Source organism: Paracoccus gahaiensis (genome assembly GCF_005048225.1).
Taxonomy (GTDB): domain Bacteria; phylum Pseudomonadota; class Alphaproteobacteria; order Rhodobacterales; family Rhodobacteraceae; genus Paracoccus; species Paracoccus gahaiensis.
On record NZ_SUNI01000016.1, the window covers coordinates 56,197 to 110,139 of the forward strand.

The 53,943-nt window shown below is 70.3% G+C and carries 56 protein-coding genes and 1 tRNA gene (2 of these 57 cut by a window edge); 19 read left to right on the plus strand and 38 right to left on the minus strand.

Annotation, left to right across the window (positions count from 1 at the left end; genetic code table 11):
* Both FA743_RS15065 and FA743_RS15070 read left to right on the plus strand, forming a co-directional pair.
* Nucleotides 1–379, plus strand: partial view of an ABC transporter permease gene (locus FA743_RS15065; RefSeq protein ID WP_136886924.1) — the end only. 650 nt of this gene lie to the left of the window's left edge; 379 of the gene's 1,029 nt are visible here — the last part of the coding sequence; its start codon lies off the left edge, out of view; it ends in the stop codon at nt 377–379.
* Nucleotides 363–1,166, plus strand: coding sequence for a purine-nucleoside phosphorylase (locus FA743_RS15070; RefSeq protein ID WP_136886925.1), 804 nt, complete (start codon nt 363–365; stop codon nt 1,164–1,166). The genes FA743_RS15065 and FA743_RS15070 overlap by 17 nt, the downstream gene beginning before the upstream one ends.
* A 70-nt stretch (nt 1,167–1,236) precedes the next feature.
* On the opposite strand, the gene mnmH is transcribed toward FA743_RS15070, so the two are convergent.
* The gene (gene mnmH, locus FA743_RS15075) at nt 1,237–2,289 is read right to left on the minus strand and encodes a tRNA 2-selenouridine(34) synthase MnmH (protein ID WP_136886926.1); all 1,053 of its coding nucleotides are present in this window, start codon (nt 2,287–2,289) and stop codon (nt 1,237–1,239) included.
* 2 nt (nt 2,290–2,291) lie between these two features.
* On the minus strand, nt 2,292–2,870 hold the full coding sequence (locus tag FA743_RS15080; RefSeq protein WP_136886927.1) for a L,D-transpeptidase: 579 nt from the start codon (nt 2,868–2,870) through the stop codon (nt 2,292–2,294).
* A gap of 138 nt (nt 2,871–3,008) precedes the next feature.
* Here FA743_RS15080 and FA743_RS15085 point away from each other — a divergent pair, with 138 nt between their 5' ends.
* Genes FA743_RS15085 through FA743_RS15095 form a run of 3 tightly spaced genes read left to right on the plus strand, consistent with a single transcriptional unit; the run spans nt 3,009 to nt 6,352 of the window.
* Entirely contained in the window at nt 3,009–3,257 is a 249-nt protein-coding gene (locus FA743_RS15085) for a hypothetical protein (protein ID WP_136886928.1), read from the plus strand.
* A gap of 42 nt (nt 3,258–3,299) precedes the next feature.
* A complete protein-coding gene (locus tag FA743_RS15090) occupies nt 3,300–5,705 on the plus strand; it encodes a heavy metal translocating P-type ATPase (protein WP_136886929.1) in 2,406 nt (801 codons plus the stop codon).
* On the plus strand, nt 5,702–6,352 hold the full coding sequence (locus FA743_RS15095; RefSeq protein ID WP_136886930.1) for an arylesterase: 651 nt from the start codon (nt 5,702–5,704) through the stop codon (nt 6,350–6,352). The genes FA743_RS15090 and FA743_RS15095 overlap by 4 nt, the downstream gene beginning before the upstream one ends.
* A gap of 40 nt (nt 6,353–6,392) precedes the next feature.
* Here the strand turns inward: FA743_RS15095 and FA743_RS15100 are convergent, their stop codons facing one another.
* The 5 genes from FA743_RS15100 to meaB all read right to left on the minus strand — a co-directional run bounded on the left by FA743_RS15100 (nt 6,393) and on the right by meaB (nt 9,902).
* Complete coding sequence (locus FA743_RS15100; protein ID WP_136886931.1) at nt 6,393–6,866, minus strand: copper chaperone PCu(A)C; 474 nt, start codon at nt 6,864–6,866, stop codon at nt 6,393–6,395.
* A gap of 32 nt (nt 6,867–6,898) precedes the next feature.
* The gene (locus FA743_RS15105) at nt 6,899–7,237 is read right to left on the minus strand and encodes a hypothetical protein (protein WP_136886932.1); all 339 of its coding nucleotides are present in this window, start codon (nt 7,235–7,237) and stop codon (nt 6,899–6,901) included.
* A 132-nt stretch (nt 7,238–7,369) separates the two neighbouring features.
* The gene (gene rpmB / locus FA743_RS15110) at nt 7,370–7,666 is read right to left on the minus strand and encodes a 50S ribosomal protein L28 (RefSeq protein ID WP_135312019.1); all 297 of its coding nucleotides are present in this window, start codon (nt 7,664–7,666) and stop codon (nt 7,370–7,372) included.
* Nucleotides 7,667–7,789: 123 nt separating this feature from the next.
* Complete coding sequence (locus FA743_RS15115) at nt 7,790–8,854, minus strand: bifunctional transcriptional activator/DNA repair enzyme AdaA (protein WP_136886933.1); 1,065 nt, start codon at nt 8,852–8,854, stop codon at nt 7,790–7,792.
* The gene (gene meaB / locus FA743_RS15120; RefSeq protein WP_136886934.1) at nt 8,847–9,902 is read right to left on the minus strand and encodes a methylmalonyl Co-A mutase-associated GTPase MeaB; all 1,056 of its coding nucleotides are present in this window, start codon (nt 9,900–9,902) and stop codon (nt 8,847–8,849) included. The genes FA743_RS15115 and meaB overlap by 8 nt, the downstream gene beginning before the upstream one ends.
* A gap of 175 nt (nt 9,903–10,077) precedes the next feature.
* On the opposite strand from meaB, the gene FA743_RS15125 reads away from it, so the two are divergent.
* The 3 genes from FA743_RS15125 (at nt 10,078) to FA743_RS15135 (ending at nt 12,649) form a co-directional block, all read left to right on the plus strand.
* Nucleotides 10,078–10,485 (plus strand): thioredoxin family protein, encoded by a 408-nt coding sequence (locus FA743_RS15125; protein WP_246054982.1) that lies wholly within the window; start codon nt 10,078–10,080, stop codon nt 10,483–10,485.
* A gap of 36 nt (nt 10,486–10,521) precedes the next feature.
* Entirely contained in the window at nt 10,522–11,814 is a 1,293-nt protein-coding gene (serS, locus tag FA743_RS15130; protein WP_136886935.1) for a serine--tRNA ligase, read from the plus strand.
* Nucleotides 11,815–11,902: 88 nt separating this feature from the next.
* Nucleotides 11,903–12,649 carry a hypothetical protein gene (locus FA743_RS15135; protein ID WP_136886936.1) on the plus strand — a complete coding sequence of 249 codons (747 nt, stop codon included), beginning with the start codon at nt 11,903–11,905 and terminating at the stop codon, nt 12,647–12,649.
* A gap of 85 nt (nt 12,650–12,734) precedes the next feature.
* Here FA743_RS15135 and der read toward each other — a convergent pair whose 3' ends face one another.
* The 9 genes from der to FA743_RS15180 all read right to left on the minus strand — a co-directional run bounded on the left by der (nt 12,735) and on the right by FA743_RS15180 (nt 22,885).
* Nucleotides 12,735–14,219 (minus strand): ribosome biogenesis GTPase Der, encoded by a 1,485-nt coding sequence (der, locus tag FA743_RS15140; protein ID WP_136886937.1) that lies wholly within the window; start codon nt 14,217–14,219, stop codon nt 12,735–12,737.
* Complete coding sequence (locus FA743_RS15145; protein ID WP_425467193.1) at nt 14,216–15,541, minus strand: outer membrane protein assembly factor BamB family protein; 1,326 nt, start codon at nt 15,539–15,541, stop codon at nt 14,216–14,218. Before FA743_RS15145 ends, der begins: the two co-directional genes overlap by 4 nt.
* 39 nt (nt 15,542–15,580) lie before the next feature.
* Nucleotides 15,581–16,288, minus strand: coding sequence for a tetratricopeptide repeat protein (locus FA743_RS15150; RefSeq protein ID WP_136886938.1), 708 nt, complete (start codon nt 16,286–16,288; stop codon nt 15,581–15,583).
* Between the two features lie 140 nt (nt 16,289–16,428).
* Complete coding sequence (locus FA743_RS15155; protein WP_135312012.1) at nt 16,429–17,028, minus strand: superoxide dismutase; 600 nt, start codon at nt 17,026–17,028, stop codon at nt 16,429–16,431.
* 203 nt (nt 17,029–17,231) lie between these two features.
* Nucleotides 17,232–17,765 (minus strand): sarcosine oxidase subunit gamma, encoded by a 534-nt coding sequence (locus tag FA743_RS15160; RefSeq protein ID WP_136886939.1) that lies wholly within the window; start codon nt 17,763–17,765, stop codon nt 17,232–17,234.
* Nucleotides 17,758–20,688 carry a sarcosine oxidase subunit alpha family protein gene (locus FA743_RS15165; protein WP_136886940.1) on the minus strand — a complete coding sequence of 977 codons (2,931 nt, stop codon included), beginning with the start codon at nt 20,686–20,688 and terminating at the stop codon, nt 17,758–17,760. The genes FA743_RS15160 and FA743_RS15165 overlap by 8 nt, the downstream gene beginning before the upstream one ends.
* On the minus strand, nt 20,689–21,033 hold the full coding sequence (locus FA743_RS15170; protein ID WP_136886941.1) for a sarcosine oxidase subunit delta: 345 nt from the start codon (nt 21,031–21,033) through the stop codon (nt 20,689–20,691).
* 228 nt (nt 21,034–21,261) lie between these two features.
* Nucleotides 21,262–21,528: a flagellar basal body-associated FliL family protein gene (locus FA743_RS15175; RefSeq protein WP_136886942.1), complete on the minus strand. Its 267-nt coding sequence runs from the start codon at nt 21,526–21,528 to the stop codon at nt 21,262–21,264.
* A 91-nt stretch (nt 21,529–21,619) separates the two neighbouring features.
* Nucleotides 21,620–22,885 (minus strand): sarcosine oxidase subunit beta family protein, encoded by a 1,266-nt coding sequence (locus FA743_RS15180; RefSeq protein WP_136886943.1) that lies wholly within the window; start codon nt 22,883–22,885, stop codon nt 21,620–21,622.
* Between the two features lie 183 nt (nt 22,886–23,068).
* On the opposite strand from FA743_RS15180, the gene ccmI reads away from it, so the two are divergent.
* The 3 genes from ccmI (at nt 23,069) to FA743_RS15195 (ending at nt 25,126) form a co-directional block, all read left to right on the plus strand.
* Complete coding sequence (gene ccmI / locus FA743_RS15185; protein ID WP_136886944.1) at nt 23,069–24,349, plus strand: c-type cytochrome biogenesis protein CcmI; 1,281 nt, start codon at nt 23,069–23,071, stop codon at nt 24,347–24,349.
* Nucleotides 24,350–24,360: 11 nt separating this feature from the next.
* A complete protein-coding gene (ruvX, locus tag FA743_RS15190) occupies nt 24,361–24,822 on the plus strand; it encodes a Holliday junction resolvase RuvX (protein ID WP_425467196.1) in 462 nt (153 codons plus the stop codon).
* 115 nt (nt 24,823–24,937) lie between these two features.
* Nucleotides 24,938–25,126 (plus strand): DUF1289 domain-containing protein, encoded by a 189-nt coding sequence (locus tag FA743_RS15195; protein WP_136886946.1) that lies wholly within the window; start codon nt 24,938–24,940, stop codon nt 25,124–25,126.
* Here FA743_RS15195 and FA743_RS15200 read toward each other — a convergent pair.
* Entirely contained in the window at nt 25,090–26,037 is a 948-nt protein-coding gene (locus FA743_RS15200; RefSeq protein ID WP_136886947.1) for a DnaJ C-terminal domain-containing protein, read from the minus strand. The genes FA743_RS15195 and FA743_RS15200 overlap by 37 nt on opposite strands.
* A gap of 98 nt (nt 26,038–26,135) precedes the next feature.
* The gene (locus FA743_RS15205) at nt 26,136–27,194 is read right to left on the minus strand and encodes an aldo/keto reductase (protein ID WP_136886948.1); all 1,059 of its coding nucleotides are present in this window, start codon (nt 27,192–27,194) and stop codon (nt 26,136–26,138) included.
* A 336-nt stretch (nt 27,195–27,530) separates the two neighbouring features.
* On the opposite strand from FA743_RS15205, the gene FA743_RS15210 reads away from it, so the two are divergent.
* Nucleotides 27,531–28,232, plus strand: coding sequence for a helix-turn-helix transcriptional regulator (locus FA743_RS15210; RefSeq protein WP_169308907.1), 702 nt, complete (start codon nt 27,531–27,533; stop codon nt 28,230–28,232).
* A gap of 28 nt (nt 28,233–28,260) precedes the next feature.
* Here the strand turns inward: FA743_RS15210 and FA743_RS15215 are convergent, their stop codons facing one another.
* The 8 genes from FA743_RS15215 to ltnD all read right to left on the minus strand — a co-directional run bounded on the left by FA743_RS15215 (nt 28,261) and on the right by ltnD (nt 36,714).
* Nucleotides 28,261–29,763 (minus strand): phospholipase D-like domain-containing protein, encoded by a 1,503-nt coding sequence (locus tag FA743_RS15215; protein WP_136886950.1) that lies wholly within the window; start codon nt 29,761–29,763, stop codon nt 28,261–28,263.
* Between the two features lie 152 nt (nt 29,764–29,915).
* Complete coding sequence (locus tag FA743_RS15220) at nt 29,916–31,313, minus strand: GntP family permease (RefSeq protein WP_211242290.1); 1,398 nt, start codon at nt 31,311–31,313, stop codon at nt 29,916–29,918.
* A 94-nt stretch (nt 31,314–31,407) separates the two neighbouring features.
* Nucleotides 31,408–32,346: a D-erythronate dehydrogenase gene (gene denD, locus FA743_RS15225; protein ID WP_136886951.1), complete on the minus strand. Its 939-nt coding sequence runs from the start codon at nt 32,344–32,346 to the stop codon at nt 31,408–31,410.
* 2 nt (nt 32,347–32,348) lie between these two features.
* On the minus strand, nt 32,349–33,140 hold the full coding sequence (locus FA743_RS15230) for a DeoR/GlpR family DNA-binding transcription regulator (RefSeq protein WP_136886952.1): 792 nt from the start codon (nt 33,138–33,140) through the stop codon (nt 32,349–32,351).
* A complete protein-coding gene (otnI, locus tag FA743_RS15235) occupies nt 33,137–33,925 on the minus strand; it encodes a 2-oxo-tetronate isomerase (protein ID WP_136886953.1) in 789 nt (262 codons plus the stop codon). Before otnI ends, FA743_RS15230 begins: the two co-directional genes overlap by 4 nt.
* Nucleotide 33,926: 1 nt before the next feature.
* Nucleotides 33,927–34,553 carry a 3-oxo-tetronate 4-phosphate decarboxylase gene (otnC, locus tag FA743_RS15240; protein ID WP_136886954.1) on the minus strand — a complete coding sequence of 209 codons (627 nt, stop codon included), beginning with the start codon at nt 34,551–34,553 and terminating at the stop codon, nt 33,927–33,929.
* Nucleotides 34,550–35,806, minus strand: a complete 1,257-nt coding sequence (gene otnK, locus FA743_RS15245) for a 3-oxo-tetronate kinase (RefSeq protein ID WP_136886955.1) — start codon at nt 35,804–35,806, stop codon at nt 34,550–34,552. Before otnK ends, otnC begins: the two co-directional genes overlap by 4 nt.
* On the minus strand, nt 35,803–36,714 hold the full coding sequence (gene ltnD / locus FA743_RS15250; protein ID WP_136886956.1) for an L-threonate dehydrogenase: 912 nt from the start codon (nt 36,712–36,714) through the stop codon (nt 35,803–35,805). Before ltnD ends, otnK begins: the two co-directional genes overlap by 4 nt.
* Before the next feature lie 295 nt (nt 36,715–37,009).
* Between ltnD and FA743_RS15255 the strand changes: the two genes are divergently transcribed.
* Nucleotides 37,010–37,993: a cytochrome-c peroxidase gene (locus FA743_RS15255; protein ID WP_136886957.1), complete on the plus strand. Its 984-nt coding sequence runs from the start codon at nt 37,010–37,012 to the stop codon at nt 37,991–37,993.
* Nucleotides 37,994–38,237: 244 nt separating this feature from the next.
* Here FA743_RS15255 and FA743_RS15260 read toward each other — a convergent pair.
* A tRNA-Met gene (locus FA743_RS15260) sits at nt 38,238–38,314 on the minus strand.
* A 181-nt stretch (nt 38,315–38,495) separates the two neighbouring features.
* The gene (gene gltX, locus FA743_RS15265; protein WP_136886958.1) at nt 38,496–39,818 is read right to left on the minus strand and encodes a glutamate--tRNA ligase; all 1,323 of its coding nucleotides are present in this window, start codon (nt 39,816–39,818) and stop codon (nt 38,496–38,498) included.
* Between the two features lie 81 nt (nt 39,819–39,899).
* Here gltX and FA743_RS15270 point away from each other — a divergent pair, with 81 nt between their 5' ends.
* Together FA743_RS15270 and FA743_RS15275 are read left to right on the plus strand one after the other, a co-directional pair.
* A complete protein-coding gene (locus FA743_RS15270; protein WP_136886959.1) occupies nt 39,900–40,307 on the plus strand; it encodes a metallopeptidase family protein in 408 nt (135 codons plus the stop codon).
* Between the two features lie 18 nt (nt 40,308–40,325).
* Nucleotides 40,326–41,279, plus strand: a complete 954-nt coding sequence (locus FA743_RS15275; RefSeq protein ID WP_136886960.1) for a 1-phosphofructokinase family hexose kinase — start codon at nt 40,326–40,328, stop codon at nt 41,277–41,279.
* A gap of 77 nt (nt 41,280–41,356) precedes the next feature.
* Here FA743_RS15275 and FA743_RS15280 read toward each other — a convergent pair whose 3' ends face one another.
* On the minus strand, nt 41,357–41,683 hold the full coding sequence (locus FA743_RS15280; RefSeq protein ID WP_042251710.1) for a DUF6280 family protein: 327 nt from the start codon (nt 41,681–41,683) through the stop codon (nt 41,357–41,359).
* Between the two features lie 362 nt (nt 41,684–42,045).
* Between FA743_RS15280 and efp the strand changes: the two genes are divergently transcribed.
* A complete protein-coding gene (gene efp / locus FA743_RS15285; protein WP_136886961.1) occupies nt 42,046–42,609 on the plus strand; it encodes an elongation factor P in 564 nt (187 codons plus the stop codon).
* A gap of 72 nt (nt 42,610–42,681) precedes the next feature.
* Here the strand turns inward: efp and pdxY are convergent, their stop codons facing one another.
* Complete coding sequence (pdxY, locus tag FA743_RS15290) at nt 42,682–43,533, minus strand: pyridoxal kinase PdxY (RefSeq protein ID WP_136886962.1); 852 nt, start codon at nt 43,531–43,533, stop codon at nt 42,682–42,684.
* 72 nt (nt 43,534–43,605) lie between these two features.
* On the opposite strand from pdxY, the gene FA743_RS15295 reads away from it, so the two are divergent.
* On the plus strand, nt 43,606–43,971 hold the full coding sequence (locus tag FA743_RS15295) for a DoxX family protein (RefSeq protein ID WP_136886963.1): 366 nt from the start codon (nt 43,606–43,608) through the stop codon (nt 43,969–43,971).
* On the opposite strand, the gene dinB is transcribed toward FA743_RS15295, so the two are convergent.
* The 3 genes from dinB to FA743_RS15310 are packed head-to-tail and all read right to left on the minus strand — an operon-like array spanning nt 43,968 to nt 47,568.
* Nucleotides 43,968–45,050 carry a DNA polymerase IV gene (gene dinB / locus FA743_RS15300; RefSeq protein ID WP_136886964.1) on the minus strand — a complete coding sequence of 361 codons (1,083 nt, stop codon included), beginning with the start codon at nt 45,048–45,050 and terminating at the stop codon, nt 43,968–43,970. The two genes, FA743_RS15295 and dinB, sit on opposite strands and share 4 nt — an antisense overlap.
* Complete coding sequence (gene ygfZ / locus FA743_RS15305; protein ID WP_136886965.1) at nt 45,047–45,766, minus strand: CAF17-like 4Fe-4S cluster assembly/insertion protein YgfZ; 720 nt, start codon at nt 45,764–45,766, stop codon at nt 45,047–45,049. Before ygfZ ends, dinB begins: the two co-directional genes overlap by 4 nt.
* Nucleotides 45,763–47,568 (minus strand): ABC transporter ATP-binding protein, encoded by a 1,806-nt coding sequence (locus tag FA743_RS15310; protein ID WP_425467194.1) that lies wholly within the window; start codon nt 47,566–47,568, stop codon nt 45,763–45,765. Before FA743_RS15310 ends, ygfZ begins: the two co-directional genes overlap by 4 nt.
* A 185-nt stretch (nt 47,569–47,753) precedes the next feature.
* Between FA743_RS15310 and FA743_RS15315 the strand changes: the two genes are divergently transcribed.
* Nucleotides 47,754–48,998 carry a pyridoxal-phosphate-dependent aminotransferase family protein gene (locus FA743_RS15315; protein ID WP_136886966.1) on the plus strand — a complete coding sequence of 415 codons (1,245 nt, stop codon included), beginning with the start codon at nt 47,754–47,756 and terminating at the stop codon, nt 48,996–48,998.
* Nucleotides 48,999–49,045: 47 nt separating this feature from the next.
* Here FA743_RS15315 and copM read toward each other — a convergent pair whose 3' ends face one another.
* The 3 genes from copM to FA743_RS15330 all read right to left on the minus strand — a co-directional run bounded on the left by copM (nt 49,046) and on the right by FA743_RS15330 (nt 51,399).
* Nucleotides 49,046–49,450, minus strand: a complete 405-nt coding sequence (gene copM / locus FA743_RS15320) for a CopM family metallochaperone (RefSeq protein ID WP_136886967.1) — start codon at nt 49,448–49,450, stop codon at nt 49,046–49,048.
* Nucleotides 49,451–49,523: 73 nt separating this feature from the next.
* Nucleotides 49,524–50,099 (minus strand): 16S rRNA (guanine(966)-N(2))-methyltransferase RsmD, encoded by a 576-nt coding sequence (gene rsmD, locus FA743_RS15325; protein WP_136886968.1) that lies wholly within the window; start codon nt 50,097–50,099, stop codon nt 49,524–49,526.
* A gap of 88 nt (nt 50,100–50,187) precedes the next feature.
* Nucleotides 50,188–51,399 (minus strand): NAD(P)/FAD-dependent oxidoreductase, encoded by a 1,212-nt coding sequence (locus FA743_RS15330; RefSeq protein ID WP_136886969.1) that lies wholly within the window; start codon nt 51,397–51,399, stop codon nt 50,188–50,190.
* Nucleotides 51,400–51,473: 74 nt separating this feature from the next.
* Between FA743_RS15330 and FA743_RS15335 the strand changes: the two genes are divergently transcribed.
* The gene (locus tag FA743_RS15335) at nt 51,474–51,959 is read left to right on the plus strand and encodes a peroxiredoxin (RefSeq protein WP_136886970.1); all 486 of its coding nucleotides are present in this window, start codon (nt 51,474–51,476) and stop codon (nt 51,957–51,959) included.
* A 63-nt stretch (nt 51,960–52,022) separates the two neighbouring features.
* Here the strand turns inward: FA743_RS15335 and FA743_RS15340 are convergent, their stop codons facing one another.
* On the minus strand, nt 52,023–53,156 hold the full coding sequence (locus tag FA743_RS15340; RefSeq protein ID WP_425467195.1) for a GNAT family N-acetyltransferase: 1,134 nt from the start codon (nt 53,154–53,156) through the stop codon (nt 52,023–52,025).
* An 87-nt stretch (nt 53,157–53,243) separates the two neighbouring features.
* Nucleotides 53,244–53,943 carry the 3' portion of a glycerophosphodiester phosphodiesterase family protein gene (locus tag FA743_RS15345; protein ID WP_136886972.1) on the minus strand. The gene runs 80 nt beyond the window's last position, so only the last 700 of its 780 coding nucleotides appear in the window; its start codon lies beyond the right edge, outside the window; its stop codon occupies nt 53,244–53,246.

Here is a 53,943-nt window from a genome sequence, read left to right on the forward strand (position 1 = left end):
GGGCATCTCGGTCACGCGGCTGCGCTACACGGCGGTGGCCATCGCGGGCATCCTCTGCGGCATCGCGGGCGCCTATCTGGCCACCGGCCTCTCGGCGGGCTTCGTCAAGGAGATGACGGCAGGCCGCGGCTTCATCGCGCTGGCCGCGCTGATCTTCGCCAAGTGGCGGCCTTGGCAGGCGCTCTTCGCGACCTTCCTCTTCGGCCTTCTCGAGGCGATCGCCAACCTCTATCCCAACCTCGATCTGGGGATCGTGGTGGTGCCGTCGATGTTCATGAACGCGCTGCCCTATATCCTGACGGTGATCATCCTCGCGGGTTTCGTGGGCCGCGCCATCCCCCCCCGCGCCGGAGGAGAGCCCTATGTCAAGGAGCGCTGAGCTGGCCGCCCTGATCCGCGCGCGCGCCGGGGATCAGGCGCCCGAGTACGGGCTGATCCTCGGCTCGGGCCTGGGCCATCTGGCGGCGCAGGTTCAGGGCGTGGCGATCCCCTATGACGACCTGCCGGGCTTTCCCCATGCGGGCGTCTCGGGCCATGTCCCCCAGCTGGTCATCGGCGAGCTGGAGGGCAAGCGCGTCGCCGTCTTCGGCGGTCGGTCGCATTACTACGAACAGGGTCGGGCGGATGCGATGCGCCTGCCCTTGGAAACCCTGGCCGCGCTCGGCTGCGAAAGACTGATCCTGACCAATGCGGCGGGCTCGCTGCGCGCCGACATCCCCACGGGCGGGCTGATGCTGCTCAACGACCACATCGCCTTCGCAGGCACCAACCCCCTGATCGGAGAGGCGACCGACGCCCGCTTCGTCCCCATGACCGACGCCCATGACACCCGGATGCGCGCCGCCCTCTCGGCTGCGGCGCAGTCCGAGGGCGTGGACCTGCCCGAGGGCGTCTATTGCTGGTTCTCGGGCCCCAGCTTCGAGACCCCGGCCGAGATTCGCGCCGCCCGCATCCTGGGCGCCGACGCGGTCGGCATGTCGACGGTCCCCGAGATCATCCTGTCGCGCTTCCTGGGCCTGCGCTGCGCGGCCATCTCGGTCATCACCAACATGGGCGCGGGCCTCTCGGACGAGGCGATCAGCCACGACCACACCAAGGCCATGGCCCCCCTGGGCGCCGCCAAGCTGGAGCGCCTGCTGCGCCGCTTCCTCCGCGACGCCGCCTGAGGACCCGCCCCCTGCGGCGGTCCATAAATATCCCCGCCGGAGGCATCAAGGCCCGCCACAAGCGCCGCCCTCAGCCGCCCAAGCGCCCCAGCCCGGCCTCGATGGCGCCGGCGGCGGCGTCCAGATCCACCAGCGTCTCCAGAACCACGGTCCCGCCGCGCCCGTCCTCGTGGCGCATCCGGTGGCGCTGATAGCGCGGGTCGTAATGGTGGCGCAGCAGCCCCTCGGACAGAGCCTGCCAGTCCTGCCGGGCCAGCATCGCGCGCCAGTCCTCCAGCCGCTCGGCGGGATGCAGGGGCGCCAGCAGGTCCAGGATGCCGGCCACGCGGGCGGGATCCTCGACCATGTCGCCATAGCTGGCGGCGGTGAAGGCGGCGCGGGCCTCGACCGGCACCTGCATCTGAAGGCGCGGCGCGGCGCAGATCGCCTGCCACATCGCTTTGGGGACGTTGACGACGCCGATGCGGCTGCTCTCGGCCTCGACCAGCACCGGGCGGGCGGGGTCCAGCCCCTCCATCGCCAGGGCCAGGCGTCCCTCGAACATCTTCTGGCTGGGCTGGCCGCCGGGCATGGCGCCGAACAGGCTGCCGCGATGGTTGGCCAGCCCCTCCAGGTCGATCACCTGATGCCCCCGCGCGGCCAGCCGCTGCAGGATCGCGGTCTTGGCGCTGCCGGTATTGCCGTCCAGCACCACCACCGGTGACGCCACCGGGCCGTTCTGCACCCGGTCGACCACCAGCGCGCGCCAGGCCTTGTAGCCGCCCTCGATCCGGCCCACGCGCCAGCCGATCTGGCCAAGGATCGTGGCGAAGCTGCCCGAGCGCTGCCCGCCCCGCCAGCAATAGACCAGGGGACGCCACGCGCCGCCCCGGTCCATCAGCGTGCCGGTGATGTGGCGGGCCGAGTTCGCCGCGACCAGCGCCGCGCCGATCTTGCGGGCGTCGAAGGGCGAGACCTGCTTGTAGATCGTGCCCACACGGGCGCGTTCCTCGTCATCCAGCACGGGCAGGTTGATCGCGCCCGGCAGGTGATCCTCGGCAAATTCGGCGGGGGCACGCACGTCGATGATCTGGTCGAACCCCGCCAGCGCGGGGTCCGACAGGCCGGCCAGTCGCAGCGACAAGGTCAGAAGACGTAGACGGGCGTGCCGAGCGGCACCTGGTCGAAGAGGCTGATCACCGCCTCGTTGCGCATCCTGAGGCAGCCGTTCGACACGGCCTGGCCGATCGAGCCGGGTTGCGTCGTGCCGTGGATGCGGATCGCGGTGTCGTTGCCGCGATCATCGTACAGGTACAGCGCGCGGGCCCCCAGGGGGTTCTGCGGCCCACCCGGCATGCCGTCGGCATATTGCTGATAGGCGTCGGGGTTGCGCTCGATCATGTCGTTGGTCGGGCGCCAGCTGGGCCATTCGACCTTGCGCCCGATGGTGGCCTTGCCCTTCCAGACCAGCTCTGCCGTGCCCACGGCCACGCCATAGCGCACCGCCCGGCCCGGCGCCGTCACGTGGTACAGAAAGAAGTCGCGGCTGACGACGACGATGCTGCCGACCTCGAAATCGTCGCGGATGGCGACCTCGACCGGCGCATAGGGATCGACCGCGGGGGTCGCGGCGACGGCGGGCGCGGCGGGGGCGGCCTGCGCCATCGCCAGCGCCGGGGCGGCGGCCAGCAGGGCGGCCAGGGAGATGATCTGACGACGGTTCATGGCGGGGTCCTCGTCCGGTTGTCGTTATTCCCCCGGATACAGGCAAACCGCCCCCGCCCGCAACTCACGACGCTGTTGCGGGGCCATTCGGGACCCGGCGGGCTTGACCGGGGGGCCCTGCGGCCACATCTTGAGCTCATGAGCTGCCCCCATGCCCGTTCCGCCCCCCAGGCCTGCGCACCCGACCGGCGCGTGGCGACCCGGCCTGCACATCGCTGCCGGGGCCGGGGCGACCGGGCCTGCCGCTGCCACGTGACCGCCCGGCCCCGGCTGGCGCGGCCCGTGCCCCTGCCCCGGCCTCACCGGAACTGGCACCTTGCGGCCCCGACCCGCCGCGACCTGCCCGATCTGGCCCCCCTGCGCCCGCAGGCGCCCCCGCGTCCCTGAAGGATCTGCGCCCGACCCGCATCCTTGAGGAGACCCCTTGCCATGACCCCAACGACCCGTCTTGACCTGCCCATCCCCGACATCAGCTGCGGCGCCTGTGCCGCTCGCGTCACCCGTGCGCTGACCGCCCTGCCGGGCCTTGGCGAGATCTCGGTCAATCCCGTCACGAAACAGGCCCGTCTGACCCTGGACGGCGCCACTTTGCCGCAGGTGCAGGTGGCGCTGGCCGATGCGGGCTATCCCGCCACCCTGCCCGTCACCCGGCTAAGCATCGAGGGGATGAGCTGCGCCTCGTGTTCCGGCCGGGTGGAGCGGGCGCTGTCGGCGCGCCCCGACGTGGCAGAGGCGCAGGTGAACCTGGCCACCCACCGGGCCCGGGTGACCCATGCCCCCGGCCTGACCCCGCAGGCGCTGGCGCGGATCGTCACCGATCTGGGCTATCCGGCAACCGTGATGCAGGATGGCCCCGCCGCGCCGCCGCCGGACGAGGTTCCCGCGCTGCGCCGGGCGGTGCTGACCGCCGCCCTGCTGACCCTGCCCGTTTTCGTGGTCGAGATGGGCGGCCATCTGGTCCCCGCCTTCCACCACTGGCTGCACGATCTGGTGCCGATGCAGGCGCTGTGGCTGGCGCAGATGGTCCTGGTGCTGGCGGTGCTGGCCGGGCCGGGGCGGCGGTTCTTCACCACCGGCATCCCGGCGCTGCTGCGCGGCGCGCCCGAGATGAACAGCTTGGTCGCACTTGGTGCCGGGACCGCCTTCGCCTTCTCGGCCGTGGTGACGCTGGCGCCGCAGCTGGTGCCCGAAGCCTCGCGGCAGGTCTGGTTCGAGGCGGCGGCGGTCATCGTCACGCTGATCCTGACCGGCCGCTGGCTGGAGGCCCGCGCCAAGGGACAGGCGGGCGCCGCGATCCGCGCGCTGGTGGCCCTGACCCCGGACGAGGCGACCGCGCTGCGCGACGGCCAGCCGGTCAAGGTCGCCGTGGCCGATCTGCGCCCCGGCGATCTGGTCCGGCTGGCCCCCGGAGAGCGCGTCGCGCTGGATGGCATCCTGACCGAAGGCTCGGGGCCGATCGACGAATCCATGCTGACCGGGGAACCGGTGCCCGCCGCCAAGGTGCCGGGCGATGCGGTGACCGGGGGCACGGTCAACGGCCTCTCCGCGCTGACCTATCGCGTCACCGCGACCGGGTCGGACACGGTCCTGTCGCGCATCGTGGCGCTGGTCGAGGAGGCGCAGGCCGCGCGGCTGCCGGTGCAGGCGCTGGTCGACCGGGTGACGCGGGTCTTCGTGCCCATGGTCATGGCGCTAGCGGCGCTGACCTTCGCGCTGTGGCTGGGCTTCGGCCCCGATCTGGCCCATGCGGTCGTGGCGGCGGTCTCGGTCCTGATCATCGCCTGTCCCTGCGCGATGGGGTTGGCGGTGCCGGTCTCGATCATGGTGGGCAGCGGGCGGGGCGCGCAGCTGGGCGTGCTGTTCCGGCGCGGCGATGCGCTGCAGAAGCTGGCCTCGGCCCGCATCGTGGGCTTCGACAAGACCGGCACGCTGACGCAGGGGCGGCCCCGCGTCACCGCGATCTGGACCGAGGGGATCACTCGCGACCAAGCCCTGCGGCTGACCGCCGCCGCCGAGGCGCGGTCCGAGCATCCCCTGGCCGCCGCCATCCTGGCCGAGGCGCAGGGCCTGGACCTGCCCCCGGCGGATGAGGTGACGGCCGCACCGGGCCAGGGTCTGACGGCCAGGGTCGAGGGGCAGGCCCTGCGCATCGGCAACCGCGCGGCGCTGGAGGCCGCAGGCATCACCTCGGACCCGGGCCTGATGACCCAGGCTGACAAGGCGGCCTCCGAGGGCGCGACCCCGGTGCATCTGGCCGTGGACGGCCTCCATGTCGCCAGCTTCGCGCTGGCCGATCCCGAACGCCCAGAATCGGCCAAGGCCGTCGCCGCCCTGCAGGCGATGGGGTTGCAGACCGTGATGCTGTCGGGCGACCTGCCCGCCACGGCGCGGGCCGTGGGCGCGCGGCTTGGCATCAGCCGGGTCGAGGCGGGCCTCTCGCCCGAGGACAAGCTGACCGCGATCCGCGCGATGGGCCCCGGCAGCGTCTTCGTGGGCGACGGCATCAACGACGCCCCCGCCCTGGCCGCCGCCGAGACCGGCATCGCCATCGGCACCGGCACCGACATCGCCATCGAATCGGCGGATGCGGTGCTGATGTCGGGCGATCCCACCGGCGTGGTGCGCGCCATCCGCCTGTCGCGGGCGGTGATGCGCAACATCCGCCAGAACCTGTTCTGGGCCTTCGCCTATAATGTCGCGCTGATCCCGGTCGCCATGGGGGTGCTGGTGCCCTTCGGCGGGCCGCAGCTGTCGCCGATGCTGGGGGCGGGGGCGATGGCGCTGTCCTCGGTCTTCGTGGTGGGCAATGCCCTGCGCCTGAGGCGCGCCGCATGACCCTGACCCGACGCCATCTTCTGGCGCTGACCGCCACCCTGCCCCTCGCCCGCCCGGGCTGGGCGCAGCCGGCCCCGCTGCCCCGCATCCTGTGCTTCGGCGACAGCCTGACGGCGGGCTATGGGCTGAACCGGACCGAGGGGCTGGTGCCGCAGCTGTCAGACTGGCTGGCCGCCGCCGGGCGTCCCGCGCAGCTGATCGATGGAGGGCTGTCGGGCGACACCACCCCGGGCGGTCGGGTACGCATCGCATTCTCGATGCGTCGCCACAGGCCCGATGCGGTCATCGTCGAGCTGGGCGGCAACGACATGCTGCGCGGCTGGCAGCCCGCGGAGGGCGAGGCGAACCTGGACGCGATCCTGACCACGGCGGGTGCGGGCGGGCGACCGCTGCTTCTGGTGGGGATCCACGCGCCGGCGGGCGATCCCGCATGGCGGCGGGGCTGGGCCGAGATCTGGCCGCGTCTGGCCGCGCGCCACGATGCGCTGCTGCTGGCCGATCTTTACGCGCCGCTGGCCGCCGTGGCCCCGGACGACCGGGGGCCTCTGCTGCTGCGCGACGGGGTTCACCCCTCGGCGGCGGGCGTCGAACTGCTGGTGGATCATCTGGGCCCGGTCGCGGCCGAGCTGGTCGCGCGGGTCGGGTAAGCGGTGGGGGCGGCCCCGCGCGGGACCGCCCCCGGACCTGTCAGTGGCCGGCGTGCGGATCGGCCTCCGAGGCCGCCGCCGCATCCTCGGGGGAGCGCTGGTTGTCGACGACGGCCTCGGCCTCTTCGGTGCCGCAATCGCCGAAATCCAGGGTGAGGGTCAGGCTGTCGCCATCGGTCAGGGGATCGGTCAGGCCCAGCAGCATGACGTGATCGCCCCCGCGCGCCAGATCATGGGTCTGGCCGGGTTCGACTGGAATGCCGCCCTCGATCCGGCCCATCTTCATCACGCCATCCTCTTCCAGATGGGTGTGCAGCTCGGCCCGCTCGGCGGCCTTGGTGGTCACCGAGTGCAGGGTGCAGGGCACCTGCCGGTGATTTTCCAGCTGCAGGAAGACCGCACCCACCTGGGGGTTGGTGCTGCGGACATAGGCGTCGTTGATATGCATGCCGTCATGGGCCAGCGCGGTCACGGGCAGAAGGGCCGCGATCGCGGCAAGGGTCAGGGTTTTCATGTCAAATCCTTGGGTATTCGTTCAGGGAAGGGTCAGGCAAGCCCCGCCCCCGGCGGGTCCCTCACCCGGACCGGCCCCTGCCGTTCGGACCCCTGCCCCGCGCCCCGGTCCGGCAGCGCCTCCTGACCATGGGCCACGCGCAAAGGCAGCGCCACATCGGCGGGACCGATCGCCGCCAGAATCGACAGCGCCATGTCGGGGCACAGATGGGTGCGGCTGCCCTGGTCGCCGGGCAGCTCGATGGTGACGATGCCATGCCCGGTGCAGAGCACGATCTGCTCGCCCGACAGCACCGTGCCCCGCGCAGCCCCCAGCCCGATGCTGGTCAGCATCACGACAAGGATCAGGATCAGGGGCAAGGGTCGGATCATGAGCGGCAATCTAGCCCGGGGGCGCGGCAGGGTCAGCAGCCAATCGGTCGCAGCGCGGGCAGGCCCCGCACGAACCACATGCAAAAGCCCCGCCGGATCGGCAGGGCCATGCAGGATTGGACAGGCGTCGGATCAGGCTTCGGCGGTCGCCGCGGCTGCCTTGACCAGGTCGCGCTTGATCTTCATCGCGCGGTCCGACAGCTCGGCATCCTTGGCCTTGGCCAGGAACGCGTCCAGACCACCGCGGTGATCGACCGAGCGCAGCGCGGCAGCCGAGATCTTGAGCGAGTAGCCGCGGCCCAGTTTCTCGGACAGCAGGGTGACCTCGTTCAGGTTGGGCAGGAACCGGCGACGGGTCCTGTTGTTGGCATGGCTGACATTGTTACCGCTCATCGGGCCTTTGCCGGTCAGTTCGCAGACGCGCGACATGGTGTGTTCCTTCGTCTCGGCTATGCGGGTTTTCCCGATCCGGGTCGACCCAATGTGAAAGGGCGCCGCGAGGCAGCGCCCGGAATTCCGTTCGCGGGTGGTTACAGCGCCGGAAGGACCGCGTCAAGCCTCATGGGGCAATTCCGGGGCCGCGCCATAGGCCCGTTCCAGCGCGATCAGCCGTTCCTTGCGCCACAAACCGCCCGCATATCCGGTCATCGTGCCGTTCGTGCCGATCACCCGGTGGCAGGGCACGACCAGCGCCAGCCGGTTCGCGCCATTGGCCGCCGCCACCGCGCGGACCGCCGTGGGGCGGCCGATGGCGATGGCCAACTGGGCATAGCTGCGGGTCTGTCCGGCGGGAATCGCCTGCAATTCCTGCCAGACGCGCATCTGGAAGGGCGTGCCGTGCAGATGCAGCGGCAGGTCCAGCCGACCCTCGCGCCCTGCGAAGAAGGCCTGCAGCGCGGCCTCGGTCCGGTCGGTGACGGCGGTCCGGCCCAGCCCGATGCGCCCGCCCGCCCGCGCCGACAGCCGCCGCAGCCCCTGCGGCAGCGCCTTGCGGTCGGTGAATTCCAGCAGGTGCAGCGCCGCGTCGTCGGCGATCGCGATCATTCCGCCAAGCGGAGTGTCGATCCAGTCGGCGCGCAGATCGGACGCCCCGCGCATCAGATGCGGCGGATGCCCGAAGAGCCGCGCGAAAGCCCCCCGGAACCCCGAGGCCGAATCGAATCCCGCCTCCAGCTGCGCCTCGATCATCGCATCCCCCCGTGTCAGGGCGGCCATCCCCTGTCGCAGCCGCGCCGCCCGCGCCATCTGCAGGAAGCTTTGCCCCAGATGCTGGCGAAACACCCGCCGCACGGTCGAGGGATCGTGCCCCATGGCCAGCAGATCGCCCTCGGACCAGCGATGCCCCGGTCGTGCGGCCAGGGCTGCGGTCAGCTGCGCGACCAGAGGCGGCACCCCGTCCCCGGGATGGCAGCGCAGGCAGGGGCGGAACCCGGCGGCGGCGGCCTGCGCTGCCGTCGCGAACCAGCGGCAGTTCTCGGGGCGCGGCTTCCTGGCCGGGCAGGTCAGCCGGCAGAAGATCCCGGTCGAGGTGACGCCCACCAGCGCCACCCCGTCATAGGCCGGGTCGCGCGCCAGCAGGGCCGCATAAAGTCGGTCATGGTCGGTCAGATCACGCATCGCCGGTGCCTCCTGTCCCGTCCACCCTGACCGATTCGCGTGGCCCCTGGGGCGCCAAATCGGGCAGGACATCCGAAGGGGCGTCGGGATGGGCCAGCCAGTCCAGCATCTGCCGCGCCGCCACGCTTGGCGGCACCGCGCCTTCGGCCACGCGCCCGCCCAGATCCGCGATGCGGCGGCGGGCGGCGGGGGTCTGCAACTGCGCGAGCAGGCCCTGGCGCAGCTCCGACAGGAACCAGTCCTGCGCCTGGCCTGCCCGGATGCGGTCCAGATGGCCGTGATCGCGCCGCCACCCGGCCAACGCCTGCATCTGCGCCCAGGCCTCGTCCAGCCCCGCCCCGGTCGTGGCCGAGACGGGCAGCGCCTTGGGAAAGCCCTCGGGGTCCTGCACCCGCTTGCGCAGCAGCCGCAGCGCACCGGCGTAATCGGCCACCGTGCGCCGGGCGGTGGACAGCAGGTCGCCATCGGCCTTGTTCACCAGGATCAGGTCGGCCATCTCCATGATGCCGCGTTTCACGCCCTGCAGCTCGTCGCCGCCCGCGGGCGCCAGCAGCAGCACGAACAGGTCCGACATCTGGGCCACCAGCGTCTCGGACTGGCCCACCCCCACCGTCTCGATCAGCACGATGTCATGGCCCGCCGCCTCGCACAGCCGGATCGCCTCGCGCGTGCGCCGCGCGACGCCGCCCAGATGCGCGCTGGAGGGGCTGGGCCGGATGAAGGCGCGGGGATTGCGCGACAACAGGTCCATCCGCGTCTTGTCGCCCAGGATCGAGCCGCCCGAACGGGCCGAGGACGGGTCCACCGCCAGCACCGCGACGCGCAGGCCCTGGTCGGTCAGGCGCATCCCGAAGGACTCGATGAAGGTCGACTTGCCGACCCCCGGCGTACCCGACAGGCCGATCCGCAGCGCCTGCCGGTCGGGCAGCGCGGCGATCAGCGCCTCGGCCCGGGCGCGGTGGTCGGGGCGGGTCGATTCGACCAGCGTGATCGCCCGCGACAGGGCGCGGCGGTCGCCCCCGGTCAGGCCTGCCAGCAGATCGTCCATCGCGTGCCCTACATCCTCATTGCCCGGCCGATACGTTTGCCGGGGCAGAGTGTACCAGCCCGGCGCGGGCGGCAATCCCCGTCCGCGCCGGGCTGGTGCGCGCCAGACTTGTGCGCGGCCCGACGCACGCGTAGATTCGGGAAAGTCCCTTGTGCGGAGTCCGACCATGCCCGCCATGTCCCGACGTCTGGCGATCCTGTCGGCGCTGTCCCTAGCGATCCTGCCCGGCCTTGCGCGGGCACAGGGCCCCGCACCCGACTGGCAGGCGCATCCCTGGCAGATGATGATGGTCGGGTCAGACAGCTGCCATTACTGCCGCCGCTGGCAGGCCGAGATCGGCCCGGGCTATGCCGCATCCGTCGCAGGCCGCGCCGCGCCGCTGTTCCAGGTCGATGTGGACGGCCCCTATCCCGACGGCCTGGCGCTGGACCGCCGCCCCCGCATCACCCCCAGCTTCATCCTGCTGTCCCAAGGCACCGAGAGGGGCCGGGTCGAGGGCTATGTCGGGCAGGCGCATTTTTATCCGGTGCTGACGGCGATGATGGCGCGTGCCGGGCTTTTGTCGGCGGACGCGGTGCGCTAGGCAGGCGGCACCGCAATCTGCCGTGAAGGTGCCGCCATGCATGACATCCGTGCGATCCGTGACAATCCCGACGCCTTCGAGGCCGCGCTGGCCCGCCGCGGCCTGACCGGGCTGGCGGCGCAGATCCTGTCGCTGGACGAGGCCCGCCGCGCCCGCATCCAGGCCGCCGAGACCGCGCAGGCCGACCAGAACCGCGCCAGCAAGGAGGTCGGCGCCGCCAAGGCGCGCGGCGACGAGGCCGAGTTCGACCGCCTGCGCGCGTCGGTGGCCAAGACCAAGGCCGACATCGCCGGGATGCAGGCCGAAGCCGCCGATCTGGACGGCCAGTTGCGCGACCTGCTGCTTGGCGTGCCGAACCTGCCCTTGGACCTCGTCCCGGACGGCGCCGATGAAAACGACAATGTGGAACTGCGCCGGTGGGGCACGCCCGCCACGCCCGATTTCACCCCCGTCGAGCATTTCGAGATCGCGGGCGTCCGCCCCGGCATGGATTTCGAACTGGGCGCGAAACTGTCGGGCAGCCGTTTCGTGGTCCTCAAGGGCGCCGTCGCCCGCATCCACCGCGCGCTGGCGCAGTTCATGCTGGACCTGCATGTCGACCGGCACGGGTTGCAGGAGACCTGGACCCCCGTCCTGGTCCTGGAGGAGATGATGCTGGGCACCGGCCAGCTGCCCAAGTTCGGCGAGGACAGCTATCAGACCCGCGAGGGCTGGTGGCTGGTCCCCACATCGGAAGTGACGCTGACCAACACCGTGCATGGCGATCTGGTCGATCACGCCACCCTGCCCCGCCGCATGGTCGCCCACAGCCAATGCTTCCGCTCCGAGGCGGGCAGCGCGGGCCGCGACACGACCGGCATGCTGCGCCAGCACCAGTTCGAGAAGGTCGAGATGGTGTCGATCACCGATGCCGAGACGGGCCTGGCCGAACACGATCGCATGACCCGCTGTGCCGAGGCGGTGCTCGAGGCGCTGGAGTTGCCCTATCGCACGCTGGTGCTGTGCACCGGCGACATGGGTTTCGGCGCCCGGATCACCCATGATCTGGAGGTCTGGCTGCCCGGCCAGAGCCGCTATCGCGAGATCAGCAGCGTCAGCTATTGCGGCGATTTCCAGGCCCGGCGCATGAATGCCCGCTATCGGCCCGAGGGCGGCGGCAAGCCCGAATTCGTGCATACGTTGAACGGATCGGGCCTGGCCGTGGGCCGCGCGCTGATCGCGGTGCTGGAGAACGGCCAGCTGGCCGACGGCTCGGTGCAGTTGCCGCAGGCGCTGCATCCCTATCTGGGCGGCGCCACGCGGCTGACGGCGCAGGGGGCGCTGGCCTGAGAGCCGGCCCCAAAACCGACCTCGGATCTGGCGCCGGACAGGATTGCGCGAGGCGGGAAACTGCCGCTGCCGGCGCGCGTTGGCCTGCATGACACGGCTCGGCACCCTCCTGCAGATTTCGGCCTCGGCGATCTTCGTGACCGCCGGGCTGGTCTATGCCTGCTGCGCCCCCGATCCGCTGTCCGCCCGGGCCGACCATCTGATCGGGCCCGACCTGCCCCATGGCTGGCCAAGCGTCGTGCTGTCCATCCCGCAGATCTATCTCAACCCCGGCAACCCGCTGATGTGGGCGCTGCTGGTCAGCGTCTGGATGATGGTGCTGCTGGATGCTGTGGGCCAGTGGCTGGACCCGTCCGACGAGCCGCTGTCACGGGCGGGGCGTCCCCGCGTCTGGCCGCTGACGACGACCGCGATGCTCTGCGCGGCCGCCTGGCCGCTGATGCTGGACCAGCCGTTGCTGCTGACCGTCGCCACAGCCGTCAGCGCGCTCTGCGCGACCGTGGCGGCCCGGCGCGCCGCCGGTCGCCACCGCCCGGCGGTGGGGTTCTTCGCGGGCTGGGCCACGGCGATGACTTCGGCAGCACTGGCGGGGCTGATCTCGGACCGCTTCGGGCTGCCCCTGCAGGCGATCTCGGCCCTGGCGATCCTGCCCGGCGCGGCGGTGGGCATGGCGGCGCAGATCTGGATCGGCCCCAGCATCGGCTATTCCGCAGCCCTCATCTGGGCCTTCTGCGCGCTCACCGTGACCACGATGGGCAGCGACCCGATGATCGCCCTGGCCGCGATCCTGGGCATCTCGGCCATGGCCGCCGTGCTGGTCCGCGCCGCCAGCTGACATTCATCTTGGCCGAAATATCCTCGGGGGGAGTTCGGCCCATGGCCGGACGGGGGGCGGACAGCCCCCCTTTGCTGTCGATCGATCAGCTGCCCTTGGGCTTCTGGCGGTTCTTGTGCTTGGACAGCGCGCCTGACTGCACGATCTTGGTGGCCTTGGCCTTGAAGGGGTTTTCCCCGCCCTGGTCGCGGAAGAACAGCCGGATCGGCGTGCCCGGCATGTCGAAATCGGCGCGCAGCCCGTTGATCAGATAGCGCTGATAGCTGGTCGGGATCTGGTCCGTATGCGTGGCCTTGACGATGAAGGCCGGGGGCCGCGTCTTGACCTGCGTCATGTAGCGCAACCGGATCCGCCGGCCGCCCGGCGCCGGGGGCGGATGGCTTTCGGTCATCGCGCCCAGCCACTGGTTCAGCCGCGCGGTCGGCACGCGGCGGTTCCAGACCTCATGCGCCTTGATGACCGCATTGTGCAGCCGGTCAAGCCCCTTGCCGGTCTTGGCCGAGACGGTCACCAGCGGCGCGCCGCGCAGCTGCGGCAGGAGCTTCTCGAAGCTGGCGCGCATCTCGTTCAGCTTGTGGGACTTGTCGTCCTCGGTATCCCACTTGTTCACCGCGATGACGACGGCCCGGCCCTCGGTCTCGGCGAAATCGGCGATGCGCAGGTCCTGCGTCTCGAAGGGGATCTCGACATCCAGCAGGACCACGACCACCTCGGCGAAGCGCACGGCACGCAGCCCGTCGGCCACCGACAGCTTCTCCAGCTTCTCGGTCACGCGGGCGCGCTTGCGCATCCCCGCGGTGTCGAAGATCCGCATGGGCGTGCCCATGAACTCGGTCGTCACGCTGATCGAATCGCGGGTGATCCCGGCCTCAGGGCCGGTCAGCAACCGGTCCTGCCCCAGGATCTTGTTGATCAGCGTCGACTTGCCCGCATTCGGGCGCCCGATCACGGCCAGCTGCAGGGGCCGCGCCTCGGTCGGGCGCCAGTCCTCGGCCCCCTCGCCCGATTCGGCCTCGGCCTCCGAGATGTCCAGATCGGTCACCGCCTCGATGGGGGCGGGCCGGTCGGCCTCGATCTGGTCGGCGAGCGGCATCAGCACGCGGTAGAGATCGTCCATCCCCTCGCCATGCTCGGCCGAGATGCGCAGGGGCTCGCCCAGGCCCAGGGCATAGGCCTCCATCGCGCCCGCCTCGCCGGCGCGGCCCTCGGACTTGTTGGCGGCGACGATGACGTGTTTCGCGCGGCGGCGCAGGATTTCGGCGAAATATTCGTCGGCGGCGGTGATGCCGAGGCGCGCATCCACCACGAACAGGCAGATGTCGGCCTCGTCGACGGCGCGTTCCGTCAGGCGGCGCATGCGGCCCTGCAGGCTGTCATCCTCGGCCATCTCCAGGCCGGCGCTGTCGATCACGATGAATCGCAGGTCGCCAAGACGCCCGGCGCCTTCGCGCAGGTCGCGGGTCACCCCGGGCTGGTCATCGACCAGCGCAAGCTTCTTGCCGACAAGGCGGTTGAACAGGGTGGACTTGCCGACATTGGGCCGTCCGACGATGGCGAGTGTGAAGGTCATCTATACGCATGCAACTGGCCGTTGCGGGCAACGACGTAAAGGGTTTGACCGGCAACCGCAGGGGCCGAGGCAGCCCCACCGGGGATCTGCGCCTGACCGACCAGCGCGCCGGAGGCGGGATCGAAGCTGCGCAATGTGTCATCGCTGGAGGCGACATGCAACCTCCCCCCGGCCAGCACCGGTCCGTAATGCGCATGGATGGCATCCTGACGGCGCACGCGGTCGGTGGTGTAATAGGGCAAGGGCTGGCGCCAGACGACCCCGCCCGTCGCCGCATCCAGCCGCACCAGCTGCGCCTGGTCGTTCACCGCGAAGACCGATCCGCCCGCCACCACGACCGGGCCGGTCGCGCCCTCGCGCGCCGTCCAGTCCTGCAGGCCGGTCGCCAGGTCGACGGCATCCATGCGGCCCGACGAGGTGCCGGCATAGACCCGCCCGCCCGAGATCACCGGATCTCCGGTCACGTCGCGGATCACCGCGATGGATCGACCCGGCCGGGTGCCCGCGATCTGCGCGCTCCAGTCGGTCAGGCCGCTGTCGCGGTCGACCGCCAGCAGCTGGCCCGACGAGAACGGGAAGATCACCGTCCCGCCCTGCACGGCGGGCACCGACACGCCCATCACGCCCGAGCCCGAGGGCGTCCCCGAGGTCTGCCACAGGACCCGCCCGTCCGAGGCCCGCACCGCCCAGCCCACGGCATTGCGCGCCGCGACATAGACGACACCGTCCTGCACCGCAGGCCCTCCGGCGATCGAGGCCTCGACGCGCTGGCGCCACAGCACCGCGCCCGAGGACGCATCCATCGCGACCAGTTCGCCGAAGCCGGTGGTGGCGTAAATGCGCCCGGCCTCATAGGCCAGCCCGCCGCCCGAGGCGCTGTCGGGATCCTCCAGCGGCGGGGTGATGTCGGTGGACCAGGCCCGGCCGCCGTTCAGCGCCGTCGCGGTGACCCGGGCGCGGCTGTCCATCGTGAAGATGCGACCGCCCGCCACGACCGGATCGGCGGTGATGCGGTGACGGCGGCTGTCGCCCTGCCCGATGGGCGCGGACCACAGCCGCGTGCCTGCGGTCCCCAGGGCGGAATGGCCGGGGGAATGGGCGGCATTGCCGCCGCGATGGGTCCAGTCGGCATTGGTCACGGGGGCCGCCAGCGACAGGGCCGTGCCGGTGATGCCCGGGGGGCCGTCGACGGCGGGCCCGTCGGGCGAGGTCACGGCGAGGGGGTCCAGACGCTCTCCGGGCAGGATGACGTCACGCTCGCCGCAGGCGGCAAGTCCCAGTGCGGCGGCCATCGCCAAGGTCAGTCGCAACATGGCGGTCATCCCGGCCTCTCTCCTCGTGAAGTCATTCCCGTCCGCGCGTCAGTTCGCGGCGGGCGTCATTTCGGCTGCCGTCATGTCGGCGGGCGTCATGTCGGGCGGCATCATGTCGGCGGGCTCGGGGTCGACGCCCAGGGCGATCATCATCTCGGACAGGCGCAGACGCAAGGCCTGGGACACCCCGTCCTTGTCCTGGATCTGGCGGATCAGCGTCACCGCATCGTCGGGCCGCCCCGCGCCGATCAGGGCGACCGCCTTCTGTTCCAGCGCCAGCAGCTCGAACGGAGCACCGGCGCGGGACAGCCGCGTCAGCATCTCGTCGCGCGTCGAGGGGTCCATGTTCGGCCCGTCCAGCATCACCAGTTTCAGCTGGGCTAGTTCGGCCAGCGCGCCTTGGGGCTGATCGCCCCCGACCGTGCGCAGCGCCTCGGCCGCGGCGGAGGGCTCGTCGGCCTGAAGACCCGCGGCCAGAAGGCCGGCCAGCGCCTCGCGCCCTGCCGAGCCCTGCGGGTCGATCGCCAGAAGGGCCGCCGGATCGCCGCCCTCTTCGGCGGCCAGCACCGCGTCGCCCCAGGCCTGCGCCTCGGCCCGTTCCTGGCCCCGGCTGTATTCGCGCCAGGCTGTGGCGCCGACGATGGCCAGGATGACCAGGATCACGATCCAGCCATAGCGGCGCATGACGCCGTAGAGGCGGTCGCGCCGCAATTCGTCGGTGACCTCGTCGATGAAACTGTCGTTCTGATTGGCCATGGCCCGCCTGTCGTCTGATCCGTTCTGCGTTCCCGTGGTCTTATACCGGGGCGCGCGGAAAAGCCAATGCCGGCGCGGGGTCATGCGAAAGGCCCGACGCAGGTGCGACGGGCCGATCTGACGTCAATGTCCGGTGGGGATCAGAGGCGGGCGGCCACGTTGTCCCAGTTCACCAGTTTGTCCAGGAAGTTTTCCAGATATTTCGGACGCGCGTTGCGGAAGTCGATGTAATAGCTGTGCTCCCACACGTCGCAGCCCAAGAGCGCGGTCTGGCCGAAGCAGAGCGGGTTCACGCCGTTCTCGGTCTTGGTGATCTCCAGCCCGCCCTCGGGCGTCTTGACCAGCCAGACCCAGCCCGATCCGAACTGGCCGACGCCGGTTTCGGTGAACTTCTTCTTGAAGTCCTCGACCGAGCCGAAGCTGTCCTTGATCGCGGATTCCAGCTCCGGCGGCATGGCGCCGGGGTTCGGTCCCATCATCTCCCAGAACTGGGCGTGGTTCCAATGCTGGCTGGCATTGTTGAAGATGCCGTTCTGGGCCACGGCACCCTTCTGGTAGGTGCCCTTGACGATGTCCTCAAGCGGCTTGCCGTCCCATTCGCTGCCCGCGACCAGCTCGTTCAGCTTGGTGACATAGGCGTTGTGGTGCTTGTCGTGGTGGAATTCCAGCGTCTCGCGGGACATGCCGCCGGCTTCCAGCGCATCGTGGGAATAGGGAAGATCGGGAAGGGTGAAGGCCATTTTGCGGTCCTTTCGAAAGGGTTGGAAGATCGTTCGGCGCGCACGGTCGCGCATTCGCAGGGTCAACGCAAGGGGGCGGGCGGGGTTCCGACCGGGGTCGCGCGGGCGGGTGCGGCAAGGGGGCGCTCGCGCCCCCTCTTGGCCGTGCCGGCCAATTCACCCCCGAGGATATTTGCGGACCAATGCAGGAGGCAGGGCCGTCCTCAGCGCGGCGCCAGCCCGCTGCCCGGCAGGGCCGCGTTGGTCAGGATCAGTTGCAGGTAATCGGCAGTGGAGCGGAAGCCCGTCACGCGGAAGCCGCCCGGGATCCGCCAGATCGCGGCGGCGGTCTGGGCCAGGCGCGTGCGGCGCAGATGCCCCTCGGGCAGCATCGCGGCATCGACCGGGGCCAGCTTGGCGATCACATCCGCCGCACGGGGCCCGGTCACGTCGAAGACCGCGCGGGCGTCTGAGACATCGACGGCCAGCCCGTGTTCGCCCATCAGGGCCTGGGTCAGGGCGTGCAGGGCCTCGTTCCGCTCGGCCAAAGGCAGCACCAGAAGCAGCTCGTCCGGGGACATCCAGGCCAGCATGCGGGACCCGTCGGTGGTCAGGCCGGTCCTGTCCGGCAAGGCCAGCCCTGCCCCCTCGGCCAGGGCTTCGCCGGCGCGGTCCAGATCGGCGCGGATCGTGATCATTCCGAAGCCGGTCACCGGGGTGATCAGGGCCAGCGGCGTCAGGTCCTGCGTGTCAGCCATTCAACCGGCTCCCTTCGCTGTCATAGAAGACCGGATCGACGATCCGGGCCTGCATCACCTCGCCCGAGGGCATGGGGAAATCCAGCACCTCGCCCATGCGGTCGGGGCCGCGCCGCACCAGCCCCATCGCGACGGGCCGGTCCAGCACCGGCGAGTGGTAGCTGGAGGTGACGCGGCCCTGCGTGTGGCGCTGGCCGTTGGGGTTGTGGCCCGGGGCCACCGCATAGGCGCCGTCGGGCAGGACCTTGCCCGACAGGCTTTCCAGCCCCACCAGCTTCCATCGCTCGGGATCGGTCATGTGGCTGCGGGCCTGCGCGCGCTTGCCGATATAGTCGGCCTTCTTCTTCGAGATCGCCCAATCGAGGCCCAGATCCTGCGGGATGACGGTGCCGTCGGTCTCGTCCCCGATCATGATGAAGCCCTTTTCGGCGCGCATGACATGCATCGCCTCGGTCCCGTAGGGGGTGATGCCCAGGTCCTGACCAGTGGCATGCAGGCGGTCCCACAGCTCCAGCCCGCGGCTGGCGGGGACGGCGACCTCGAAGCTGAGTTCGCCCGAGAAGCTGATGCGGAAGACGCGGGCGGGGATGCCGGCGATCTCGCCCCCGGTCCAGGCCATGAAGGGCAGTGCCCCGGGCGACAGGTCGATCGTGCCGGGCAGGCGCTCCAGCGCGGCGCGGGCCTTGGGGCCGGCCACGGCGATCTGGGCGTACTGTTCGGTCAGGTTGGCGGTCCAGACCTTCCAATCGCCCCATTCGCATTGCAGCCAGTCCTCCATGTGGCCGTGGATGCGGTCGGCGCCCCCGGTGGTGGTGTGGCAGAGCCAGCTGTCGTCAGACAGGCGCGCCACCACGCCGTCATCCATCAGGAAGCCGTTCTCGCTGCACATCAGGCCATAGCGGCATTTGCCCACCGGCAGCGTGGACATCATGTTGGTGTAGAGCATGTCGAGGAACCGCCCCGCATCCGGCCCCTTGACCAGGATCTTGCCGAGCGTCGAGGCGTCCAGCGTGCCGACGCCGCCGCGCACGGCCAGGATCTCTCGGGTGACGGCGGCATGGCGATCCTCGGCCCCGCGCGGATAGGCATAGGGGCGGCGCCAGAGGCCCACCGGCTCGAAGCTGGCGCCCTGGGCCTGGTGCCAGCCGTGCATCGGGGTCTTGCGCAGGGGCTGGAAGGCGTCGCCCTTGGCCTCGGCCGCGATGGTGGCCAGCGTCAGGGGCGTGTAGGGCGGGCGGAAGGTGGTGGTGCCGGTGGCCTGGATGGGCTGGTTCAGCGCCTTGGACAGCACCGCCAACCCGTTGATGTTGCTGAGCTTGCCCTGATCCGTCGCCATGCCCAATGTCGTGTAGCGCTTGGTATGTTCGACCGAGGCATAGCCCTCGCGCGCGGCCAGTTCGACATCGGTGACCTTCACGTCGTTCTGGAAATCCAGCCACATCTTGGCGCGCAGCTTGTAGGGCGCGCGGGCGGGCATGACCCAGACGGGCAGCGTCGCGCCCTCGGGCCGTTCCAGAGCGCCGGCGCAGCGCAGATCGCCGTTGGCGGCGCCCGTGGCGGTCACGTTGCCCTTGCCATCCGCGCCCAAGGGCGGGCGGTCGGGGTCGGGGCGGAACATCGACTGCGCCTCGTCCCAGAGCAGCTTGCCGCCGCAATGGCTGTAGAGATGCACGACCGGCGACCAGCCGCCCGACATGGCGACCACGTCGCAGGCGATGGTCTGCAGGGGCCGCCCCTCGCCGGACTGGTCGCAGAGGATGACGGCCTCGACATGCTTGCCGCCGGTGACCTTGGCGATGCCGGCGCCGGTCAGGACGGTGATGCCGGCCGCGCGCGCCGCCTGCGGCAGGGCGCCGTCGGCCACCGGGCGGGCGTCGACGATGACGGGCACGTCCAGCCCCGCCGCGCGGGCGGCAAGCGCGGTGCGATAGGCGTCGTCATTGGTGGTGACCACCACGATGCGCCGGCCCGGCGCCACGCCGTAATCCGCGATGAAGTCGCGCACGGCGCTGGCCAGCATCACGCCCGGCACATCGTTGCAGGCGAAGGCCAGGGGCCGTTCCAGCGCGCCGGTGGCCGCGATCACATGGCCCGCGCGGATGCGCCACAAGCGCTGGCGCGGCAGGCCCAGATTGGGGTCGTGATCGGCCAGCGCCTCGCGGGCGATCAGATAGCCGTGGTCGTAGAGCCCCGTCGCCATGGTCGCGCGGCGCAGGGTGACGGTGTCGCGGGCGCGCAGGTCGGCCAGAAGCGCGTCGATGGCGGCCTGGCCCCCGGCATGGTCGGTGGGCGTGCGGCCGCCCCAATGGCTGTCCTGTTCCAGGACCAGCACGGTCCCGCCCGCCTTGGCCGCCTCGCGCGCCGCCGTCAGGCCGGCGATGCCGCCGCCGACCACGACCGTGTCGGCAAAGCCGTAGGCCTGCTCGTAGCGGTCCGGATCGGGATCGGTGGGTGCCGCGCCCAGGCCCGCGCTGCGGCGGATGATCGGCTCGAACAGGTGCTTCCAGAAGGGGCGCGGGTGGATGAAGGTCTTGTAGTAGAAGCCCGCCGGCAGGACCGGCGACAGGGCACCGTTGATCGCGCCGATGTCGCTGTCCAAGGACGGCCAGCAGTTCTGGCTGCGCAGGATCATGCCGGGCACCAGCGCGGTGGTGGTGGCGCGCTGGTTCGGCTCGAACCGGCCGCCCTGGCCCAGACCGAAGAGGGCGTTGGGCTCTTCCGCGCCGGAGGCCAGCGGGCCGCGCGGGCGGTGATACTTGAAGGACCGGCCCATCAGCATCTGGCCATTGGCCAGAAGCGCCGAGGCGAGGCTGTCGCCCTGCACCCCGCGCAGATGCCGCCCGTCGAAGCGGAAGGCCTGGGGATAGGCGCGGTCGATGCGGCGGCCCTGCATGGACAGGCGGAAGGGGGGCGTGTGGGTCATTTACGGGGTCGTCCAGTCAGAGGTCCAGTCTGGGGTCCAGTCGGGGCGGGCGGCGCGGATGGCATCGACGATCTCGGCGGGCGGATGCGTCGTCTGCGCGCTGTAGGTGCCGAAGACCTGCAGCGTGGCGGTGCAGCGGGCGGCCAGGAACCACTTGCCGCAGCCATAGGCATGGCGCCAGCGTTCGAAATGCACGCCCTTCACGTTCCGGCGCGCGAAGAGGTAGGATTCGAAGGCCGCATCGTCTCCCTCGGGGCCGATCCGGACCAGATGCGCCTCGCCGCCCGGATGCAGCTCGGTTTCCTCGGCACGGATGCCGCAGCAGGGACAGGTCAGGGTCAGCATGAGGCGTCCTTTTGCGGGGGCGTGGAAGCGGGAGGGCGAAGGGCGGTGCCGGGGGCCACGCTGCCGAAAGCCGGACATGCGGACGCGCCGCAGCAGCGGGTGCTGGCGGCGCGCAATGTCCGGTCTGCAACCGGAAGAAGGCCGGGGGCTGACTGCCCCCGGACCCCCGTGGATATTTGCAGACCGAAGCCATGGGCCGCCGCGCGGGCGGCCCGGTCGGTGCAAGGTTCAGTTGGCCGGAGCGGGAACAGGAGCGGCAGGCTCGGCGGGCGAGTCGACAGCCGGGGGCGTGTCGGTCTCGACCGTGACGGGCGGGGTGCCGGTGGCCGGATCGGCTGCGGGCGTCTCGGCCGAGACATCGGTGTCGCCGCCCGCGACCGGATCGGTCGTGGCCACGCCGGTGTCGCTGCCGGACATGAAGAAGAACAGCAGCGCCACGACGACGACGATGCCGCCGATGATGAAATAGAGGCGGTTGTTGTTGCGGTCAGCCATGATGGACCCTTTCGGTCTGGACAGTGATGACTGCACAATCCACAGGCGAAGTTCGCGGTTCCCATGCTCGGCGCCATCGGCATCCCCCCGCCTAATGCGCGACGCCGGCGGCGACCGATTCGTCGATGAACCGTCCCTCGCGGAAGCGGTTCAGCCCGAATCCTTCGGCCAGCGGCCCGGGGGTGCCCTTGGCGACCAGTTCGGCCATGGCCCAGCCAGATCCGGGGATCGCCTTGAAGCCGCCCGTGCCCCATCCGCAATTGACGAAGATGCCGCCCACCGGGGTCGTCGACAGGATGGGCGAGCGGTCGCCGGTCATGTCCACGATGCCGCCCCATTGGCGCAACATCTTCAGCCGCGACAGCATCGGGAAGGTCTCGATCAGGGCGCGGACGGTCTCCTCGACATGCTGCCAGGACCCGCGTTGGGTGAAGTTGTTGAACCCGTCGGTGCCGCCGCCGATCACCATCTCGCCCTTGTCGGATTGCGACAGATAGCCGTGGACGGTGTTGGCCATCACGACGACATCCATGCAGGGCTTGATCGGCTCGCTGACCAGCGCCTGCAGCGCGACGCTTTCGATGGGCAGGCGGAACCCGGCCATTTCGGCCAGCTGGCTGGAATGGCCCGCCACCACGATGGCCAGCTTGTCGCAGCCGATCTCGCCCTTGGAGGTGGTGACGCCGCGCACCTGCCCGCCCTCGGTGCGGACCCCGGTGACCTCGCAGTTCTGGATGATGTGCATGCCCATGTCGGAACAGGCCCGCGCATAGCCCCAGGCCACCGCATCATGGCGCGCCGTGCCGCCGCGCGCCTGATAGAGCCCCCCCAGCACCGGATAGCGCGGCCCGTCCAGATTGAGGATCGGCACCTTGGCCTTCAGCTGCTGCGGGTCCAGCCATTCGGTCGAGACGCCCTGCAGGTTGTTGGCATAGACGGTGCGCTTGTAGCCCCGGATCTCGTGTTCGGTCTGGGCCAGCATGATCAGCCCGCGCGGGCTGAACATGATGTTATAGTTCAGGTCCTGCGACAGGGTTTCATAGAGGCTGCGCGATTTCTCGTAGATCGCGGCCGAGGGGTCCTGCAGATAGTTCGACCGGATGATGGTCGTGTTGCGCCCCGTGTTGCCGCCGCCCAGCCAGCCCTTCTCGATCACCGCGACATCGGTGATGCCGAAGTTCTTGCCCAGGTAATAGGCCGTGGCCAGCCCGTGGCCGCCCGCACCCACCACGATCACCTTGTAGCGGTCGCGGGGTGCCGGATCGGCCCAGGCCCGGGTCCAGCCTGAATGATGGCGCAGCGCCTCGCGGGCGATGGCGAAGACGGAATAGCGGCCGGAACGGGGGGCGGCGGGCATGGGGGCTTTCCAACATGAGACTGCAGGCACCATGGCGGTGCGGGGCCCTTCGCTCATGGCAGCTTGCGGCAGATTGCGGCCAAATGCGACATGCGACATTCGGACTGCCCGTCGCATTTCCCGCGCGGCGCGCTTTCGGTCGGGGGCCAATCGCGCTAGGACGCTGTGCAACGGAGGATGCCCATGTTCTGGATTGTTGCCGCGGCGATCACTGCCCTTGTCAGCCTTGCCATCCTGGGGCCCCTCTGGCGGGGCCGGGAGGGCGGGAGGTCGGTGTCCGAACCCGCCGCCGCCTATGACCTCAGGGTCTATCGCGACCAGCTGACCGAGGTCGAGCGCGACCTGGAACGCGGCGTGATCCAGCCCGAGGACGCCGTGCGCCTGCGCACCGAGATCGGCCGCAAGGTGCTGGAGGCCGATCGCCGCCTGTCGCAGACCGCCCCCGCCACCGGGCGCGGCGGCATGCTGGGGGCCGCGCTGGTGCTGGCGCTGATGCTGGCCGGGGCGATCGTCCTCTATCTGCGCGAGGGGGTGCCCGGCGCCCCCGACATGCCCCTGGCCGAGCGCTTCGCCGCCGCCGACGCCGCCTATCGCGCCCGCCCTGCCCAGGCCGAGGCCGAGGTTGCGGCGCCGGCCCGCCCCGCGCCGGACCTGTCCGAGGCCGATCCCGACTATCTGGCGATGGTCGATCAGTTGCGGGCCGCCGTGGCGCGCAATCCCGACGATCCGCAGGGCCAGCAGCTTCTGGCCACGCATGAGCTGCGCCTTGGCAACCTGACAGCCGCGCGGCAGGCTCAGGAGCGGCTGGTCGCGCTGGCGGGCGATCAGGCGGATGCGGGCCAGCTGATGCAGTTGGCCTCGCTGATGGTCGAGGCGGCGGGCGGTCTGGTCACCCCCGAGGCCGAGGCGCTGCTGGCCCGCGCCCTCGCGCTGGACCCCGGCCAGCCGCAGGCGCGCTATCTGCAGGGCGTGATGCTGATCCAGAACGGCCGCCCCGACCGGGCCTTCCCGGTCTGGCGCCGTCTGCTGGAGGAGGGGCCGGAGAGCGCGCCCTGGATCCCGTCGATCCGCAGCGCCATCGTCGAGCTGGCCTGGCTGGCCGGTGACGACGAATACCAGCCGCCCGCCCCCGCCGCCGATCTGCGCGGCCCCGATGCCGAGGCGCTGGCCCTGGCCGAGGACATGACCCCCGAGGAGCGGCAGGAGATGGTCGAGGGCATGGTCTCGCGCCTGCAGGACCGCCTGGCGACCGAGGGCGGCGCGCCCGAGGAATGGGCGCAGCTGATCGGATCGCTGCGCCTTCTGGGCCGCGACGACCAGGCCGGGGCGATCCTGGACGAGGCGCGGCAGCGCTTTGCCGGGGCGCCCGAAGCGCTGGCCGTGATCGAGGCCGCCGCCGAAGGGCCCGGCCCGGAGACCATCCCCGAGACCGCAGCGGAGCCTGTCCCGGAGACCGCCCCGTGATCCACGAGGACATGATCGGCTTTGCCGCCACCCTGCCCCGCCATGGCGCGCTAGCGGGCCTCGATCTGGGCACCAAGACCATCGGCGTGGCCGTCAGCGACGGGATGCGGCAGGTGGCCTCGCCCATCACGGTGATCCGCCGCGCCAAGTTCACGCTGGATGCGCAGGCCCTGCTGGCCCTCGCCACCGACCGCGCGCTGGTCGGGCTGGTGCTGGGCCTGCCGCGCAACATGGACGGCTCGGAAGGGCCGCGCGCCCAGGCCACCCGCGCCTTCGCCCGCAACCTGACGCGGCTGACCGACCTGCCCATCGCCTATTGGGACGAACGCCTGTCCACCGTCGCCGCCGAGCGCGCGCTGCTGGAGGGCGACACCTCGCGCAAGCGCCGCGCCGAGGTCATCGACCAGGTCGCGGCGGGCTATATCCTGCAGGGCGCGCTGGACCGTCTGCGCTACATCGCGGACCGGGCCTGATGGGCGCGCAGATGGACATGGGGACCGCGTGCCTGCGCGCGGCCCGGGGCCAAACGGCAGCGTCCGGGGCGGGCTCTGCCCGGCCCGCGGCCTTGCGCGGCATAAGGGGAATGCCATGATCGACAGTCCCTGCATCAGGCTGTGCCGGATCGATCCCGACCGGGCCCTGTGCCTGGGCTGCTGGCGGACCCTGGACGAGATCGCCGCTTGGGGGGCGATGACCCCCGAGGCCCGCCGCGCGGTGATGCGCGACGTGCTGCCCGCCCGTCAGGCGCTGTCGGACATGCCCTTGCGGGGATCGTAGGCGTTCTCGCGCCGCCAGGTCTCGAAGAAGGCGGTCAGCTCGGCATCGACCTGCGCCGGCATGGCGATGCGCAACTCGACATGCTGATCGCCGCCATTCACCCCGCGCCCCCGCAGCCGCAGCCGCTGACCCGAGGTCGCGCCCACCGGGATCGTCAGGTTGACCGGCCCGTCGATGGTCGGCGCCGTGACCTTGCCGCCCAGCACCGCCTCGTCCAGCGAGATCGGCAGGACCAGCAGGATGTCGTCGCCTTCGCGCGCGAATTGCGGATGTTCGGCGACCCGCACCTCCAGATGCGCATCGCCCGGCGCGCCCCGACCGAGCCCTGGCGCCCCCTTGCCGCGCAGGCGGATCACCTGCCCGTCGCGCATGCCCTTGGGGATGGCCACGTCCAGCGTGCCCCCCTGCGGCAGGGTGATGCGGCTGCGCCCGCCCCGGACAGCCGTCAGGAAGTCGATCTCGACCAGCAGCCGCACGTCGTCGCCGCGCTGGTCGGACCGCGAGGCGCCGCCAAAGCCCCCGAACCCGCCGAACCCCGTCGTCCGCGCGCCCGCGCTGCGGCCACCCGGGCGATGGCCGAAGAGGTCGGCAAAGACATCCGACAGGTCCGGATCGCCGCCATGGCCGGGGGCATCGCCGAAGGGGTTGCCCCCGGCATGCTGGCGCTGGCGCCAGCGCATGCCCTGGTCCTGGCCCTGGTCATCGATCTCTCCGGCATCGAAGCGGCGACGCTGGTCGGGATCCTTCAGCAGGTCATAGGCCGCCGTCGCCGCCTTGAAGCGCGCCTCGGCGGCCGGGTCCTGAGTCAGGTCCGGGTGATCGGTCTTGACGATGCGCCGATAGGCTTTCTTGATGTCCTCGGCACTGGCGGAACGCTGCACGCCCAATGCCGAATACGGATCGCCTGCCATATCTGGCCCCTCTGCTGTCTCTGTCTGTCTGTCGGTCTGACCGGAAAGATAAAGGCGGAACGCCCCCGATCAATAGGCCGGGCGGAATACCGGCCTGTTCAATATGGCAGGGGATGGGCCCGGTGCAGCCGCTCGATGCCCCGGCGCAGCTCGTCGGGCAGGTCGCGCCCCAGCCCGGCGATCAGGTGGCGCAGCTGTTCCATCGTGGTCGCGCCGATGATCGGCACCACCTTGAAGGGCCGCGTTAGCTGCCAGGCGATGGCCATGTGGACCACGTCCCAGCCATGTTCGGCGGCCAGCGCGCCATAGGCCTCGGCCGCCGCCAGACCGCGATCGGTCTTGCGGCCGCCCAGGTTGCCCTGCCCGCCGGTGGCCTTGTCGACCGCCGCCCGGCTGCCCTCGGGCAGCGCGCCACCCGTGTACTTGCCGGTCAGCAGCCCGGCCGCCAGCGGCGAGTAGGACAGGAGCGTCACGTCCTCGTTCACCGCCGTCTCGGCCAGATCGGTGTCATAGAGGCGATAGAGCGGCGAGTATTCGTTCTGGATCGCCGCCATGCGCGGCCCGCCCGTGCGGTCGGCCACGTCGCACCAGCGCGCCAGCCCCCAGGCCGATTCGTTGGACAGGCCCACGGCGCGCAGCTTGCCCGCCGCGACCGCGTCGGTCATCGCGCCCAGCACGTCCTGCATGTGGTCCAGCGTCGCCGCCTTGTCCTGCCCCGAGGGGTCATAGGACCAGTTCTGCCGGAAGCCGTAGGATCCGCGCACCGGCCAGTGCAGCTGATACAGATCGATCCGGTCGGTCTGCAGCCGCCGCAGCGAGGCGTCAATGCCCGCGCGCACCGCCGCGCCGTCGAAGGGGGCGCCGTCACGGACCATCTGGCTGGGACCGGTGATCTTGGTGGCGATCTCGACCTGGTCGCGATGGCCGGTCCGCGCCAGCCAGCGACCGATGATCTCCTCGGACAGACCGATGGTCTCGCGCCGGACGGGGTTCACGGGATACATCTCGGCGCAGTCCATGAAGGTCATCCCGACCTCCAGCGCCGCGTCCATCTGCGCATGGGCCACGGCCTCCTCGGTCTGGTTGCCGAAGGTCATGGTGCCCAGGCAGATGCGGCTGACCTCGACCTCGCTGCCGCCCAGTGTCACACGATCCATCCGATAGCCCCCTTGCCCTGAATTGCGCGCAAGCTAGCGGACGGGCCGTCAGGTGCAAGCCCCACCGGACACCGGATGAAAAAGAGGGCGCCCCGAAGGACGCCCCCATTTCACCATGAAAACGCGGGTCATGCTGCCCGAAACCGATCAAACGGGTCCAAGCGACCCGCTCTCCCACCTAGGTCGTGCCCCGCCCCGCGGCTATAGCCCCATAAGGCTATGTTGCGCTTGAGCCACGTCCCCCCGCCCCGGCGCAGTCGGCTGTTGTGGCAGGGCGCGGCGGCGCATTATGGACCCCTCCGATCCCCCTCCCCGTTCCAACAGGTGACAGCGCCCATGACTTTGCCCCCCCAAAACCGGGCCACGACCGCACGTCTGGAAGAGATCGAGGAGGCGCTGGCGCAGCTCGCCCCGCGCGGCTTCACCCTGGGGCTGCACATCCGCTATTCCCGCCCCGTGCGCCGGGTGTCCACCTATCCCTCGCAGTGGATCCAGACCTACACGCAGCGCAATCTGGGGGTGGGCGATCCGATGATGATCTGGTGCGTGATGCATCAGGGCAGCATCGCGTGGGGCGACCTGGTCCGTCTGATGCCCGATCCGCTGGACGTGATGGGTCAGGCCCGCGCGCATGGGCTGGCCTTCGGCGTGGCCCTGTCGCATGGGCCGGCCATGTCGCGATCCTATATCGGCGCCGCCCATGCCGACCGCGACTTCACGGCGACCGAGATCGCCCGGGTGGGCGCCCTGCTGCGCGAGGCGCATGACCTGCTGGACCGGGACACGGCGCTGCGCCCGATCCTCGTCGCCGCGCTGGAGACGATCGCCTGTGGCATGACCTACGAGCAGGCCTGCGAGGCGCTCGGCATCTCGCGCACGGCGCTGCGCTATCGGCTGCGCAAGGCGCGCGAGGTGCTGGGCGCCGAGGACAACCCGCAGGCCGTCAGGAAGGCCATCGATGCGGGGCTCCTGAACGGGATCAGCCTGTCGGGGCTCAGCAAGGGGATGCCGACCGGGCCCGAGGGCGGGGGCGACTGATCCCCCGCGCCGGTCTGGCGCCGCCGGCTCAGGTCTTCGCGCGCTTGCGCCGCCAGGGACGGTGGCGGGGCCAGTGCCATTTGCGGAACAACCCGCGCTTGCCCAGGGGCTCGAAGATCTTGTCGGGCCCCTCGGGGTCCAGGATCTCGTTGTCGGCCAGCCAGGTCTCGAATCCCGACAGTTCCGGGATCTCGTAGGGGATCAGCGTGCGCCCCTGCCCGCGCGGGCCGCGCGCCGCCTCGATCGTGGCGATCAGGCTGTGGTCCTGCGCCGCGATGGCCTCGGCCACCGCCGCGTGATCCCGGGCCAGATGCTCGGCCAGCAGGTCGTCGCGCAACTGCAGGATGCGGCGACGCGTCGCCTCGGCCCCGGGCCGTTCGGCGGCCAGCAGCACGTCGCATTCCGTGTCCAGCCGCAGCGAGCGGTTGTTGAAGTTCGACGAACCGACCCGAAGATAGGTGTCGTCGACGATCATCACCTTGGCATGGACATAGATCTCGGCGCCCTTGTCGGTCACCGGGTGATAGATGCGGAAGCGCCCGCGATGATCCAGCCGCTGCAGCGCCTCGACCAGGCGGGCGCGGGCGGTGTCCATCGCCATCGGCTCCAGCCAGCCCTCGGCGCTGATGGGATTGATGATGACGATCTCGGGTGGGTCCTCCTCGATCAGGCGCCGGGCGATGGCCTGGGCGATCTTGCGCGAGGCGAAGTACTGGCTCTCGGCATAGATGACCTTCTGCGCCCGGGCGATCAGGTCCAGATACATCTGCTCGATCTCGAAGCTGGGCGTCACGTCCGCGATCTCGGGCCGGGTGCGCGAGATGGCCAGGGGCACGTCGCGGAACATCGGCGTCAGGATGTCGGGCCAGCAGCCCTGCACGTCGGGAACCGAGGGCAGTTCCTCGCCCGAGGCGATGCGCCAGCGGTCGCGCGCCAGATCGCCAAGCGCGCGGGCGGCGGGCCCGTCGAAGGCGCTGGTCGCGTCGTGCCAGGGTTTCATCGGCGCGCCGCGCGGGCTGACGCGGCGCGGGTCGTCGTCCAGATGGTCGCGCGTGTCCCACCGGCCCTCGGTCATGTCGATGCCGCCGCAGAAGGCCAGGCAGTCGTCGATCACCACGATCTTCTGGTGGTGCGAGCTGGCGAAGGGGTGCTTGCCGTCCAGCCGCAGCGTGATGCGCGGATGCATCTTCCAGCGCAGGATGGTCATCAGGGTCGAGCCGCGAAAGATCGACTTGAACGCGCCGGTGTCCCACCGCAGCAGCCGCACATGCAGCGAGGGCCGCCGCCGTGCCAGCCACATGATGAAATCGCCCAGGGCCGCAGGGCCGCCATCGTCCGAGGCATCGCCCAGATGGATGCGGGCGTCGAAATCCCATCCGATCATCAGGATCGAATGGCGCGCCTGCGCCATGGCCTGCCGCACGGCGCGGAAATATTCGTCGGCGTCCGCGATGACGGTGAAGCGCGAGGTCTGCTCGACCCGCCAGCAGTTCCATCCCGGTCGGGTCAGCCGGTCACTCGAAGCATCCATCCGTTGCGTCTATCCTGTTGCCATCGCTTGAATTATCGGCGCCGTGCCGGAAGGCGGCAACCGGGCCGAAAGCGCAACACCGTCGCCGGGATTTCGTTCCGCCGCGAAGGCCCGGGCGGACGGGGCGGGGCGTGGGCCCCGCCCCTCTGTCCTCAGCCGAACAGCGCGTTGCAGATCAGCAGCATCGCCAGCGAGGATCCCCATGCCAGCGTGGTCGGCACCGACCACAGCAGCATCTGATGCTTGGCCTGCTTCACGCCCAGCATCCGGTTGATGACCCAGAAATAGCTGTCGTTGAAATAGCCGAAGACCATCGACCCGATGGCCGCCGCCTGGGCCGCGAAGACCATGTTCACGTCCGGCATTCCCACCAGGATTGGGGCCGAGATCGACGCCCCGGTGATCATCGCCACCGTGCCCGAGCCCTGGATCAGCCGCACCAGCGACGAGATGACGAAGGGGATCAGAACCGCCGGGATGGCCAGCCCGGCCACCGCCTGCCCGATCACGTCGCCCGCGCCGCTGTCGCGCAGGACCGAACCCAGGGCCCCGCCCGCACCGGTCACCAGCAGGATGATGCCGGCGCTTTCCACGCCCTGCTCCATATAGCCCAGCACCTCGTCGCGGGGACGGCCCGGCAGCAGGGTATAGATCGACACCAGAAGGCCGATGGCCACCGCGATCACCGGATTGCCGAAGAAGGACATCGCCTGCACCAGGAAGCTGGTCTCAAGCTCGGGGTTGTCCGATCCGCGCACCAGGGTCGTGGCGATGGTGTTGAGAAAGATCAGCACGATCGGCAGGACCAGCGGCAGCACCGACAGGCCCAGGGACGGCAGGACCTTCTGGCGGTCGTCCACGGCCTCCTCGAACTGGCGATAGGCGGCGGACAGGTCCTCTCCGGTGTCGGTCTGGATCATCCGCTCGATCCGGGGGCCCATGGCGCGGGCATAGAAGACGATGACCGCCATGCCGGGGATCGTGAAGACCACGCCCCACAGGATCATCAGACCCAGATCGACGTCGAAGATGCCCGCGACGCCCAGGGGACCGGGGGTCGGCGGCACGGCATGGTGGGTCAGCATCAGCCCGCCCGCCAGCGCGATGCCAAGCGTCAGCACCGATTTGCCGGACGACCGCGCCAGCGCCTTGACCAGCGGCGACAGGATCACGAAGGCGCTGTCGCAGAAGATCGGGATCGACACGATATAGCCCGTCAGGACCATCGCCCAATCCTCGCGCTTCTTGCCGACCCACCGGATCAGCGAATAGGCCATCTGCTCGGCCGCGCCCGACACCTCGAGGATGCGGCCCATCATCACGCCGAAGCCGATGACCAGGCCGATGGTCGACAGCGTGCGGCCGAAGCCGGTGGTGATCGAGGTGATCACCTCGGCAGGCAGCATGCCGCCGATCAGCCCCGAGACCGAGGCCGCGATGATCAGCGCGATGATCGCGTGGACCTTGGTCTTCACGACCAGAAAGATCAGCAGGAAGATGGCAAAGCCCAACCCCGCGATCAATTGGAACTCCATTCCCGGTTCAGCCATGGCAGTCTCCTCCTCGGCGCGCCCGGTCTGCGGGTCGCGTCCCTTGTGTCAGAATGTGGTGCAGACCCACCCTCCCGGCGGGTCGGGCGGTGGTTCAGGCGGCGGCGACCTCGTCCAGATACTGGCGCAGGACGGCGTCGAAATCGGCATCGGCGGCGAAGCCCAGGGCATCCGCGCGCGCCACGTCGAAGGCGCCGGGCCAGCTGCAGACGATGGCCTCGACGCGCGGGTCGCGGGTCAGCGTGACGCGGGCGCGGGCCGGGGCGCCGGCCAGCCGTTCCAGCGCGTCCAGCATTTGGGCGGGCGTCACGGTGATGCCGGGCAGGTCCAGCACGCGGTGCAGGCCGATGGCGGCGCTGTCCAGACGGGCGGCACGCAGCAGATTGGCGATCGCCGTGCCGGGCGACGAGATCCAAAGCCGCGTGTCCACCGGCACCGGGCAGTCCGAGGGCAGGCCCGCCACCGGTTCGCGGATGATGCCCGACACGAAGGACGAGGCGGCGGAATTGGGCGCGCCGGGGCGCACGCAGATCGTGGGCAGGCGCACGGTCAGCCCGTCCACGAACCCCTTGCGGCTGTATTCGCTGACCAGCAGCTCGCCGATGGCCTTGCCGCAGCCATAGGAGGATTGCGGCAGGGTCGCCATCGTCTCGGGCACGACCTCGGGCATCTGCCCGCCGAAGACCGCCAGCGAGCTGGTGAAGACGAAACGCGGCGGGCGTGGCAGGCGGCGGCACTGTTCCAGGATCAGCCGCGTCGCATCGACGTTGATGTGCAGCCCGGTGTCGAAATCCTCCTCGGACTGACCCGACAGGACGGCGGCCAGGTGATAGACCACGTCGGCCCCCTCGCCCAGGGCCTGCGCCACCGTGTCGGCGTCGTCGATGGAGCCGATGACGCTGGTGACGCGGGGGTCGTCCAGCGGACAGGCCACCCGGTCCAGCGACACGATGCGCCCGGCCCCGTCCGCCAGCAGCGCCGCGATCAGGCGGCTGCCCAGAAATCCGGCTCCGCCGGTGACAACGATCTTCATGGCTATCCTTCCTTGATGTCGGGGTCCGGCGCGCTGTCGGCCAGGATCACCTCGGCGCCCGTCTCGCGCAGGGCGCGGGCCTGACCGGCGTCGATCCGGTCGTCGGTCACGATCGTGTCCAGCGCCGAAAGCGCCAGGATGTTCACCGCCGCCACCGCGCCGTATTTCGTCGAATCCGACACCAGCACCGACCGCCGGGCCTGCCGCACCGCGACCCGCTTGACCGCCGCCTTGGCCTCGGAGGGCGAACTCAGCCCCGACAGCGTCCAGGACGAGGTCGAGATGAAGGCGATGTCATAGTTGAACCGCGCCAGCGCCTCGGAGGCGGCATCGCCCACGCAGGACTGGTTGGCACGCTCGACCAGCCCGCCGCTGTGATAGAGGGTGCAGCCGGAATGCTCGGACAGGAAGGCGCAGATCACCAGATCGTTGGTCACCACCGTCAGGTCGCGCCGGTCCGCGATCCGCCGCGCCAGTTCCAGCAAAGTGGTGCCCGCGTCCAGATAGATCACCATGCCGTCCTCGACCAGGGCGGCGGCCACGCGGCTGACGGCGCTTTTCTGGGCGGTGTTGATCGCCATCTTCTGCAGATGCGGCAGCTCCTGCGCCAGCCGGCGCGACAGGCGCACGCCGCCGGTGACCGAACTGACGCGCCCGGCCCCCTCCAGCGCCTGAATGTCGCGGCGCACGGTCATGTGCGACACGCCCAGGCGGTCCATCAGGTCCGCGATGCTGACCACATCACGTTCGGCCAGGCAGGACAGGATGACATGCTGGCGCTCGGCCGGGATCATGGGCGCGCGTCGAGCCAGGGGGCGGCCCAGCCCAGACCCTCCTCGGTGCCGGCGCGCGGGTTGTACTCGCAGCCCAGCCAGCCGTCGAAGCCCACCCGGTCGAAGGCGGCGAAGATCTCGGGATAGGCCAGTTCCCCGCTGTCGGGCTCGTGCCGGTCGGGGACGCCCGCGATCTGGACATGGCCATAGGCGCCCTTCATGCGCTCGATCCGGCGGATGATGTCGCCGTCCATGATCTGCGTGTGATAGACGTCGAACTGCAGCAGGACGTTGCGGCGATCCAAGGCGGCGATCAGCGCGAGCGTGGGGTCCTGATGCGCCAGGAAATATCCCGGCACGTCGCGGGTGTTCAGCGGCTCGATGGACAGGTCCAGCCCCGCCCGCCCGGCCATGTCGGCGGCCAGACGCATGTTGTCGATCCAGACGGCTTCGCAGGCGGCGGGGTCGGGCTCGTCCGCCACGATCCCCGACATGACATGGATGCGCGGGCAGCCCAGGCCCGCGGCATAGTCGACGGCCTTGGCCACGCTCGCCTCGAATTCGGCGCGCTTGGCGGGGCGGGCGGCAAAGCCGCGCTCTCCGCCGGCCCAATCCCCGGCCGGCGCGTTGATCAGGGTCAGGGACAGGCTGTTGCGGTCCAGCGCCGCCTTGACCGTCTCGATCGGGTGGTCATAGGGAAACAGGAACTCGACGGCCTGGAACCCCGCCGCCCCGGCCCGGTCGAACCGGTCCAGAAAGGGCGCGTCGGTGAACAGCATCGACAGGTTGGCGGCGATCCGGGTCATGTCAGTATCCCCCTTGCAGGTCGGCGATCTCGGCTTCGGTCAGGTAGTGCAACTCGCGGCCCTGCAGGATGAACTGCAGCTTGGCGGTCTCTTCCAGCTCTTCGGCATTGTTCACGGCATCGTCGATGTCGCGGCCCAGCACCACGACCCCATGCGAGGCCAGCAGGAAGGCCTGCGCCCGGCTGCCCTGCGCGGCCTGCGCCAGATCCCGGCCGATCTGCGGCGATCCGGGGCGGGCATAGGGGATGACCGGCATATGGCCGATGCGCATGACGTAATAGGGGGTGAAGGGCCGAATGGCATTGTCGCGCGGCAGCCCCTCGAGGCAGGACAGCGCGGTCAGATAGGTCGAGTGCAGGTGCACGATGGCCCCCGCCTCGGGGCGCACGTCATAGAGCGCGCGGTGAAAGGCAAATTCCTTGGAGGGCTTCGGCCCCGGCAGCGGCACCCCGTCCGCCCCGATCACCGACAGCGCGTCTGCCGACAGCCGCCCCAGGGAACTGCCGGTCGGCGTGACGATGAACCCGCCCGCCGCGTCGCGGACCGAGACATTGCCCGCCCCGCCCACCGAATAGCCCCGGTCGAACAGCGACTTGCACAGCAGCACCATGCGCTCGGCGGCACTCATGCGCGCACCCCCTGCGGCTGGCAGTCGAGGAAGAACCCCTCGGCCCCGAAATTGCCCGATTTCAGCGCCAATGACAGGGGCCGGTTCAGCGCCCGCACCCAAGGCACGCCCGGCGCGATCTGCGGGCCGATGGCAAAGCCCGTCACCTCCAGCGCCTGCGTGACCGATCCCGAGGTCTCGCCCCCCGCCACGACGAAGCGCGTGATGCCCCCCTGCGCCAAGGCGCGGGCGGCGGCGGCGAAGGTCCGCTCGACCGCCTCCGAGGCGGCCGCGCCGTGACTGGCCTGGATCTGGCGCAGCTGGTCGGGCGTGGCGGTGGCGGTGATCATCGGCGCCGGGCCGTCCTGCGGCTGGTCCAGCACCCATCGCGCCAGTTCCGCCCCATAGGCATCGGCATCGTCCAGGCAGCGCGCCACATCGACCTCCCGCGTGGGTGCCACGGCGCGATAGGCCGCCACCTGCCGGTTCGTCATCTGCGAGCAGGACCCCGAGATCACCACCCCCGGCCCCGGCAGCGGCGCCCCGGCATCCTGAGCCTGCGCCGCAGCCCCGTCGGCCACAGCCCGCGCGATCCCCAGACCCAGACCGGACCCGCCGGTGACCAGCGCCATGTCGCGCACCGCCCGTCCCAGCACGTCCAGATGCGCGTCCGAGATCGCGTCCAGCACGACATAGCGGACCCCCTCGGCCCGCAGCGCCGCGATCCGCGCCCGCACCGCCTCCACGCCCTGATCGACCGTCGAGGCCGCGACCAGCCCGCAGCGGCCCTGCGCCTGCGCCTCCATCAGCCGGATCAGGCTGCTGTCGCGCATCGGCGTGATCGGATGGTCGCGCATCCCCGAATCCTGCAGCAGCGCCTCGCCCACGAACAGATGCCCCAGATAGACCGAGCGTCCGTTGACCGGCAGCGCCGGGCAGACCACCGTGATGTCGGTCTGAAGCGCCTCCATCAGCGCATCCGCCACCGGGCCGATATTGCCTGCAGCCGTCGAATCGAAGGTCGAGCAGTATTTCTGATAGATCTGCGCGCATCCCCGCGCCCGCAGCCAGTCCAGCGCCGCCAGGCTGTCGGCCATCGCCTGCCCGGCCGGGTTGGAGCGGGATTTCAGCGAGATCACCACCGCCTCGGCCTCGACGACCGCATCGGCCCCGGGCACGCCGATCATCTGCGTGGTGGCCAGCCCGCCCGCGACCAGAAAGCCCGCGATGTCGGTGGCGCCGGTGAAATCATCCGCGATGACGCCGATCTTCATGACGTCTTCCCCTGCGGCAGGTCGATCCCCGAGAAGGTCTTGATCACCGCGCTGTCATCCTCGCGCCCATGGCCCATGTTCGAGGCCTGCTGGAACATCGCGAAGGCCGTCGAGGCCAAAGGCAGCGGAAGCCCGAGCGATCGCCCGGTTTCCGTCACCAGCCCCAGATCCTTGACGAAGATGTCCACCGCCGAGTTGGGCGTGTAGTCGCCGTCGACCACATGCTTCATGCGGTTCTCGAACATCCAGGAATTGCCGGCGGCATTGGTGACGACGTCGTACATCATGTCCAGCGGGATGCCCGCGCGGGCGGCCAAGGCCATCGCCTCGGCGCCCACGGCGATATGCACGCCCGCCAGCAGCTGGTGGATGACCTTGACGGTGGCGCCCTGCCCGATCTCGGACCCGATGCGATAGGTCTTGCCCGCCACCGCCTCCAGCACCGGGGCCAGCGCGTCGAAGGCCGCGTCGGGCCCCGAGGCCATGACCGTCATCGCCCCCTGCGCGGCCTTGGCCGCCCCGCCCGAGACCGGCGCGTCCAGCATCAGGATGCCCCGCGCCTGCAACTCGGTGCCAAGCGCGCGCGCATCCTCGGCCGATTGGGTGCAGCTGACCATGACCGCCCCGCCTGCCTTGACCCGCGCGGCGATGCCGTCCGGCCCCAAGGTCACCTGACGGGCCTGCGCGGCGTTCACGACCAGCACGATGACCGCATCGAAATCGCCCGGCAGGTCCGCCACCGCGCCCGCCACCGCCTCGGCGCCCTGGGCGGCAAAGGCCTCGCGGCGACCCGCATCCAGGTCGATGCCGCTGGTCGCCAGCCCCGCCTTCACGCAGGACAGGGCCGCACCCATCCCCATCGACCCCAATCCCACGACGCAGACACGATAGCTGGATGTGACGCTCACCGGTACCTCCCTCACCAATTTTTAACAGATAATCACAGATCTTATCACAAAGCAACATGACAGGGCTCGGTCCCGGCCAAAACGCGCCCGGGGTCCGACCCCTTATGCCAAAGCCCCCCGCCCTCGCCCGCGACGCCGAAACATCGCGCCCCGGCACCCCCGATTGATATGCGTCAAGGTTTTGTTAACCCCTAGGGCGCACTCTCGTGCTGCCGGTCCGGCGGCCTGCGGTATCGCGCCTCTGCCGCGCGCGGTCGGGACGGCGACAACCCAACGACACGAGGGACATAGCCCGATGAGAACCAAGATACCCATCCGCCTTGGCGCGACGCTTCTGGCCTTGGCGCTGGCCAGCACGGCCCTGGCCGACGACATGGAGGACTACCGCGCCATGTTCGAGCCGCTGCCCTTCCTGCCGCCCATCCCCGCCGGCAATTCCATGACCCAGAAAAAGATCGACCTGGGCGCGATGCTGTTCTTCGAACCGCGGATCTCGGCCTCGGGCGTGATCAGCTGCGCGACCTGCCACAACCCCGCCTTGGGCTGGTCCGACCGGATCGGCCGGGCCATCGGCCATGCGGGGCAGGTGGGCGTGCGGAACACGCCCACGGTCCTGAACTCGGGCTTTCTGACCTCGCAGTTCTGGGACGGTCGCGAGCCCGACCTGGAAGGCCAGGCCCTCGGCCCGATCCAGGCGGATGTCGAGATGAACATGACGCTGGACCAGGCGATCGCCCGCATCAACGAGCTGACCGTCTATCGGACCCATTTCGACGCCGCCTTCCCGGGTGAAGAGGATCCGATCAACGCCCAGAACGTGGCGCTGGCCATCGCCACCTTCGAACGGACGCTGAACACGCCCAACTCGCCCTTCGACCGGTTCCTGCGCGGCGACGACCAGGCGATCTCGGACGAGGCCAAGGAGGGGATGAAGCTCTTCGCCGACAATGGCTGCGTGGCCTGCCACAGCGGGCCGGTGATGTCGGACGGCATGTTCCACCGCTTCGAGGTTCCCGGCTCGACCGACGAGGGGCGGTTCGTCGTGACCGCGGACGAGGCGGACAAGTTCACCTTCCGCACCCCGACCCTGCGCAATGTCGCCGTGACCTATCCGTATTTCAACAACGGAAGCGTCAACGACCTGCGCGATGCGGTGAACCTGATGGGAGAGCAGATGCTGGGCCACGAGTTCTCGGAGCCCGAACTCGACAACCTGGTCGCCTTCCTGCACACGCTGACCGGCGAGATGCCGGTCGTCGCCGTGCCCGCCCTGCCATGAGGGCCTGACACCCGGCGCGGCCGGCGGCAGTTCTGCCGGCCCCGTCCCTGTGAGGACATCGGCCTTGATGCCCGTCGACTTCGGGGCCCCAAGCCGCCAGCTCGGGCTGTCGCCATCGCTGCCGAGGCGGATCTGGCCGCCCGGATGCCCGCGGTCGATCAGTCGGCACCGACATACGAGGCGGAGCGCCTCGCATATCCGCACTCCCGATCCCGGAGCGGACAATCTGAAGAGGGGGGATTACTGGTAGCGGAGGAGGGACTCGAACCCCCGACACGCGGATTATGATTCCGCTGCTCTAACCAACTGAGCTACTCCGCCACGAGTAGGCGGCGATGTAGGCGACCGGCGCGGGGGCGTCAAGCGGTTTTGTCCCCAAATCCCCGCCCGCGCGCCTGAAACTCTGCCCCATTCATCTTGGCGCAAATATCCCGGGGAGTCGCGCGGCACGCGCGACGGGGCAGCGCCCCGACGACGCCCCCACGACCCCCAGGCCGAAAGGTCAGCCCCGCGCCTTCACCACCTGCACCAGCGGCATCACGTCCGACATCTCGGGGCCGTGGGCCTGCCCCGTCACCGCCTTGCGCAGCGGCATGAACAGGCCCTTGCCCTTGCGGCCGGTGGCCTGCTTGACGGCAGAGGTCCACTCGCCCCAGGTGGCGTCGGTATAGGGCGGCGGCGGCAGCAGGGTCATGGCTTGCGCGATGAAATCCGCATCCTCGGGGTCGATCTGCGGCTCGGCGCCCTCGCTGAAGATCCGCCACCAGGCCTCCAGATCCTCCAGCCGGGTGATGTTCTGCGAGGCGACGCGCCAGAACTGCTCGGCCTGCGCCTCGGGCACCCCAAGCGCCGCGATGCGGTCGGCCACGGCGGCGAAGGGCAGCGCCTGGTTACGTTCCCGCGTCAGGGGCCACAGGTCGTCGGCGTCGAACTTGGTGGGCGAGGCGCCGAACTGCGACAGATCGAACGCGGCGGCCAGCTCGTCCAGCGAGGCGAGCCCCACCGGCACGCCCGATCCCAACCGCGCCATCAGGCCCAGCAGCGCCTCGGGGGCAACGCCCGCCTCGCGCAGGTCCTTCAGCGACAGCGCGCCGATGCGCTTGGACAGCTCCTCGCCCTTGGCGCCGGTCAGCAGGCTGTGATGCGCGAAGGACGGGGGCGTCCCGCCGATGGCCTGGATGATCTGGATCTGGGTCGCGGTGTTCGTCACATGGTCCGAGCCGCGCACGATATCCGTCACGCCCATGTCGGTGTCGTCCACGCTGCTGGCGAAGGTGTACAGCACCTGCCCGTCCGCGCGGATCAGCACCGGATCGCTGACCGAGGCCGCGTCGATGGAAATCTCGCCCAGGATGCCGTCGGTCCATTCGATCCGGCTCTGGTCCAGCTGGAACCGCCAATAGCCCTCGCGCCCCTCGGCCCGCAGCCTGTCCTTGTCGGCCTGGGACAGTCCCAGCCCGGTGCGGTCATAGACCGGCGGCTTGCCCATGTTCAGCTGCTTCTTGCGCTTCAGGTCCAGCTCGGTCGGGGTCTCGAAGACCTCGTAGAGCCGCCCCGCCGTCTTCAGCGCCTCAGCCTCGGCGCGGTAGCGGTCCAGCCGCAGCGACTGGCGTTCCACCCGGTCCCAGTGCAGGCCCAGCCAGTCCAGGTCGCACTTGATGCCGTCGACATATTCCTCCTTGCTGCGCTCCTGGTCGGTGTCGTCCAGGCGCAGGATGAAGGTACCGCCGGCCTTGCGGGCGATCAGGTGGTTGAACAAGGCGGTGCGCAGGTTGCCGACATGGATGTGGCCGGTGGGCGAGGGCGCGAAACGGGTGATGGTCATGGGGGTCTCCTGTTGGGGTTTCTCTTTCACAGGTGGCGATTCTTGTCCATATCAGGGGGGCAATGCAGAAGGTGCCACGCAATGAGTGACTGGGACGGGCGCACGGCCCCCGACGCGGCCGAGATGGAGGTCATGGCGCGCAGCGCGCTGGACGGCCTGCCGCCGGAATTCCGCGAGGCCGCCGCGCAGGTCGCGCTGCAGGTGGCCGAATTCGCCCCCGACGACGTGCTGGACGAATTGCAGATCGACGACCCGTTCGAGCTGACCGGCCTCTATGACGGCATCCCGCTGACCGAGAAGTCGATCAGCGACCAGCCCGGCGGCCCCGACATCATCTGGCTGTTCCGCCGGGCGATCCTGGACGAATGGGCCACGCGCGGCGACGTGACGCTTGGCGATCTGGTGGTCCATATCGTCACCCACGAGATGGCGCATCATTTCGGCTGGTCCGACGAGGACATCTCGACCATCGACCGCTGGTGGGAATGACGTGAGCGGCCCGAAAAAATGAGTGGCCAGGCCCCGATCCTGACCGTCACGCTGAACCCGGCGCTGGACCTGTCCACCGCCGCCGACGCGGTCGTGCCCGATCTCAAACTGCGCTGCGACAAGCCGCGCATCGACCCGGGCGGCGGCGGCATCAATGTCAGCCGCGCCATCCAGATCGTCGGCGGGCAGTCCACGGCCATAGTCGCGCTTGGGGGGGCCACCGGCACGCGCATGGCCGACATGCTGAAGGCGGCGGGGCTCAAGCTGCTGCGTCTGACCGCCCCGGGCGAGACGCGCCAGTCGCTGGCCGTCACCGACCGCGCCACCGGCGGGCAATACCGCTTCGTGCTGCCCGGCCCCGAATGGCACATGGCCCAGGTCGCCACCGCCATCGCCGCCATTGCCGAGGCCGCGCTGGCCGGGGGCTGGGTGGTCGTGTCGGGATCGAACCCGCCGGGCGTTGTCCCGGGATTCGAGCAGATGCTGACCGTGCGGCTCAAGGACGGGCGGGCGAAGCTTCTGGTCGACACCTCGGGCGAGGCGCTGCGGGCGATGGCGGGATCCTCGATCCCGGTCGACGTGCTGCGCATGGACAGCCACGAGGCCGAGGGGCTGGCGGGCCGGCCCCTGCCCCTGCGCAGCGACAGCGCCGGCTTTGCCGCGAACCTGGTGCGGGACGGCGCGGCGCGGGCGGTGATCGTGGCGCGCGGCGCCGACGGTTCGGTCATCGCGGGCCTGGACGGCGCCTGGCACGCCGCCACGGCCCCGGTCAGCGTGGTCAGCGCGGTGGGGGCGGGCGACAGCTTCGTGGCGGGCTTCGTGCTGGCCATGGCCCGCGACTGGCCCGTGCAGGAGGCTCTGGCCTTGGGCACCGCCGCCGCCTCGGCGGCCGTGATGACGCCCGCGACCGAACTCTGCCATGCCAGCGACGTGCGGCATTTCTACTCGCAGCGGATCATCACCCGGTTGTGATCCTCGGTGCGCCCGCCTGCGCGAATAAAAGAGGCCGCCCCAAGGGACGGCCCTGACAGGTCGATGCGCAGGATGGGTCAGGCGGCTTCGGCTTCTTCGGCCTCGGCGGCCATGCGGCGTTCGCTTTCCTCACGCGACAGCGCGACAGAGGTCCGCACGCCCTTGGAGACGAATTCCATCAAGCCCTTCACGACGCGCTCGTTAGGGTCGATGCCCGCGCAGGACAGCACTTCGCGGCCATCGCGCGACCGCGCCCACCGGGCGATCTGCTCGGGGCCATTGCCATATTTCTTGTCATCTGCAATGGCGTCATCCAATGCCGCCAGCACCACGGCCGCAAACAGCTTGCGGGCGCGCTGGCCCTGTTCGAAATTGAAAGCCGAGCCGTCAACAAAATCGCGCATCTTGTCTTGTCCATTCTCTTGCGACCCCGTCAGGCGACAGGGCCTTGCGGGAAAGCTTGACGCTTTCCCTGTTTCTTGAAATCCGTTTCTGCGACGGTGTCGCCTGCCTTAGCCTTTCGGGGCGGCGATTCGGTATCCCTCGCGCCGCATGTCTGCCATGTTCCTAGCGCATGTCGACAGAAATGCGGGAAATATTGCCCGTCTTCCGTCACGTCAGCACCCCTTCGTCCTGCATGCCGTCTTGACAACGCGGCAGAACCGTTCTGGTTGCCTGATGCTTCACGGCTCGATATAGGGGCCGTGACTGGCCGTTCAAACCCCGGGCGGCCCGAAATTCCCGCAAACGCACGAGACCCACACCCATGCCCAAGATCAACGGCAACGAAATCCGCCCCGGCAACATTCTGGAACATGACGGCGGCCTCTGGGGCGCGGTCAAGGTCAGCCATGTCAAACCCGGCAAGGGCGGCGCCTTCGCCCAGGTCGAGCTGAAGAACCTGCGCGACGGCCGCAAGCTAAACGAGCGCTTCCGGTCCGAGGACAAGGTCGAACGCGTCCGTCTGGACCAGAAGGACCAGCAATTCCTGTACGAGACCGACGGCAAGCTGGTCTTCATGGACAGCGAGACCTTCGAGCAGACCGAGTTGGACGCCGACCTGCTGGGCGACCGCCGCCCCTTCCTGCAGGACGGCATGACCGCCACCATCGAGTATTACGGCGAGGAGGCCCTGTCGGTGTCCATCCCGCAGAAGGTCACCTGCACGGTCGCCGAAACCGAGCCGGTCGTGAAGGGCCAGACGGCGGCCAACAGCTACAAGCCGGCGATCCTGGACAATGGCGTGCGCATCATGATCCCGCCCTTCGTGGGCGAGGGCGAGGCGATCATCGTCAACACCGAAGCCTTCGAGTACAGCGAACGCGCCTGACCCGCGCTTCATGCCCCGCACGATTGCGTGAGAACGCCCGGACCGGTCGGTCCGGGCGTTTTGCGTTGGGCGTCAGGCCAGCGCCTCGACCGAAAAGCTATGGCTCGGGCGCACGAATTCCTCCTGCGCGGCGATCAGGCGGATCTCGCGCGTGCCGGCCTCCAGCGTGGCCTGCAGCACGCCATGAACCGAGGCCGCCGCCTTGCCCAGAGCGCCCGCCACATCGCCGTCGCGCAGCACATGCACGAAGAACAGCGCCGCCACCATGTCGCCGGTGCCGTTGGCGTTCAGCTCCAGTCGCGGGATGCGGACGCGCCATGCGCCCTCGGGGGTGCTGGCGATCATGTCCAGCGCGTCGGCGGGCGTGTCCTCGGCCAGGACCGAGGTCGCCAGCACGATGCGTGGCCCCATCACGTGAAGCGTGGCCAGCGCGCGGCGCAAATCGGCGGCGCTGCGGGCCGAGCCGCCGGTCAGGTATTCCAGCTCGAAATGGTTGGGCGTGACGATGTCGGCCTGCGGCACGGCCACGTCGCGCAGGAATTCCGGGATGCCCGGACGCACGAAGATGCCGCGCCCCACATCCCCGATCACCGGATCGCAGCACCACAGCGCCTTCGAATTGGCGATGCGCACCCGATGCGCGGCCCCCAGCACCGCATTGCCGATATCCGAGGACCCCATATAGCCCGACAGCACGCCCGAACAGGTGCCCAAGACGCCCCGGTCGGCGATGCCCTCGACGATCTCCTCGATGGCAGGGCCGTCAAAGACCCGGCCCGTCCAGGCGCCATAGCCGGTATGGTTGGAGAATTGCACGGTGTGGACGGGCCAGACCTCGACCCCCAGCCTCTGCATCGGAAAGACGGCGGCGGCGTTGCCGGCATGGCCGAAGACCACATGCGACTGGATGGACAGGATGTTCATGCGCGGACCTGCTGGTTGTTCGGGCTGCCCTTTGATAGGCCCGGCCCACCGGATTGCAACATGGGGGGCGCGATGAACGACTTGCTGAACCTGACGGGCCGGGTGCTGATCGCGCTGCTGTTTCTGGGCGGCGCGTTGCAGAAGGCCGGTGATCCGGGCCAGGTCGTGCGGATGATCGAAAGCCTGGATCTGCCGGGCCAGCTGGTCTGGGCAGTGGCCGCCTTTAACCTGATCGCGGGGATCTGCCTGATCACCGGCCCGCACGTGCGGAGCTGGGCGCTGGTGCTGGCGGTCTATTGCATCGCGACCAGCTGGTTTCACTGGCAGCTGCGCGCCGATCCCTGGCAGGTCACCATCGTCGTCAAGAACTGGGCCATCGCGGGCGGGCTGCTGATCCTGGCCGCCCAGGGACCGGGGCGCCTGCGGATCTGGCGCTAGTCGAAGAGGCTCAGCTGCGCGGGGTCCGGATCCTCGTGATCAAAGCCCGACAGGGTGATGCCCAGAAGCCGCGCGCCGCGCGGATCGGGCAGCACGCCGGTGGCCAGGTCGCGGGCGATGGCCAGCAGCTCTGGTTCCGACCCCACCGCATGGCCCAGGCTGCGCGCCCGGGTGATCTGCCGGAAATCCGAGAACTTGACCTTGAGCGTCACCGTCCGCCCGCGCAGCTCGTGCCGCGCCACCGCGCCCCAGACCTTGGCGGCCAGGGGGGACAGCGCCTCAAAGGCCTCGTCCAGCGTCAGCAGGTCGGCGGAATAGGTGTTCTCGGCCCCCACCGACTTGCGGATCCGGTCGGGACTGACGCGGCGATGGTCGATCCCGCGCGAGATGTTCCAGTAGTACCGCCCCGACTTGCCGAAGCGGCGCATGAGGAAGTCCAGATCCTGCGCGTGCAGATCGGCGCCCGTGGCGATGCCCATGGCCTGCATCTTGGCCGCCGTCGCCGGTCCGATGCCATGGAACTTGCCCACCGGCAGGGACAGCACGAAGTCCGGCCCCCGGTCGGGCGTGATCACGCAGAGCCCGTCGGGCTTGTTCTGATCGGATGCGAGCTTCGCCAGGAACTTGTTGTAGCTGACGCCCGCGCTGGCGGTCAGCCCGGTGACCTCACGGATGCGGGCGCGGATGTCGCGGGCGATCTGCGTGGCGGTGCGCCCCTCCAGATGGTCGGTCACGTCCAGATAGGCCTCGTCCAGCGACAAGGGCTCGACCAGCGGGGTGTAGTCGTGAAAGATCGCGCGGATCTGCTGGCTGACCTCCTTGTAGACGTCGAAGCGGTGCCGCACGAAGATCAGCCCCGGGCAGAGCCGCGCCGCCGTGACCGAGGGCATGGCTGACCTGACGCCGAAGACCCGCGCCTCGTAGCTGGCCGCCGCCACCACGCCGCGCGCGGCCGATCCGCCCACCGCCACCGGCTTGCCGCGCAATTCAGGAAAGTCGCGCTGCTCGACCGAGGCGAAGAAGGCATCCATGTCGATATGGATGATCTTGCGCAGGGGCGGCGGCGCGGGGTCGCTCATGCAGGCGTCAGCCGCGCCTCGCCCGCCTGCATCTGCGGGGCCAGGCGGTCGTGGCGGACATGGGCGATGGCCCGCCCGCCGGACTGGGTGCCGAGCGTGCCGACCTCCTTTCCATCCGCCGTGATGGGGGTGCCGACCGGGGCGGCGCCCTCGATGCCCAGCACGGTGATGCCCTTGCGCAGTTCCGTCTTGTGCTTCATCCGCGCGGTGACCTCCTGCCCCACATAGCAGCCCTTGCGGAAATCGACGCCGTGCAGGCGTTCGAACCCGGCCTCAAGAATGAAGGTCTCGTTCGGGATCAGCTCGATCCCCGTCTCGGGGATGCAATGCGCCACGCGGATCGCGTCCCAATCGCTGCCGTCATCGCCCTCGGCGCCATAGAGCCGCCAGCCGAGCGCGGGGTGGCGGGGATCGGCGATGGCGCCCTCGGGCGCGGGGCCGGTGCCGCGGGCGAGGGGCATGTCGGTGGCCTCCAGCGCCACGCGCGAGCGCAACTTGTACATCGTCAGCCGCCGCAGCAGGTCGGGGGCCAGCGCCGCGTCCACGTCGATCAGCAGTGCATCCCCGTCGGGAATGATCAGGAAATCGGCCAGGTACTTGCCCTGCGGGGTCAGGATCGCCGCCCAGCAGGGCGCGCGGGTGACGTCGTTGGTGACCAGCCCCTGCAGGAACTCGACACGGTCCTCGCCGGTCAGGCGGATGATCTGGCGGGTCATTCATGGCCTCCGAATTGCAGCGCGACAAGGCGGGCATAGGTGCCGCCTTGGGTCATCAACTGGTCATGGCTGCCCTCTTCGACAACCCTGCCCGCCTCCAGCACGACGATCTTGTCGGCGCTGCGGATGGTGGACAGGCGATGCGCGATGACCAGCGTGGTGCGGCCCGCCGACAGATGGTCCAGCGCATCCTGCACCAGCCGCTCGCTGGCGGTGTCCAGCGCGCTGGTCGCCTCGTCCAGCAGCAGGATCGGCGCGTCGCGCAGAAGGGCGCGGGCAATGGCCACGCGCTGGCGCTGGCCGCCCGACAGCGAGGATCCGCGCGGCCCGACGGGGCTGTCCAGCGTGCGCTGATCATCGAGGAAGGTGGCCACGTTCGCCGCCGCCAGCGCCGCCTGCAGATCCGCCTCCGAGGCACCGGGGCGCCCCATCATCACGTTGTCCCGCAGGCTTTCGTCGAACAGCGCCGATTCCTGCGCCACGGTCGAGAACTGGTCGCGCAGCACGCCCAGATCGAAGGCCGAGACCGGCGCGCCGCCCAGGGTGACCTGCCCCCGGTCCGGGTCCACCATCCGCGTCAGCAGGTTGAAGACCGTGGACTTGCCCGCCCCCGAGGGGCCGACCAGCGCCGTCGTCTGCCCGGCATGGGCGGTGAAGCTCAGCCCGTTCAGCACCGGCTGGCCGTCATAGGACAGCCAGACATCGTCCAGCCGGATCTCGGTCGTCTCGGGGGGCGTGCCGCGCGGGCCCGACAGGACCGTGGGCCGGGTGTCGAAGACCTGATAGATCCGCTCCAGGCTGGCCGCCGCCGTCTGCCAGGTGCCCGCCAGCCCGCCAAGTCGCCGCATCGGCTGGAAGGCCAGCGCCAGGGCGGTGAAGAAGGCCATGAAATCGCCGACGCTGCGGTTGCCCTCCATCACCTGGTTGCCGCCCAAGGCCAGCACCGCCACGAAGCCCACCCCGGTGACGATGTCGGTCAGCGCCGGGATCACGCTGGAGGTGGCGGCGACCTTGGTCTCGGCGTCGCGGATGCGGCCCACGATGCGGGCATAGCGGGCGACCTGATCGTCCTCGGCCCGGTTCAGCCGGATCGAGGCGATGCCGTGCAGCACCTCGTCCAGCCGGGTGGCGCGCAGGCTGGCATTGACGCGGTTCTGGCGCACCTTGCGGCGGATATAGCGCTGCACCAGCGCCGCCGGCATGATCAGGATCGGCGCGCCGATCAGCGCGCCAAGGGTCCAGACCGGATCGATGGTCAGGGCCACGCCGAACAGCATCACCAGCGCGATGACGTCGCGCGTGGCCCCTGTGATCAGCGCCGCCCAGACCCCCTGCACGGCGATGGTGTCGCCCTGCACCCGCTCGATCATCGCGCCGGGCGAGTTCTCGCGGAAGAAGCGGCTGTCCAGCGTCAGGATATGGGACAGAAGCTGCGTCTGCATCAGGGTGGACACCGACAGCGAGATCCGGGTCAAGAGCGCCCGGCTGGCGATCAGCGTCACCGCCCGCATCACGAAGATGCCCATGATCGCGGCGCCCACCCACCAGATCGCGCCGGGCTGCGCGCCGGAAAAGACCAGGTCGAACAGCGGCTTCAGCATCCAGCTGATCAGCGCCAGGGTCGATCCCTCGATCGTCATCAGCGCGAAGGCCAGCGCCATCCTGGCCTTGTGGGGGCGCAGATAATCCTGCCACAGCCGCGCCAGCAGGCCCCGCACCTGATCGGGATCGGGCGGGGCGCCGAGGCCGGGGCGCGTGGCCTGGGCGATCAGGCGGTCGGGGCTGTCTTGGCGCGGGTCCACGGGTCGTGCGGCCTCCTGGTCGGTGGGTCGGGCACCGGCACCTGCCCCGGCATCGGGCAGGGCACGGCCCTTGGGGCTGGGGTCCAGCCATACCCCCTTCCGCCCGGGGCCCACAAGACCGCCCCCCGTTGACGGGGCGATGCTGTGGCCCTACCGATCCTGCACGATGTGAAGGAATGACCGCGATGAGTTCTGCCCCCGTGTCCGCCCCTGCCTCGACCGACCCTGCCCCGACCGCGCCTGCCTCCCCCGGGACCAGCCCCTATCAGGGCGGGCCCGACATCATCGCCATTCCCGGCCCCTCACCGGTCCCGGCCCGGGTGCTGAATGCCGCGCATCGCGCCTCGCCCGACATCTATGGCGCGCCTCTGGCGCAGGTGAACCTGCAGGTCATGGCGCAGCTGAAGCGGCTGGCGGGCACGCGCGCCCATCTGGCCCCCTATATCGGCAACGGCCATGCCGGGTGGGAGGCGGCCAGCGCCAACATGTTCGACCGGGGCGACCAGGCGCTGGTCCTGACCTCGGGCCATTTCGGCCGCAGCTGGGCCGAGATGACCGAGGGCCTGGGCGTCGCGGTCGAGCGGCTGGATTTCGGCAACCTGCCCCCCGATCCCGCCCGCCTGGCCGAGCGGCTGGCCCGCGACCCCGAGGGGCGGATCCGCGCGGTGATGGTCTGCCAGACCGACACGGCCAGCGCGACCCTGGCCGACATTCCCGCGATCCGGGCGGCGATGGGCGATCACCCGGCGCTGCTGGTCGTGGATGCCATCGCCTCGCTCGGCTGCGCGCCGATGCGCATGGATGACTGGGGCGTCGACGTGCTGATCGCCGCCAGCCAGAAAGGGCTGATGTGTCCGCCCGGCACGGTCTTCGTCTGGTTCTCGGACAAGGCGGCGGCCCGGGGGGCGACCGGGCTGACCTCGCCCTGGTGGGACTGGCACGGGCGGGCGGGCTCGGACGCGCTGTGGCGCTTCTGGGGCGGCACGCCGCCGGTCCAGCAGGTCTTCGCGCTGTCCGAGGCGCTGACCATGATCCTGGACGAGGAGGGTCTTGAGGCCGTCTGGTCCCGCCATGCCCGGCTGGCCCGCGCCACCTGGGCCGCGGTCGATGCCTGGTCCGTGGGGGGTGGCGGCGTGCGGCTGTCGGTGGCGGATCCCGCCGCGCGGGCGGCCTCGGTGACCGCTGTGACGATGCCCGGCGCGGACGCGCTGCGGGACTGGGCCACGCGCGAATGCGGGGTGACGCTCGGCGTGGGTCTGGGCGCCCCCGATCCCGCCTTGGCGCTGCGCATCGCGCATATGGGCCATTGCAACCCCGGCGTCCTGCTGGGCGTGCTGGGTGCCATCGAGGCCGGGATGATCGCCCTGGACATCCCCCACGGATCCGGCGCGCTGGAGGCCGCCGCCGCCAGCATCGCCCGCCCGGCCTGAGGGCGACGCGGAGGGCCCGGCGATCATGCCGGGCCCTCCGGTATCTCTCACTCGGCGGCGGGGGCGTTCTCGTCCAGCCATTCGGTCATGGTGGCGATCTCGGCCTCCTGAGCGGCGATGATCTCCTCGGCCAGGGCGCGGATGCCGGGATCGTCGCCATGTTCCAGCACGACGCGCGCCATCTCGATCGCGCCCTGGTGGTGCGGGATCATCCCGCGCACGAAATCCACATCCGCATCGCCCGAGGGCGCGATCATCATGTCCTCGTGCATCCGGGCCATGGCGGCGTTGTAGGCCGCGTTGGCGGCATCGGCGTCCGGCATGTCATGCCCCGCATGGGCGTCGGGCGCATCGGCCATGCCGTGCCCCTGATGGGTGGCGTCCTGCGCCCAAGCGGGGGCGGCCAGGGCAAGCGACATGGCCAGGGCTGCGGAAAGTCTGAATGGGGTCATCGGGTCCTCCTCGCGACGGGGTCATTCTGGCAGGCGGGCCGTGGCCCGCAAGCGGCGCGTGAACACGTCCGCGTCAGCCGAGGTCCGAGGGCACCAGCCGCGCCAGCGTCACCACCGTCTCGCCATAGCTGCGCCGGTCCAGCAGCGTCAGCGCCGCAGGCAGCAGCGGCGCACGGGACTCCTCCCAGATCACCGTCGCGCCGGGGGCCAGCCAGCCGCCCTGCAGGGCCGAGGCCAGCGCCGCCTCGCCCCGGCCCTGCCCATAGGGCGGATCGAGGAAGACCACGCCGAAGCCCGCGCCTCGCAGCGGGCCCAGCTTCGTCGCATCGCGGCGGATCAGCCGGGTCAGGTCGCCGGCGCGGGCCTTGTCGACATTCTGGCGGATCAGCGCATGGGCCTTGGCGCCGTCATCGACGAAGGTGACCTCGGCGGCGCCGCGCGACAGCGCCTCCAGCCCCAGGGCGCCGGTGCCGGCAAAGAGGTCCAGCACCCGCGCGCCCGGCAGGGGGTTGCCGTGGCTGCCATTGACCAGAAGGTTGAAGATCGATTCGCGCACGCGGTCGGTGGTGGGGCGCAGATGGGCGGGCAGATCGCCCTCGCCCACATCCGCCAGCCTGAGGCCGCGCAGCCTGCCGCCCACGATCCTCATGGCTGCGTCCCGCGCCGCCGGGGGGACCTTGCGTCCCCCCGGACCCCCCTGCAGGATATTTGCGGACCAATGCAGGATAGGCGCGCGGTCATGACAGCAACGTCTTGAGGTCGGGGATGGTGGGGATCAGGGCGGGGTCGGGGCTGCGGCCGGCCTCGATCAGGCGCTTGCCGATCATGTAGGCGCGGGCGTCGTTCAGCGCATCGACCGCGATCAGGCGGCCCTGCCGGAAGCACCAGACCGAGCCCGCGTGATCTCCATGCCCCTCGGGGCCGGGCCGGGTCACGACCTGGTCATGGCCGGTGCTGAGACCCGCGATCTGCAGCTTCGCGTCGAACTGGTCGGACCAGAACCACGCCTTCGGCACATGGTCGCGCCCGGCCCCCAGCATGTTGTCGGCCACGCAATCGGCCATGTCGATGGCGCCGCCGACGCTTTCCAGCCGCAGCCGGCCGCCCTGATACGGAATGCTGGCGCAGTCGCCCGCCGCCCAGATGGCCGGGTCCGAGGTGCGCCCCTGCCCGTCGGTCGCGATGCCATTGTCCAGCGCGAGGCCCGCCGTGGCCGCCAGCGCCGTCTCGGGCAGGACGCCGATGCCCATGATGACCAGATCGGCGGGCAGATGGGTGCCGTCGCTCAGCGCGACGCCGTCGGCGCGGTCCGTGCCGGTGATCTGGCTGATGCCCCGGCCCTCCAGCAGGGTCACGCCCTGGGCCAGATGCAGGGCGCGGATCAGCTCGGCGGTCTGCGGGGGCGCGACGCGGCCGAGGATGCGGGGCGCGGCCTCGACCAGCGTGACCTCTAGGCCCAGCTTGCGGGCGACGGCGGCCGCCTCCAGCCCGATATAGCCGCCGCCGATGACGATCAGCCGGTGCCCCTCGCGCATGTCGGGGGCGAGAGCGTCCACATCGGCCAGGGTGCGGATGACATGGGTGCCGGGCAGATCGCCGCCCATCGCGGCGGCCAGGCGGCGGGGCGCGGCCCCCGTGGTCAGGGCCAGCGCGTCATAGGGATGGGTGCCCCGGTCGGTGGTCAGGATGCGCGCGTCCGGATCGATGGACAGCGCGGTTTCGGACAGGTGCAGCGCGATGGACTGGTCGCGCCACCAGTCGGGCGCGCGCAGCGTCAGCCGGTCCAATCCCATCCGGCCCATCAGGTAGTCCTTGGACAAAGGCGGGCGCTGATAGGGGGCGGCGGGCTCGCGCCCGATCACCGTCAGCGGGCCCTCGTGCCCCGTCGCGCGCAGCCGCGCCGCCATCGAGGCCGCCGCCTGACCCGCCCCCACAATCACGATCCGCATGCCCGAGCCCCTTTGCCTGTCCGTCGGGCGCAGCCTATAGTCGCGGCGAATCCGTTGCAATTCAGGAGCATTCGATGACCATCACCGCCGGAGACAAGCTGCCCCAGGGCCAATTGCTGCGCGTGGGCGAGGCCGGGCCCGAGGCCGTCGACCTGGCCGATCTGGCCACGGGCAAGATCGCCCTCTTCGGCCTGCCGGGCGCCTTCACCGGGACCTGCACGAATGCCCATATGCCCAGCTTCGTGCGCAGCGCGGATGCGTTCCGCGCGAAGGGCGTGGCGCGCATCGTCTGCGTCACCGTCAACGACCCCTTCGTGGCCAAGGCCTGGGCCGAGCAGACCGGCGCGACCGAGGCCGGCATCGAGGTGCTGGCCGATGCCGATGGCAGCGTGACCAAGGCGATGGGCCTCGGCTTCGATGCGCCGCCGGTGGGCTTCTTCGGGCGCTGCAAGCGCTTTGCCGCGCTGGTCGAGGATGGCGTCCTGACCACCATCGATGTCGAGGACAGCCCCGGCACCTGCACCGTCAGCGCGGGCGAGGCCCTGCTGGAACGCGTCTGAACCGACCGGCAAAGGGGGGTCCGGGGGGCCGGCCCCCCGGCCCTCGCGGGACGCAACAGGGCGTCAGGGTTGCAGCTCGCCCTTGCGGAACGGGGTGAAGTCGGCCAGCGCCTCGATCTCGGCCCCCATCGCTTCGCGCTCCTGGTCCAGGTAATTCTGCAGCGCGCCCAGGAAGCCCGGATCGCGCACCCAGTGCAGCGAATGGATCGGAACCGGCTCGTAGCCCCGCGCCAATTTGTGGTCGCCCTGAGCGCCGGCCTCGACCCGGGACAGCCCGTGGGCGATCGCATGGTCGATGGCCTGGTGATAGCACAGCTCGAAATGCAGGAAGGCGTGGTCGGCCGCGCAGCCCCAGTAGCGGCCATAGATCGCATCGGGGCCGAGGAAGTTCAGCGCCCCCGCGATCGGCTGTCCGTCCGTCTCGGCCAGCACCAGAAGGATGTCGTCCTTCATCGTCTCGTGGATGCGGTCGAAGAAGGCGCGGGTCAGGTAGGGCTGTCCCCATTTGCGTGCGCCCGTGTCCTGATAGAACTCCCAGAAGGCGTCCCAGTGATGCGGCTTCAGGTCGTCGCCGGACAGGTGGCGGATGGTGCCGCCGAACGCCTGCGCGCGGGCGCGTTCCTTGCGCAGGTCCTTGCGCTTGCGCGAGGACAGCCCGGCCAGGAAATCGTCATAGCTGCCATAGTCGCGATTGAGCCAGTGATATTGCTGGGTGATGCGCGGCAGGAAGCCCGCCGCCGCGCCCAGATCCGCCTCGTGCTCGGTGCAGAAGGTGACATGCGCGCCCGAGGCATCCAGCCGCTCGGTCAGTTGCATCATCCCCGCCAGCAGGCCCGCCCGCGCGGTGTCGTCACCCGCCAGCAGGCGCTGGCCGGTGGCGGGGGTGAAGGGCACCGCGCATTGCAGCTTGGGGTAATAGCGCCCGCCCGCCCGCACATAGGCCTGCGCCCAGCCATGGTCGAAGATGTATTCGCCCTGACTGTGCGACTTGGCATAGAGCGGCGCGACACCGGTGATCGTATCCCCCATCGCGACCGTCAGGTGCAGGGGCTGCCAGCCGGTCCCCGTCCCCACTGAGCGGGACTGTTCCAGAGCCAGCAGGAAGCGGTGCGAGGTGAAGGGATTGCCGTCGCCGAACCCGTCCCAGACCTGCGGGTCGATGGCGGCGATCGAGGGATGGGTCGTCAGGGTCAGCATGTCGTTCATGCCTGCAAGATAGGGCGCCCGGAGGCGATTGTCAGGGGCCGCCGATGTCGCAAAGGGCGGCCCCCGTGAAAGACAACCTCAGAGGGCCGCCGGATAGCCCTCGAAGGTGATGTTCCGGGCAAAGCGGCGGGCCTCCGCCTCTTCCGCCGCGCTGCGGATCGTCCAGCAGAGGACCGGAACGCCGCCTGCGCGCAGCGCATCCACGCGGGGATTGGTCAGGTCCGCCTTGTCATGCGAGATGAAGGCGGCGCCCACCCGGTCGAAATCGGCGATGGCGGCCAGTGCCGCGCGCCGCTCGGGCGGCAGGCGGGCCCAGTCCGCCTCGGGAAAGGCGCAGGTGGTCAGGCCCACGGGCACGTCCGGGGCCTCGGCGCGAAAGGCCGCGATCATGTGGGGGTTGAAAGACATGACCGCGACCGGCCCCGCATATCCCTCCAGCGCCTCGGCCACGCGGGCGGGCAGCGTGCCGACATTGGGGCCGCAGGCGCCGTCCTGATCCTTGATCTCGATCAGCAGCGGCACCCGGCCCGCCACCAGATCCAGGAACTGCGCCAGCGTCGGCACCCGCTCGTCCGTGCCGGACAGGCGCAGGGCCGCCAGCGCGCCCGCGTCGGTGGCCGCGATGAAGCCCGGCTGCCCGGTCAGGCGGGTCAGCTGATAGTCGTGAAAGACCAGCGGCTCGCCCCCCGGCCCGGGCTGGATGTCGCATTCGATGCCATAGCCCGCGTCGATGGCGGCCTGCGCAGCGGCCAGGCTGTTTTCCGGCACCATGCGCCCA

Excerpts from the sequence above, each read along its gene's own strand:
- FA743_RS15070 (WP_136886925.1), top strand. The coding sequence starts at position 363 with ATGTCAAGGAGCGCTGAGCTGGCCGCCCTGATCCGCGCGCGCGCCGGG.
- FA743_RS15080 (WP_136886927.1), bottom strand. The coding sequence starts at position 2,870 with ATGAACCGTCGTCAGATCATCTCCCTGGCCGCCCTGCTGGCCGCCGCC.
- FA743_RS15085 (WP_136886928.1), top strand. The coding sequence starts at position 3,009 with ATGAGCTGCCCCCATGCCCGTTCCGCCCCCCAGGCCTGCGCACCCGAC.
- FA743_RS15090 (WP_136886929.1), top strand. The coding sequence starts at position 3,300 with ATGACCCCAACGACCCGTCTTGACCTGCCCATCCCCGACATCAGCTGC.
- FA743_RS15095 (WP_136886930.1), top strand. The coding sequence starts at position 5,702 with ATGACCCTGACCCGACGCCATCTTCTGGCGCTGACCGCCACCCTGCCC.
- FA743_RS15100 (WP_136886931.1), bottom strand. The coding sequence starts at position 6,866 with ATGAAAACCCTGACCCTTGCCGCGATCGCGGCCCTTCTGCCCGTGACC.
- FA743_RS15105 (WP_136886932.1), bottom strand. The coding sequence starts at position 7,237 with ATGATCCGACCCTTGCCCCTGATCCTGATCCTTGTCGTGATGCTGACC.
- rpmB (WP_135312019.1), bottom strand. The coding sequence starts at position 7,666 with ATGTCGCGCGTCTGCGAACTGACCGGCAAAGGCCCGATGAGCGGTAAC.
- FA743_RS15115 (WP_136886933.1), bottom strand. The coding sequence starts at position 8,854 with ATGCGTGATCTGACCGACCATGACCGACTTTATGCGGCCCTGCTGGCG.
- meaB (WP_136886934.1), bottom strand. The coding sequence starts at position 9,902 with ATGGACGATCTGCTGGCAGGCCTGACCGGGGGCGACCGCCGCGCCCTG.
- FA743_RS15125 (WP_246054982.1), top strand. The coding sequence starts at position 10,078 with ATGTCCCGACGTCTGGCGATCCTGTCGGCGCTGTCCCTAGCGATCCTG.
- serS (WP_136886935.1), top strand. The coding sequence starts at position 10,522 with ATGCATGACATCCGTGCGATCCGTGACAATCCCGACGCCTTCGAGGCC.
- FA743_RS15135 (WP_136886936.1), top strand. The coding sequence starts at position 11,903 with ATGACACGGCTCGGCACCCTCCTGCAGATTTCGGCCTCGGCGATCTTC.
- der (WP_136886937.1), bottom strand. The coding sequence starts at position 14,219 with ATGACCTTCACACTCGCCATCGTCGGACGGCCCAATGTCGGCAAGTCC.
- FA743_RS15145 (WP_425467193.1), bottom strand. The coding sequence starts at position 15,541 with ATGACCGCCATGTTGCGACTGACCTTGGCGATGGCCGCCGCACTGGGA.
- FA743_RS15150 (WP_136886938.1), bottom strand. The coding sequence starts at position 16,288 with ATGGCCAATCAGAACGACAGTTTCATCGACGAGGTCACCGACGAATTG.
- FA743_RS15155 (WP_135312012.1), bottom strand. The coding sequence starts at position 17,028 with ATGGCCTTCACCCTTCCCGATCTTCCCTATTCCCACGATGCGCTGGAA.
- FA743_RS15160 (WP_136886939.1), bottom strand. The coding sequence starts at position 17,765 with ATGGCTGACACGCAGGACCTGACGCCGCTGGCCCTGATCACCCCGGTG.
- FA743_RS15165 (WP_136886940.1), bottom strand. The coding sequence starts at position 20,688 with ATGACCCACACGCCCCCCTTCCGCCTGTCCATGCAGGGCCGCCGCATC.
- FA743_RS15170 (WP_136886941.1), bottom strand. The coding sequence starts at position 21,033 with ATGCTGACCCTGACCTGTCCCTGCTGCGGCATCCGTGCCGAGGAAACC.
- FA743_RS15175 (WP_136886942.1), bottom strand. The coding sequence starts at position 21,528 with ATGGCTGACCGCAACAACAACCGCCTCTATTTCATCATCGGCGGCATC.
- FA743_RS15180 (WP_136886943.1), bottom strand. The coding sequence starts at position 22,885 with ATGCCCGCCGCCCCCCGTTCCGGCCGCTATTCCGTCTTCGCCATCGCC.
- ccmI (WP_136886944.1), top strand. The coding sequence starts at position 23,069 with ATGTTCTGGATTGTTGCCGCGGCGATCACTGCCCTTGTCAGCCTTGCC.
- ruvX (WP_425467196.1), top strand. The coding sequence starts at position 24,361 with ATGATCGGCTTTGCCGCCACCCTGCCCCGCCATGGCGCGCTAGCGGGC.
- FA743_RS15195 (WP_136886946.1), top strand. The coding sequence starts at position 24,938 with ATGATCGACAGTCCCTGCATCAGGCTGTGCCGGATCGATCCCGACCGG.
- FA743_RS15200 (WP_136886947.1), bottom strand. The coding sequence starts at position 26,037 with ATGGCAGGCGATCCGTATTCGGCATTGGGCGTGCAGCGTTCCGCCAGT.
- FA743_RS15205 (WP_136886948.1), bottom strand. The coding sequence starts at position 27,194 with ATGGATCGTGTGACACTGGGCGGCAGCGAGGTCGAGGTCAGCCGCATC.
- FA743_RS15210 (WP_169308907.1), top strand. The coding sequence starts at position 27,531 with ATGACTTTGCCCCCCCAAAACCGGGCCACGACCGCACGTCTGGAAGAG.
- FA743_RS15215 (WP_136886950.1), bottom strand. The coding sequence starts at position 29,763 with ATGGATGCTTCGAGTGACCGGCTGACCCGACCGGGATGGAACTGCTGG.
- FA743_RS15220 (WP_211242290.1), bottom strand. The coding sequence starts at position 31,313 with ATGGCTGAACCGGGAATGGAGTTCCAATTGATCGCGGGGTTGGGCTTT.
- denD (WP_136886951.1), bottom strand. The coding sequence starts at position 32,346 with ATGAAGATCGTTGTCACCGGCGGAGCCGGATTTCTGGGCAGCCGCCTG.
- FA743_RS15230 (WP_136886952.1), bottom strand. The coding sequence starts at position 33,140 with ATGATCCCGGCCGAGCGCCAGCATGTCATCCTGTCCTGCCTGGCCGAA.
- otnI (WP_136886953.1), bottom strand. The coding sequence starts at position 33,925 with ATGACCCGGATCGCCGCCAACCTGTCGATGCTGTTCACCGACGCGCCC.
- otnC (WP_136886954.1), bottom strand. The coding sequence starts at position 34,553 with ATGAGTGCCGCCGAGCGCATGGTGCTGCTGTGCAAGTCGCTGTTCGAC.
- otnK (WP_136886955.1), bottom strand. The coding sequence starts at position 35,806 with ATGAAGATCGGCGTCATCGCGGATGATTTCACCGGCGCCACCGACATC.
- FA743_RS15255 (WP_136886957.1), top strand. The coding sequence starts at position 37,010 with ATGAGAACCAAGATACCCATCCGCCTTGGCGCGACGCTTCTGGCCTTG.
- gltX (WP_136886958.1), bottom strand. The coding sequence starts at position 39,818 with ATGACCATCACCCGTTTCGCGCCCTCGCCCACCGGCCACATCCATGTC.
- FA743_RS15270 (WP_136886959.1), top strand. The coding sequence starts at position 39,900 with ATGAGTGACTGGGACGGGCGCACGGCCCCCGACGCGGCCGAGATGGAG.
- FA743_RS15275 (WP_136886960.1), top strand. The coding sequence starts at position 40,326 with ATGAGTGGCCAGGCCCCGATCCTGACCGTCACGCTGAACCCGGCGCTG.
- FA743_RS15280 (WP_042251710.1), bottom strand. The coding sequence starts at position 41,683 with ATGCGCGATTTTGTTGACGGCTCGGCTTTCAATTTCGAACAGGGCCAG.
- efp (WP_136886961.1), top strand. The coding sequence starts at position 42,046 with ATGCCCAAGATCAACGGCAACGAAATCCGCCCCGGCAACATTCTGGAA.
- pdxY (WP_136886962.1), bottom strand. The coding sequence starts at position 43,533 with ATGAACATCCTGTCCATCCAGTCGCATGTGGTCTTCGGCCATGCCGGC.
- FA743_RS15295 (WP_136886963.1), top strand. The coding sequence starts at position 43,606 with ATGAACGACTTGCTGAACCTGACGGGCCGGGTGCTGATCGCGCTGCTG.
- dinB (WP_136886964.1), bottom strand. The coding sequence starts at position 45,050 with ATGAGCGACCCCGCGCCGCCGCCCCTGCGCAAGATCATCCATATCGAC.
- ygfZ (WP_136886965.1), bottom strand. The coding sequence starts at position 45,766 with ATGACCCGCCAGATCATCCGCCTGACCGGCGAGGACCGTGTCGAGTTC.
- FA743_RS15315 (WP_136886966.1), top strand. The coding sequence starts at position 47,754 with ATGAGTTCTGCCCCCGTGTCCGCCCCTGCCTCGACCGACCCTGCCCCG.
- copM (WP_136886967.1), bottom strand. The coding sequence starts at position 49,450 with ATGACCCCATTCAGACTTTCCGCAGCCCTGGCCATGTCGCTTGCCCTG.
- rsmD (WP_136886968.1), bottom strand. The coding sequence starts at position 50,099 with ATGAGGATCGTGGGCGGCAGGCTGCGCGGCCTCAGGCTGGCGGATGTG.
- FA743_RS15330 (WP_136886969.1), bottom strand. The coding sequence starts at position 51,399 with ATGCGGATCGTGATTGTGGGGGCGGGTCAGGCGGCGGCCTCGATGGCG.
- FA743_RS15335 (WP_136886970.1), top strand. The coding sequence starts at position 51,474 with ATGACCATCACCGCCGGAGACAAGCTGCCCCAGGGCCAATTGCTGCGC.
- FA743_RS15340 (WP_425467195.1), bottom strand. The coding sequence starts at position 53,156 with ATGCTGACCCTGACGACCCATCCCTCGATCGCCGCCATCGACCCGCAG.